Consider the following 57,671-nt stretch of genomic DNA (forward strand, 5'->3'; position numbering starts at 1 on the left):
AAGAGCGTAATGCCGTCTGTTTCTGGCATCCAAATATCAAGCAACACCAAGTCTGGGCGCATTTGTTCGCGAATGGTACGGGCCTGTGCAGCACTCTCAGCCGCATATACGGTGTGACCCTCATCCGTAAGACTCTCGTTGAGAAGCTCACGAATTCCCATTTCATCATCAACGACCAAAATACTCGCCATACTTAGGCCACCTCTTTTGCTAAGCTCATAAACAAAATGGATGCTTGTGCGCCAATCACTTCATCTCCCTGCATGCGGTTTCGGATTTCAATTTTGGCACCATGGTCATCAATAATTTTTTTCACAACCGCCAAACCCAATCCCGTCCCTTTACTCTTTGTCGTTACGTAAGGCTCAAATGCTCTTGCCAATATCTTAGCTGGAAATCCAACGCCGCGATCACTTATTGTTAAGCGAACCGCATTTTGCATAACCCCACCTTGCTCGCCATAAGATACTAATTCTGTTTTTACCTCAACGGGTTCTACCTGATGACCGCCTTCCAACGTTGCATCTTGGGCGTTTTGCAATAAGTTATGAATCACTTGTCTTAATTGGGTTGAGTCGCCCATGATATCCGGGCAATTTGGATCTAAGCTAGTTTTTAAAGGACTGCCTTCATACAGCCCCAATATTTCTGTTGCCAGCGTATTAATTGAAACGGGTTTTAATTGCGGGGTTGGCGTCTTCGCAAAATCCCGGAAGTCATTCGCCATTTCCTTCATTGCCTGAACTTGGCCAATAATGGTTTCCGTGCTGCGATTAATCATCTCCTCTTGCTCGGGACTCAACTTACCAGCAAGTTTATGTTGCAGGCGTTCAGCAGAGAGCTGAATTGGGGTTAGTGGATTTTTAATTTCATGCGCAAGTCTTCTAGCCACTTCACTCCATGCGATCGATCTTTGCGCACTAACTACATCAGTAATGTCATCGAATACCACCATGCGCAGCTCATCTGTTAATTTAGTGCCCCGCACAAATAGAGTAATACCAAGATCATTTTCATATTCGGCATTGGCATGTAATTGAATTTGTTTTTGCCAAATTGGGGAAGATTTTTGAGTTGCCGCTATGTCCGGCTTTTCTTCTGCCAGAGACAGCTTCATCGTAGCGAAGCCTTCTTTGATGGCCTCCTCAAACCCAATGAGGGCGGGGTTGCTACTTAGTGGTTTACCATCTAGCAGGGTTAAGTCTTGCGCAAAAATACGGTCTGCACCCGCATTGCTAGACACAACGTTATAGTGTTTATCAAAAATACACACTCCGGCAGTCAGGCTGCCCAAGACTTTTTCTAAAAAAGCTTTCGACTCTTGTAATGAGTTGCGAGTATCGGCGAGCTGTTTTGTCATGACATTAAATTGACGAGTAAGCATGCCTAACTCGTCGCCAGTATCAAGTTCTGGCTTTGGCGATAAATCTCCTTGGGCGACTGCTTGGGTTCCTTTTAGAAGCATCAGCAATGGCTTGGCTAACTGACGACCAAGCATCAACGCTAGTATCACTGCGACAAACAACGCAAAAAAGAGGGTGAGCGTTAGGGTTCCAACAAACATTTTGCGCAGGCCGCTTCGACCAAGCGATTTTTCTTGATAATCGCTATATGCCGTCTCTACAGCATTAATGTTTTTCGCTAACGGAATCGGAATGTAACGAACCAACTGCAGAAAATAGCGATCATCTAAGTCTTTGCTGGAATCATGCTTACTCTGAATAGTTTTTTTGCGTATCACCGGCACGATTGCGCGCACACGATAGGTCTTTTGACCACCATCAACGTCAACTTGATCAATAAAGGTGGTGCCCTTCTTTTTAAATGCTTCAGTTATGACGTCAGCGCTTGGGGGGGGCAAGTATTTCTTGGGTTTTGCCTCGCTTGTAAAAATCATGTTGCGCCGAATACTAAAGAGGCTCAGCTCTTGGATGCCAAATTGGCTACGAATCTTCATGACCGCCGAAGCAACTTGCTCCGCAGTCGATCCCGATGGCGCCAAAACGATCTGTTCAGCAATGTAATTTCCTTCTGCCAAGATTTCCTCTTGGGCCACCCGCAAGGTTACGCGTCCCAATTCGAGGCCGGAGTTAAGGGCCGACTCTACTTGCACATCAAACCAAGTTTCAATACTTCTTGATACGAATTGCAGGGAGACTCCGTACAAAATTAATCCAGGGACAACACCAACCAGGGCAAAAATCATTGCCAGCTTTGCGATGAGGCGCGTGCCAAAGTGTCCGCGATGCCAACGAATAGCAATAACCACCACTAAAGTCAAAATCACCAATGTCAGGCACGTGCCAATGATGACATTCGCGGCATATAACCAAATAAAGTAGCGATCAAAAAACTCGGTATTAGAAGACGCAATCGATAATAAGGCCAATAGCAAGAGGGCAAAAGCGCCTATTACCCCAACAAAAGTCGGCAACACAATTTTGCGCCAAACTTTTGAATCAAAGAAGCTGGGCTTGCGAGATGCTAGAGTTTTTATCATCGCTTAACTAGGCTGGGTCCGGTTGTAGTAAAGGACATGCGCACCCACTCACTCGAGACGCTCCATTCTCGATTATTGAGAGCATTTACTTGAAATGGTTTTGGTAGCTTGCCCAAATCTAATGCCATTCGAAGACTCGCTGTGTAAGTTTTTCTAGCATCAAGCCGACTGCCATCAACCACCCGCCAGCCGCCAATTGTTCCCACCGCTTGTAAGGCCTCTGAAATCGTTTTTGCCGAAAAGGTGAAGCCATCTGATGCAATACGATATTGCTGTGTTAATGGTTGATACGACAAACGGGATTGTCGTTGTGCAATTATCGCTTTCTCATCAAACCAATACCACCGTGAGCGAGTTAACTCAAAATCGGTCTGGAAATATAAGACGACCCCTTTTTGAACGGCATCTTCCAAACCAGGCGACAGTTCAATTTGAAAACCCGCATTCAATAGCCAGTCACCACCAACCTTTTCTAGCTCAAACGATTTGATTTTGATGCCTTCAGCATTAATGGCTGTTGATATAACACTCAACCCGATCAAGCAGAAAAAGATGAATTGTTTAATTCTTTGGCTCATGGCCCATTTTTCTTAAACAAGGCATAGTAAAACCATCATTGGCCTGGGAAGGCAAAATCTGTCCTGGAGCGTCTAATCGTACCGCATTGCCTTGCTGCTGCGCAAACCATATTGCCTGATCTTCGCCTTCCTCGGGAAATACAGAACAAGTGACATATAAAAGCAAGCCATTTACCAGAAGCATCTTCCACGCCTGAATCCAAAATCTCTCGCTGCTTTTGCTGGAGCGCCTTTACATCAGCCTCACGACGCAAAAATGGAATATCCGGATGCCTGGAAACAATTCCCGAAGCTGAGCGGGGCGCATCCAAAAAATCTTATCAAAGGGCTCGCCATCCCACCATGCTCCGTTTGAGGCATCACCACGAAACACTTCAACCTTATCTGAATTTAGGCGGAGCCTGTCCAAATTGCCGCTAATTTTTCCAATGCGCTCGCCATCCAACTCCAACGCTAACATTTGGCAATCCGCCATCTCTAATAAATGGGCAGTTTTACCACCAGGCGCAGCATATGCATCCAATATCGAATTACCGGGCTGGGGATTTAATAGAGTGGCAGCAATTTGCGCCACCGCATCTTGAACAGAAGTGGCGCCGCCATAAAAACCGGGCAACTCAGAGACCGGGACTGGATTCGAAATTAAGAGTACGCTCGGTAAAGAAACTCCCGCAACCGAATCAATGGGAGCAGACTCAATACCGACATCACTGAGTAATGCTTGGTATTGTTCACGCGAATATTGTTTTTGATTGACCCGCAAAATAAGTGGCGCGCGATTGGCCTGCGCAAACAAAATGGATTGCTACTGATTCGAATAGTTTCGCTTGAGATTTTCTCACCACCACGGAGGGACAAACATGGGTATGGGGTCTGGCGGATATTGGAGCGCTGCTTCAGGTGGCTGCAGGGTCTGACTTACTTTGCGGAGCACAGCATTAACTAAGCCTTTTGCATATTGCGTTTTTCATACTCCGAGCAAGCCTTAACCGCTTGATCAACAATAGCATGCGCTGCATAAGACTTATTCTCTGAGCCATCACGTATAAACAATGCAATGGCTACGCTCAATAAATGGTCAACTTCCAGTGGTGGCGCCTTTGGAACAAACTGCCTAATAAGCTCATGCGAGCGAACCCATTTACGCAAAGCATCAAAACTTAAGCTTTGTACGATGGGTCTTTCGTGCGCCTCAAGCTGTTCTAAAACTTCTGTCAACGACCGACCGCTCATTACCTCAGTAATCGCTTGCGCAGCAATCGTAATGGCCTCAGAAAGCGGTAAATTATTTGGGGATTTTTGATCAGGCAATGGGCGCATTCAAAATGAAGATTACTTGGCCTTTATTTGAAAGCGAAGGGGCTTCTCTTCAACATTCAGCGCTTGAAGAACCGTCCTTGCGGGCAACCTTTTCCCGCCAGGTTTTTGCATCTCCAAAATCTCAACAACGCCTAATCCACACTGCACATAGACTCCGCGCTCACCAATCCCAAACACATCTCCTGGTCGAAGTGCCTTATTAGTGCAATCTATTGCAATAGCAGACCGCCAAAACTTTATAGGCTGGCCTTCCAATAGAGAATAGGCGCCCGGAAATGGATTGAATGCCCGAATTTTGGCGTCAATTTGCTGCGCATCAAGATGCCAGTCGATTTCTGCTTCTGTTTTTAATATTTTCTCGGCATAAGTGACGCCAATAATCGACTGAGGAATTCGGGCTACTGGATTTTTATTTTCCAAATCTGCCAGCACATTCACAATCAACTTTGAGCCTAGTTGTGCGAGCCGATCATGCAAGGATGCGCTGGTTTCATCCGTAGCAATTTCTAACTCTTCAACCATGATCATATCGCCAGTATCAAGACCCACATCCATTTGCATAATGCAAACGCCGATCTTTTGATCGCCGCTCTCTATAGCCCGTTGGATGGGGGCTGCTCCGCGCCAACGCGGCAAAAGGGACGCATGAATATTGAAGCTACCATGTCTGCCTGGGCGTTCGCTAATGCCCAAAATATCTTGCGGCAGAATCAGTCCATATGCCACAACGACCATGGCATCAAATTCTAAATTACATAGCTGTTGATAGGCCTGTTCAGCTTGTTGTCTTTTTTGCGCATCAACATTGTTACGTCGCAATGTTTCGGGCTGCAACACCACAATGTTTTTTTCCAAAGAAAATGCTTTTACCGGGCTTGCTTGCAGTTGCATTCCCCTACCCGCACGCCGATCGGGCTGAGTAAGCGCCAAAACGATTTCATGGCCCGCATCGTAGATAGCGCGCATGGCCCGCGCTGCAAACTCTGGGGTGCCAGCAAAAACAATTTTCATGAATGCTTAGCGCTGACCAACAAGCTCTTTTGCACGCTTCTTCATTTTTTGCGAAATACGATTTCGTTTTAGTAATGAGAGGTATTCAACAAACACTTTGCCCTGTAAGTGATCTAGCTCATGCTGCAAACACACGGCCAACAATCCATCGGCCTCAAGTTCACATTCTTTGCCATTCAGGTCTAAGGCCCTTACGCGAATTTGGGCCGGTCGCTCAACTTCGTCATAAAACTCTGGTACGGATAGGCATCCCTCGCGCCACGTTTTTTTCTCCGGGCTGGCCCAAGTAATTACTGGATTGATGAACACTCTTAATTCATTCTGATCATCTGATACATCAATCACGACAATGCGTTCATGGATATCAACCTGAGTTGCCGCCAATCCAACACCGGGAGCGTCATACATCGTCTCCGCCATATCGGCGACAATTTTTTTGATGCGATCGTCTACCTGCGCCACAGGTTTGGCAACTTTATGAAGGCGCGGATCGGGGTAGCAAAGTACGGTTAGCAAAGCCATGTAGGAATTATCTAACAGAGCAATCTATCTGTCCCGATTGTTCGTAAATTGCAACGCCTCAAAATGACCTGATGACAGCACTTCAGGCAAAAAACATTGTTCATAAAATTTTGTGCGGCGAAAAATGCTATCCCGCGCGCATCAATGATCTCTATGACCCTCATCTTGCCTGTACGTTTCAGGAACATAGAGCCTCTAAACCAGCCCATGATTGCTATTGTTGGCTCTCGCAGGGCAAGTATTCATGGACTAAGAAGCGCCCATCTCTTTGCGCGCTTCTTGGCTCGGGCGGGTGCTGTTGTTGTTTCTGGACTAGCAAGAGGTATTGATGGTGCCGCCTATGCGGGAGCGCTGGCTATCGGACCTCGGACTGTAGCAGTTTGTGGGACGGGGCTAGACATTACCTATCTCAAGGAGCGCTTGGCCCTAGCCAGAGCAATCAACAGAAATGGATTGCTAGTTTCAGAGTTTGCCCCAGGAGTTGGCCCGCAAGCCTTTCATTTCCCCAAACGCAACCGCATCATTGCGGCCCTAGTATCAGGGGTTGTTGTGATTGAAGCCGCCCAAAAATCTGGGTCTTTAATCACCGCCAGGTTTGCGGCTGATCTCGGGAGAGAGGTATTTGCGTTGCCGGGGCCCATTGATGAGCCTCTTCATGCTGGTTGCCACGAACTCATTCAGCAGGGGGCCACACTAGTTTGTGAGCCCAACGAAATGCTGGAGGACTTGAATTTTCTGTAAATTATTGTTTTTTATAGGGTTTTAGAAGATAAGTTGGGTTTTGATATGAATCACCGGCTTTTAATATGGCCTCGAAATACCCCCAGATGGATGGTTTTTGGACTTTTCCAGATTTATCGGTTGATAATAAAAAAAGGGGGTTGTGCTGGGCCAAATCGCAAGTTGGCTTAAATTGGCCCTCCATTTTCACCATTAAAAATATTGATTCAGGCTCAAATTTAGGCAAACGCGTGGCTAAAGCATCTACCAAAAGCAGCTCCAAAACTACATCCGTGGACCAGCCAAAGGCATTAATCATTGCCGAAAAGCCATCGGTAGCCAATGACATTGCAAAGGCTCTGGGTGGCTTTACCAAGCATGAAGACTGCTTTGAAAGCGATGACTTTCTCATCTCATCTGCGGTAGGCCACTTATTAGAAATTGCTGCGCCAGAAGAATATGACGTTAAACGCGGTAAATGGTCTTTCGCTAACTTGCCTGTGGTGCCTCCTTATTTTGATTTGCGACCCATTGCAAAAACCGAATCTCGGCTCAAGGTCCTACAGAAGCTCATTAAACGCAAAGATGTCACTTCTCTAATTAATGCCTGTGACGCGGGGCGCGAGGGTGAGCTTATTTTCAGACTTATCGCGCAACACGCTAAAGCGTCACAAACCATCAAACGCCTGTGGCTGCAATCCATGACGCCCGCAGCCATTCGAGAGGGTTTCGCAAGCCTGCGCTCCGACGATGAAATGCAGCCGCTAGCAGATGCGGCACGCTGTCGTTCGGAGGCCGATTGGCTGGTTGGCATCAACGGCACTCGCGCCATGACCGCGTTCAATAGCAAGAGTGGTGGCTTCTTTTTAACAACGGTTGGTCGTGTGCAGACACCAACGCTATCAATTGTGGTTGATCGTGAAGAGCTAATTCATAAGTTTGTTTCTAAAGACTACTGGGAAGTAAAAGCTGAGTTCATTGCTGCGGCAGGCGTATACGAAGGACGTTGGTTTTATCCTAAATTTAAGAAAGATGTCGCCGAGCCTGATGCACGTGAAAACCGCTTGTGGAGCGAGGCTGCCGCACAAAACATTGTGGCTGCCTGTCGTGGCAAAAAAGCCTCCGTTAGTGAAGAGTCAAAACCGGTAGCACAACTTGCTCCACAGCTTTTTGATTTAACCAGCCTACAACGTGAAGCCAATGCACGTTTTGGTTTCTCAGCAAAGAACACCCTGGGACTAGCGCAAGCTTTTTACGAGAGACACAAGGTTTTAACCTACCCACGTACTGATGCAAAAGCGCTTCCAGAGGACTCTTTGGATACGGTTAAACAAATCATGGAAAATCTTGCTGATCACTCGCAAGACTACCGCCCGTTTGCCAAACAAATTCTGCAAGGCGACCCCAAAGATTCAAAGGCAAATCCTGGTTATGGCTGGATAAAACAAAACAAGCGCATTTTTGATAACTCAAAGATTTCAGATCACTTTGCAATTATTCCCACTCTCGAAACGCCCAAGAGCCTGAGCGAGCCAGAGGCTAAGATCTATGACTTAGTGGTTCGTCGCTTCTTAGCCGTTTTTTTTTCTGCGGCGGAATTTAAAGTCACCACACGCATCACGGAAGTATCAGGCCACCACTTCAAAACCGAAGGCCGTGTCTTGGTTAATCCTGGCTGGCTAAGCGTTTATGGCAAATCCAATCAAGCTGAGGATGAATTAGTGCCCGCACAAGAGGGCGAAAACGTTCAAACCGGGTCTGTGGTTGCCGTTCCCCTAAAAACAAAGCCGTTCGCTCGCTATACAGAAGCCACTTTGCTCTCTGCAATGGAAAGTGCCGGCAAATGGGTCGATGACGATGAAATGCGCGAAGCTATGGCCAAAAAGGGCCTAGGAACTCCTGCTACGCGGGCAGCAATTATTGAAGGATTGTTGGCTGAAAAATACATAGTGCGTGAGGCGCGCGAACTGATTCCGACAGCAAAAGCATTTCAATTAATGACTTTATTGCGCGGCCTTGACGTGGAAGAGTTAACACGTCCAGACTTGACTGGCAGCTGGGAAAACAAGCTATCACTCATTGAGCAAGGCAAGATGAATCGCGCCACATTTATGCAAGAAATTGCGCAAATGACGCAGCGCATTGTGAAACGCGCTAAAGAATATGATAGCGACACCATTCCTGGGGACTATGCGACCTTAAACACACCGTGCCCACATTGCAAAGGCCCAGTAAAAGAGAATTACCGTCGATTTGCCTGTGAAAAATGTGGCTTCACGATTAGCAAAACTCCGGGTGGTCGTGCTTTTGAATATCCCGAAGTGGAAGAACTGCTGCGTGAGAAAACTATTGGCCCACTCCAAGGATTCCGCGGCAAAATGGGCCGCCCATTTGCGGCAATTATTAAGCTGACAGAAATTCCAGAAGATGATGCTGATTATCCAAATGCTGGCTTCAAGCTAGAGTTTGACTTTGGCAACACAGAAGAAAACGATGCTGAGGCAATCGACTTCACCGGTCGTCAAGCATTGGGCGCATGTCCAAAATGTTCTGGCGCAGTTTACGAAGACGGAATGCGCTACCTTTGCGAAAGCAATACAGGGCCCAACAAATCGTGCGACTTTAAAACTGGCAAGGTTGCTCTGCAGCAGGAGGTTTCCGCTGAACAGATTCAAAAGTTGCTCAAGGAAGGCAAAACCGATCTTCTCAGTAATTTCAAATCGAACCGCACTGGTCGCGGCTTTAAAGCCTACTTAGCCTTGGGTTTAGACGGAAAAATTGGTTTTGAATTTGAAGCTAAAGCGCCGGGTACTGCTAAGGCGCCAGCCAAGAAGCGCGCTGGGGCGAGCGCTGCAACTAAGTCTGCCGCAAAGCCTAAGCGCGCCAGCAAAGCAAAGTCATCCTCTAGCAGTTGAGCCGCAATTAACTTGGCTGCTAGGGCCGACCACAACACGCGCCTGGATCCCAAGGCCGTGGCAATGAAAATGCCTGGCCGTTGTTTCAAAGTACCAATAATGGGTAAGCGATCGCCAGCGACACAACGCACGCCCACAAACTTGCCGCCAATAATCAGACTTGCGGTATTTCCTTCGGAATAATTCACCAAACCTTTTGCTTGTTCACGATTAAAGTCGTCGCTCGCCTGTCTTGGCGCAAGATCATCTTCACCTTCATCAAAACTGGGTCCAACAATCCAGCGAAAGCTTCCATCCTCAAGTTGCTGCGCGGGTAAACAATATCCATCGCCAGAGATTCTCACTCTGGGCAATTTCGAAACCCAAGGATCCTGCGGGCCAATTGAGAAAATACTCAGTTATCCGCGCACGGGGCGTAAGGGCAGGCGGACGCCAAGACTACTAATTAGGGCTTTGCTATTTAGCGCCGCGGCAATCACCACATATTTAGCGGTAACAATGTCGAATTTAATAAATACCAAACACCTTCACGCTCCTCTAATCGAGCAGCTTGTGTATTCCATATGCAAGTAAGTCGCTCGTGTTTGCGCAACATATCTTTAGTTGCATCAGAAAGATTTAATGTCGCACCCCGCGAAATCCAAACCCCGCTTTGAGAAATTCCGCAAAGCTTTTCCACCTCTTCCGCGCTGCATGCAACCGCAATATCCTCTTTTAAATCCAGCGAATGTAAATGCGTTGAGACGGCCTGTCGGTCAAATATTTTGTCTTTTTTGGTTGGCTGAAAATGCCATGGGCCTGCCAAGGCTTGCCCCATCTGGCCTCAGCTAGCAAGAATGCCAAGCGCGTTAAACGCAATAAGCGCGAGGCTCCTTTGCCAATATGGGGGTGCGCAATCGCGTATGCGTGTTTTGAGCAAGCGGATGCTGGGTACGAGGCAGCATCAATAACGCAAACAGATTTACTGCGCTCTAGCAACTCATGTGCAATTGTTGCGCCACAAATGCCTGCCCCAATCACCACGATGTCATGGTGCTGGGGTTTTGTCATTAAATTAACAGTGCAGTATTGCTAAGGCTTTGCCAATTAGGCATTCAAGCGCTGTTCAATCTTGGCGCGAGTCTCTTTGAGCTCTTTCGGTAAACGCTCGCCTAAATGATTGAACAATTCGGTATGCAGTTTCAACTCATTTTTCCAGTCGTCTACCGCCACAGTAATCGCTTTGGCGAACTTCTCTTCGGAGTAATCTAGACCGCCCCAGTGCATATCGCTATATTCAGGGGTGATGCCAAACGGAGTCTCTTTGCCATTTGCCTTACCTTCTGCGCGATCCAAAATCCAAGAGAGAACACGCATGTTTTCACCAAAGCCTGGCCATACAAATTTACCGTTTTCATCTTTGCGGAACCAGTTCACACAATAGATCTTGGGTAGCGTTGCACCTTCTGCCTCGAGCGTCTTGCCAATATTTAGCCAGTGCTGGAAATAGTCGCTCATGTTGTAACCGGCAAAAGCGATCATGGCAAACGGATCGCGACGCACAACACCAATTTGACCGGTAATAGCGGCGGTTGTTTCTGACCCTAAAGTAGCGGCCATGTAAACGCCCTCAACCCAATCGCGCGCCTCACTTACCAAAGGAACGGTGTTTGAACGACGACCGCCAAACAAGAACGCATCGATTGGAACGCCCTCTGGATCGTCCCACTTCGGATCTACTGCAGGGTTATTTGTTGCGGCCACAGTAAAACGTGAATTGGGGTGCGCCGCCTTGCGACCTGCTGTACCATCTGCTGGGGTCCAATCCTTGCCTTGCCAATCAATGAGGTGAGCTGGGGGAGTCTCAGTCAACCCCTCCCACCAAACGTCCCCATCATCGGTAAGGCCAACGTTCGTGAAAATCACATCTTGGTTCAAGGAATCGATACAGTTTTGATTGGTTTGACGATTTGTTCCTGGGGCAACGCCGAAGTAACCAGACTCTGGGTTGATTGCGAACAAACGGGTTTTACCAGTAACAGGATCTTTGCGAGGCTTAATCCAGGCGATGTCATCACCAATAGTAGTAACCTTCCAACCATCGAATCCTTTTGGTGGGATCATCATCGAGAAATTAGTTTTGCCGCAAGCCGATGGGAACGCAGCTGCAATGTGGTACTTCTTGCCTTCTGGTGAAGTCACACCCAAAATCAGCATGTGCTCAGCAAGCCAGCCTTGATCACGACCCATATTGGAAGCAATGCGCAGTGCGAAACATTTTTTTCCTAACAATGCATTGCCGCCGTAACCGGACCCAAAAGACCAGATCGCGCGCGTTTCTGGATAGTGAACAATATATTTATTTTTATTGTTTGGCCATGCAACGTCTTTTTCACCGGCGACCAAGGGCTTGCCAACCGTATGAATGCAAGGAACAAATTCGCCGTCCGCACCCAGCTGGTCAATAACTGCTTTGCCCATACGGGTCATCAAACGCATATTGATTGCAACGTAAGGGCTGTCTGACAACTCAACGCCAATGTGGGCGATAGACGAACCAATTGGGCCCATTGAGAACGGCACTACATACATAGTTCTGCCACGCATGCAACCGTCAAATAGTGGCTGTAGTGTTGCACGCATTTCACTTGGTTCCACCCAGTTGTTTGTGGGACCAGCATCCTCCTTTTTTGCAGAACAAATAAATGTGCGATCTTCGACACGCGCCACATCTTCTGGGTCAGAAAGAGCCAAAAAGGAATTTTTGCGCTTAGCAGGATTCAGTCGCTTAAACACACCCGCTTTAACCAATAATTCACATAGCTCGTCGTACTCAGCTTGGGAGCCGTCACACCAACGAATAGCGTCGGGCTTGGTTAATGCTGCAACTTCAGCAACCCACTCGATTAAACGCTGGTTTTTTACGTACGCTGGCGCATTCACATTGATCTGGCCGGTAGTGGTTGAGGTCATATGTTTCCCTATGAAAATTGAATTTTTTAATCCGATGAGATTCTAACATTTTGGTCATATTTGACGTGTTTACCCTAGATGTCACAATGCGATTTACTTGCCAATGCAAAATTGACTAAAAATCTTTCCCAAAAGATCGTCTGGAAGCACTTTTCCGGTAATTTGACCCAACTGATGTTTGGCTAAAGATAGCTCTTCTGCAAACAACTCCAGACTATTGTTGCCATTTGCTGTGAACTGTTCTGATTTTCAATATGTTCTGCGGCACGCTCTATACAGTCTAAATGGCGCCTACGGGCTACTATAGCCCCCTCTTTGGGCCCGTTCCAACCTACTGCCTCCAAAATCTTTTGTCTTAGGGCATCTATGCCCTGTCCGGTTTTGACTGAGATAAAAAGGGTGTTGGGATTATTTCCGGCCAGGCTGGACAATAGATGACATGCATGGGCACACCCTCAATTTGGATGCTTTCTTTAACGCGGTCTCGAGTAGTTCCGGCGATTGGGGTCACAATGGCAACGTCTTCTCCGGCTAAACGATTTTAAGAGAGAGCTCTTGCCAACATTAGGCGAGCTCACCAAAACCAATTGAATGCCGTCGCGCAAGATTTTTCCTTGCTTGGCACCATCGCGCAATATCTCCAACTTCTGTTTAACCGCCGTTAGACGCTCACGCGCTTGTGTATTTTCTAAAAATTCGATTTCCTCTTCGGGAAAATCTAATGTCGACTCAACCAAAATTCTGAGCTGCGTTATTTCTTTAACAAGATTATTGATGTCATCTGAAAATGCGCCCCGCAAAGAGCGTGCGGCGCCGCGAACCGCAGCTTCGCTTTTGGCATCAAGCAAGTCAGCAATTGCTTCAGCCTGAGCTAGGACCACCTTGTTATTTAAATATGCGCGGAGCGTGAATTCTCCAGGCTCAGCAATCACCAAGCCAAGATCTTTCCCCATCTCAAGACATCGCTTCATCACGAACTCAAGAAGTTGGGGCCCACCATGGTACTGAAGCTCAAGCACATCTTCTCCAGTAAACGAGGCTGGCGAAACAAAATAAATGGCTACCAGTTGATCAATTAATTGGTCAGATGCATCCCGCAAACTCAAAAGAGTAGCCTGTCGTGGCTGTAGCGTTTTTTGAAAAAGCGCTTGAACAATTGGGTTTAGATTTTGGCCGCTCAAACGAATGACGCCAACCCCCGCTTTGCCTGGGGCAGTAGCTACAGCAATAATGGGCAACTTACGGATCATCATTGCTGTGCGCCTCTTAGTAATTAAGAGCCATTAACAAATTATTTGGCTTCTTTTTTTCCAAACATTTGGTTGATTTGCCATTGTTGTGCAATGGAGAGTAGATTGTTTACAACCCAATACAAAACAAGGCCGGCAGGGAAGAAGAAGAACATGATCGAAAACACGATTGGCATGTACATCACCACCTTGGCCTGAATTGGATCTGGTGGCGTTGGGTTAAGTTTGGTTTGTACAAACATCGACACCGCCATGATCACCGGCAAAATGTAATACGGGTCTGGGATTGATAAATCATGAATCCACAAGATCCAGGGCGCGCCACGCATCTCAACAGAGGATAAGAGAACCCAGTACAGGGAGATAAACACGGGGATCTGAATCAGCACCGGAAAGCAGCCGCCTAATGGATTAATTTTTTCTTTACGATACATTTCCATCATGGCTTGATTGAGCTTTTGTGGATCGCCTTTGTATTGCTCTTTCATTGCCATTAACCGCGGCTGAACCTCCTTCATGCGCGCCATGGATTTATAGCTAGCAGTTGAAAGCGGGAAGAACACCAGCTTGATCAAAATGGTTAGCAAAATAATTGACCAGCCCCAATTGCCAACGTAAACATGAATTTTTTCAAGTAGCCAAAAAATCGGTTTCGCAATAATGGTTAAGTAGCCATAGTCTTTCAATAACTCAAATCCAGGGGCAATCGTTTCTAAAACTTTTTCTTCTTGTGGCCCCACAAAAAGCTGGGCCCTCTCAACTACCACAGATCCGGGCGCTACCAAGCCCAGCGGGGTTTGCAGGCCGATGCGATATAAACCGTTGTCAATTTTTCCTGCATAAATATCGCGCGCAAATTTATCGCCCGGAATCCATGCGCTTGCAAAGTAGTGTTGAACCATTGCAATCCACGCAGGGTCTCCTGCTGGAACTTGGGTTGGTATGGTGATCTTATTTTTGTCTATAGCCGTAAATTCAAGCTTATTAAACTTTTCTTTATTTGTATATGCGGCGGGGCCCGTAAAAGTACTTGCAGAAAATGCACCGTCAAAGGGGCCAATCTTCTGTTCTTGCATTCCATCACGAACGATCTCGGTATACAGAACCAATGGGTTTGGATTGTTTGTGCCTTGTGTTACGCGATGGCCAACATCCACTACATAGCTACCCGGGTTGAGTATGAACGTTTTCTCTAGTCGGGCGTCACCACTCTCACTAGCCAACACCAAGAAAGGTCTACCAGAGCCATCTTTACCAGATTGAATAAGTTTAAAGTTGCTCGTGTGGTTTGGCAGATCGCCCTTATTTAAAGAGATCAGCCCAGATCGAGCAAAATATTTATGGCTGGGTGTGTACTGAAATAACTCAATGGGCTTTTGCTCTGCTGTCAATGATTTCAGAAGCTTTGCATCAATAACATTCGCGCCGCTTGCGCTGATTTCAAGAACCAATACATCGTTCTGTAATACAAATTTTTCTGCGGTCTCAATGGGGCCCGCACTTTCAACTGGAGCAGATATTCCAGTGGCTTTAGAAGTAATTTGTGCTGGCACATCACCTTTTGAGGTGGCTACAGCGTTAGTTGAGGTTGTTGCAACTACTGGGGCACCGCCAAACATTGAGGGCTTGCCCTCGTGGACCTGCCAGTTGTTGTAAAGCATTAGTCCCGACAGCGAAAACACAGCCCAAAGAATTGTTTTTTTTATATCCATTTGTATTCACTTAAATTAATGTGAGGTATGTCTTACCGCAGGATCATAACCGCCGTGTGACCAGGGGTTGCAGCATGCAATGCGCCACGCCACTAGGGACACACTCTTGCAAAACCCATAATGGTTGAAGCAGTCGCAAGCATACTGAGAACAACTAGGCACAAACTTGCAGTGCATCCCAAAATAAGGGCTTAGCAATAGCTGGTAAAGCTTAATTAACTTTAATGCCGCCTTGTTTAGAACCTGCACCTAAATAAGCTCCAGCATTTGAGCGCGCAAGAAGTCCTTTTCTTTTTTTCTGAGCTTGCCTCGGGACTGTCGGCCCACTGGCTTTTTAAGCTTCATGACAACATCATTATTTAGTGTCGTTGCTTGCGCCGTCCAAACCAGCTCGCGAATCATTCGCTTAAGTCGATTTCGATCTACCGCTCGTTTGACTAACTTTTTGGGAACCGCAATTCCTAAATCAGGGGTTTTTCCAAATGCTGGCGCTACAGAATACATTCCCCAAGACAGATTTGTTTTGGGGCGTGTTTTAAGTAATTCAGAAATCCTTGCGCTATTCAAGTTTTAAATTAAACAGCTAAGCGTTTGCGACCTTTTGCGCGACGAGCATTCAAAACTGCGCGTCCGCTCTTAGTTTTCATGCGAATGCGAAAGCCGTGCGTACGCTTGCGGCGTGTAACTGAGGGTTGGTATGTTCTTTTCATGATGGATCCTAGGAAAACCCAATATTTTCCTTGTTGCAAAGCAAAAGGTCAATCCACCCCACTAAATATATGGGTATTTTTCTCTAATTTTCGGGTGATTTTGACTAAATATCTAATTTACACGTGTTTTTCAATTTTATTCACAAGTTATCCACAGCTTTCCCACGATTTTTTACCTTGTGGATAACTTTGCGGGGTGGATACAATGGGTCCTCCAAAAATTATGAGCAACTTACAAAATCCCCCCACCTTGAACACAAAAAACCCGCTGGGGTTTTGGGATGGCGCACTTAGCGCATTATCTCGCGAGTTATCGCCCCAACAATTTAAAACCTGGATCCAACCCCTAAGCCTGGTCTCTTTTGATGAGAGTGAACGCTTACTAACTGTAGGTGCGCCAAATCGTTTTAAGCTTGATTGGATCAAAAAAACGTTTGCTGACCGCTTTCAAGAGCTTGCGGTTCAGTATTTTGGTAAGGCCACAAATATTAGTTTTGTCCTCGCCGTGGAGTCTGCTGCACCAACAACCCCAACAACCAAGCTAGGCATAGAGCCCAATTCAAGCGATTCTTCTACAACCAGCGTTGGTAATCCCATTATTTCAGTTGAAGAGCAGTCATTTGAGATTGAGGACCACTCAAAACTCAATCCAAACTTAACCTTTGAAACGTTTGTTACTGGTAAAGCAAACCAGCTTGCTAGAGCAGCCTCAATTCAGGTTGCTCATAACCCGGGAATATCTTACAACCCAATGTTTTTGTATGGTGGGGTAGGGCTCGGTAAAACCCACCTGATTCACGCAATTGGCAACCACCTGCTCAAGGAAAAACCCAACGCCCGCATTCGCTATATCCATGCGGAGCAGTATGTGTCTGATGTGGTTAGGGCTTATCAGCAAAAGGCTTTTGATCGCTTTAAACGGTACTATCACTCGCTTGATCTGCTACTCATTGATGATATTCAGTTTTTTAGCGGCAAATCCAGGACTCAAGAGGAGTTCTTTTATGCATTTGAGGCGCTTTCAAGCAACAAGTCCCAAGTCATCATTACCAGCGATACCTACCCAAAAGAAATGGCGGGTATCGACGATAGATTGATCTCCCGTTTTGATTCTGGATTAACAGTCGCCACTGAACCACCCGAGCTAGAAATGCGCGTGGCTATTTTGATGAAAAAGGCCGCTAGCGAAGGCATCCCCATGGGTGAAGACATCGCATTCTTTGTGGCAAAACACCTTCGCTCTAATGTGCGAGAGTTAGAGGGGGCCCTACGAAAGATTTTGGCCTTTGTTCGCTTTCATGGTCGCGAAGTAACTATAGAGGTGGCTCGGGCAGCCCTAAAAGACTTGTTGTCGATTCAAAATCGTCAAATTTCTGTTGAAAACATCCAAAAAGCTGTTGCTGATTTTTATAGCATCAAGGTTGTGGACATGTACTCCAAAAAGCGCCCAGCAAACATTGCTCGACCACGCCAAATCGCCATGTTTATGGCTAAGGAGCTTACTCAAAAAAGTCTTCCGGCGATTGGGGAGTTGTTTGGTGGCCGAGACCACACAACGGTTTTGCACGCAGTACGCAAGATTGCAGATGAGCGTGCCCACGACAGTCAACTTAACCATGAAATCCACGTTATTGAGCAAACCTTAAAAGCATAAATTTTGGGTTGTGGATAAGGTTGTGGGTAACAATATGGATAAGTATGGGAATTTAATGTGGATAAATTGTGGAAAGCCTTCGCCTCATGCAAAAATAGGGCGTTGAGATAAAGTTATCCAATTTTTATCCCGCCTTTATACAGAGGTTTTCCACAGGTTTTTAGGTGTTTAATGTGTTGTTTTATTTGAGATTTTTGAGTTATCCACCAAAACAAAAAGACTTACTACTATTACTACTAAGATATATACAAAGGTTTAAAAGCAATGCAACTAGTAAACACTTCTCGAGATAATTTATTAAAACCTCTTCAAGTGGTAAATGGGATTGTCGAGCGTCGCCACACATTGCCAATTTTGGCAAACCTCTTATTCAAAAAGAGTGGTGAAAAGGTTTCATTTGTCTCTACTGATATTGAAATCCAAATCACCACCAATGCGAGCTTTGGTGTGGGCTCAGAAGACGTAACTACGACTGTTGCAGCGAGAAAGTTGTTAGATATTTTGCGGGCTCTTCCTGAGGGCCCAGTTTCATTAAACCTCAAAGACAATCGGATGGTTGTCCAGAGTGGAAAGAGCCGTTTTTCTTTGCGGACTCTATCAGCGACAGAATTTCCAGTAATGCAGAGTGTTGGTGAGGTAACCGCTGCATGGAAAATGTCTCAAAAGAGTTTTCGACAGCTCATTAGTCAAGTCCACTTTTCAATGGCCCAACAAGATATTCGTTATTACTTGAATGGAATGTTGTTGGTTGTTGATGGAAAAGAGGTTGTGGCTGTTGCTACCGATGGTCACCGTTTGGCCTTCTCCCAGGTTGAACCGGCTGAGGCGCCTTCAGGTTCTGGTCAGAGACAGGAAATTATCATTCCACGCAAAACGATTTTGGAGTGCCAACATCTCTTGGAGGACTCAGATGAATCACTTGAGATTGGTGTTAGTGCGAATCAAGTGAAATTTGCTTTTGGGGATATTGAACTAATCTCAAAACTGGTTGAAGGCAAGTTTCCAGATTTCCAAAGAGTGATTCCTAAGGGGCAAAAAAACTCATTAATCGTTGGGCGCGAGGTTTTGCAGGCCGCCTTACAGCGAGCTGCAATTCTGACAACCGATAAATTTAAGGGTGTTCGTTTTTCGTTATCACCAAATCGTATTACCGTTCAATCCACTAATGCCGAACAAGAAGAGGCGCAAGAAGAAATTGAAACCGAATATGGTGGTGATGCTGTGGAAATCGGCTTTAACGTCAGCTATCTTTTAGATGTTCTTGCCAATCTGAAGAGTGAAAAAGTGCAAATTAGTTTGGGTGATGCAAACAGTAGTGCGGTAATTACATTACCAGGATCTGAGAGCTTTAAATACGTTGTAATGCCAATGCGCATTTAATTTAGAAAAACATGACTGAAGAAAAAAAGGTAGTAGAGCAGTACGGCGCTGCATCGATTCAAATCTTAGAAGGTCTCGAGGCTGTTCGTAAACGTCCTGGAATGTACATCGGAGACACATTTGATGGAACCGGCCTACATCACCTGGTATTTGAGGTTTTAGATAACTCCATTGATGAAGCGTTAGCGGGCTACTGCTCAGAAATTACGGTTGTCATTCACGCTGACAACTCCATTTCAATTGTTGATAACGGCCGGGGTGTGCCAACCGGTATTAAGTACGACGATAAACACGAGCCAAAAAGAAGTGCTGCCGAAATTGTGATGACCGAATTACACGCTGGTGGTAAGTTCGATCAAAACAGCTATAAAGTGTCGGGTGGATTGCATGGCGTTGGTGTAAGTTGTGTAAATGCACTATCAAAATGGTTAAAGCTGACCATACGTCGTGATGGCAAAACCCACTACATGGAGTTTGCCCGGGGCGTTTTCCAAAATCGCAACATTCAAGAAGAAAATGGCGTCACCATTTCACCAATCACGGTAACTGGTGATACGGAGTTGTCAGGAACCGAGGTTCATTTCTTGGCTGACGAAGAAATTTTCGGAAATATTGAATTTCACTATGAGATTCTTGTAAAACGTATTCGCGAACTATCATTCTTAAACAATGGCGTTCATATTAAGTTAATTGATCAACGATCAGGACAAGAAGAAGATTTTGCTTTCTCTGGTGGTGTCAAAGGATTTGTTGAGTACATCAATCAAACCAAAAACGTTCTTCACCCAAACATTTTTTATGCTGAGGGCGTTCGCCCTTCCGACCTGGGTGGTCAAATTACTGCTGAAGTATCCATGCAGTGGAATGATAGTTTTAGTGAGCAAGTACTTTGCTTTACAAACAATATTCCGCAACGTGATGGTGGTGCTCACTTAACTGGTCTGCGCGCAGCAATGACTCGCGTCATTAATAAATATATTGATGAAAACGAAATTGCCAAGAAAGCAAAAGTAGAAATTTCGGGTGATGATATGCGCGAGGGACTAGCTTGCGTTTTATCAGTCAAAGTTCCTGAGCCAAAATTTTCCAGCCAGACAAAAGATAAACTGGTATCTAGTGAGGTGCGTGGTCCTGTTGAGGAAATTGTTGCCGAGGCATTAACAGCATATTTACAGGAGCGGCCTGCCGACGCAAAAATTCTTTGCGGAAAAATTGTTGATGCAGCTCGCGCCCGAGAGGCTGCACGCAAGGCGCGTGACATGACGCGACGCAAAGGCGCTTTAGATGGGCTGGGTTTGCCTGGGAAGTTGGCAGATTGCCAAGAAAAGGATCCGGCTAAATCCGAACTATTCATTGTTGAGGGTGACTCAGCGGGTGGCTCTGCAAAGCAGGGGCGTGATCGACGCTTCCAGGCAATTCTTCCGTTAAAAGGGAAGATTCTGAACGTTGAAAAAGCCCGCTTTGACAAAATGCTCACCAGCCAAGAGGTTGTAACGTTAATCACGGTGTTGGGTACGGGCATTGGTGTTGAAGAGTACAAGGCGGATAAATTGCGCTATCACCGCATCATCATCATGACCGACGCGGACGTTGATGGAAGCCACATTCGCACTTTGCTACTTACATTCTTCTACAGACAAATGCCGGAGCTGCTTGAGCGCGGACATATTTTTATTGCTCAACCACCGCTGTACAAAGCGAAGTTTGGCAAAAGTGAGCAGTACATCAAAGATGACGCCGAGCTAAATCAATTGTTGTTAAAGATTGCATTAGATTCAGCCTCACTTCAAACCCCGACGGGTGAGGTTGTTGAGGGCGAGGCATTAAATGTTCTGGCAAAACATTATCAGGTTATTCAATCGATTGTTGACCGTTTGTCCCGCACCATTGATGAAGATGCGCTACGCGCAATTGCCTCAGGCATACAACTTGATTTGGATACAGAGAAGGCTGCCAACGAGTCTGCAGATCGCCTAAGATTGGCTCTCGCTGACTCAACAAACCCACTGGCCATTCCGCCTGAAATTATTGTCCAAAAAGAGGATCGCACTAAGCGCGTCCGTTTGTTACTTTCAAGACGTATTCACGGCAACATCAAGCTTTCTGCTATTAACTCCGATTTTGTTTACAGCGATGACTATCAGAGCCTGGCAGATGCCGCCGCGGTTCTTTCCGGCAAGGTTTTGCCCGGCACGAAAGTTCGTCGAGGGGATCCAGATAAAAACCTTAAAGAACAAACCATCAATGACCTTAAGGGGGCCTTCGCTTGGTTGTTGTCAGAGGCTGAGCGCGTTCTAAGTCGTCAGCGTTACAAAGGTTTGGGCGAGATGAATCCATCACAGTTGTGGGAAACCACTATGGATGCTGACTCCCGTACGTTGCTGCAAGTCAAAATTGAAGACGCTATTGCGGCTGATCAAGTATTCACAACATTGATGGGTGATGAGGTGGAACCGCGCCGTGCGTTCATTGAAAAGAACGCATTAATTGCTCGTAACCTAGACATTTAACTTATGGCACCTAAGAAATTAAAACCTCCAAAGGAGGACCAATCTTCTATTGTTGTTAAATCCTCACCAATTCACGGTAAAGGTGTTTTGTTGCTAAGCCCATTAAAAATGGGCAGGCGATTATTGAGTACAAAAAAAGGGGGGCGCATTAGTTGGAAATTGGCGAAAAACGCCACCCACACGTCCCGAAGGACCCCAATCACACCTTTTATTTTTCCCTGGAAGATGGGCGCGTTATTGATGCCAAGTGCGGTGGGAATGCTGCTCGCTGGATAAACCACTCTTGTAAGCCAAGCTGTGAAACACGCGAAACTACATTTAATGGAAAACCGCGTGTCTTTATTTATGCTAAGCGGAACCTTAGTGTTGGTGAAGAGTTGTTTTATGACTATTCGCTTGATATTGTGGGGCGAATTACCAAGAAATTAAAAAAAGAGTATGAGTGTCGTTGTGGTGCCAAGAAGTGTCGCGGCATGATGCTTGCGCTCGAAGACAAATAAATACTGACCAATGTTGTACCTCACCATCCAAGAGTTGGTGGCGGCCATTAGTTATTGGCGCGGCCAATCACTGGCAAAGGGTGATGAGTTGCGGCTGTGTGCCGAGGCGGCAGCGCTCTCAAAGTCCTATGCACTAATGATTGTTCAGGGATCACAACGAATTCCACTGGATGTCTTAGAGGAAAATGCAAGAACAGCCATTCAGCAATATTTAAAAAGCACTCAAAATCTATAAGAGCCGTTTGGCTTGATTTAGGGCTATCGCTATGTAAAGAGACATCATCTTGAGTTATCCTCAATGTCTTGCCCCGGTGTGGGCTTGAGGGTATGAGCTTGCAAGAAACTATTCTAAAAACAATCGGATTGGGAAAATCATTTAAAGGATTTTCAGCGGTAAGTGACGTTAACCTAGATGTCACTCGGGGCACTATTCATGCCCTTATTGGCCCAAATGGGGCGGGAAAACCACCTGCCTTAACTTGCGCACGAAATTTTTAGAGCCAACCAGTGGTCAAATTTTGTTTAACGGTTTTGATATCACCAACGAGGTGCCCGCTCAAATTGCGCGCCGTGGGGTTATTCGTTCATTCCAAATCTCCGCGGTCTTTCCACACTTAACGGTTTTGGAAAATGTTCGTGTTGCACTGCAACGATGAGTGGCACAGAGTTCCATTTTTGGAAATCCGGGAGCTCATTAAATGTTTTAAATAACCGGGCTATAGAGTTGCTGCATGAAGTGGGCCTGGAAAGTTTTGCTCATGAAGAAACCTTAAATTTGGCATACGGCAGAAAAAGAGCACTTGAAGTTGCCACCACCTTGACTATGGAGCCCGAGCTAATGCTTTTGGATGAGCCAATGCAGGGTATGGACACGAGGATGTGGCGCGCGTTACCGAGTTGATTGACCGTGTGGCCAAGGGCCGTACGATCCTTATGGTTGAGCACAACATGAAAGTGGTTTCATCAATTGCTGACAGCATTACCGTATTACAGCGTGGCTCAGTCCTTGCAGAGGGTTCTTATCACGAGGTGTCGACCAATCCTTTGGTTGTTGAGGCCTATATGGGTAGCCATGGGGGTGATGCATTATGACCATGGCGCTCGAAGTCAAAAATTTAGAGTCTTGGTACGGGGAGGCACACATTTTGCATGGCGTGAGCTTTGCCGTGCGCGATGGCGAAGTGGTTACCTTGTTGGGTCGAAATGGCGCTGGTCGAAGCGCTATTTTGAAAACCATTTTGGGGTTAACTAGTAAGAGAACCGGTTCTATTGAAATTTCTTGAGGACCGGCGCAAAGCTATTGCTGCTGGATGAAATCACCGAAGGGCTGGCTCCAGTGATTGTGCAAAAACTGGGCGAAGTGGTTACAAGTTTACGAAGCAAGGGTTTCACAATCGTCTTGGTAGAACAAAATTTCCGTTTCGCCGCACCTTTGGCAGATCGCCATTACGTTGTTGAGCATGGAAATGTGGTTGAAGTAGTGTAGCAAAACGAGCTCGCTGAAAAGGCGGCCTTATTAAATGAGTATTTGGGTGTTTAGTAGCTTTCTTTAGGAGATAGCAATGAAGTTAAAGCAAATAACCGCATCACTGATTGCCGCAACGATGTTCGCGTCAAACCCAGTATTTGCGCAAGTAGGAGCTAAGGTAAGCGGCGACGTGGTGAAGATCGGCGTATTGACTGATCTATCTTCCACATATTCAGATTTGGCAGGTCCAGGCGCGGTGATTGCTGCCAAAATGGCAATCGCTGATTTTTCTAAAGATGGCACTGTTATCGGGAAGAAAGTCGAATTACTTGGCGCCGATCATCAAAACAAGGCAGATATTGCCGCGAGCAAGGCTCGCGAGTGGTTTGATAAAGATGGTGTAGATGTCATTGTTGAGCTCGTATCGACCAACGTGGCTTTGGCTGTGATGGAAGTTGCTGAACAGAAAAACAAGATCGCCTTGGTTTCGGGCGCAGCATCTTTGCCAATTACCAATGAAAAATGTACAGCCAACAACGTGCATTGGACTTATGACACTTACGCGCTTTCAAATGGTACAGGCAAGGCTGTTGTAAAACAGGGCAAAAAGAATTGGTACTTTATTACTGCTGACTACGCACTTGGCGCAGCCTTGGAAAAAGACGCGACTAGTGTTGTTACTGCAAACGGCGGAAAAGTTTTGGGCACCAGCAAACACCCATTCCCCAATAGCGATTTCTCATCTTATTTGTTGAAGGCTCAAGCTAGCGGAGCGGATGTGGTTGCATTAGCTAATGCTGGTCAAGACACTATTAACACGGTTAAGCAGGCTTCAGAATTTGGTATCAACAAGAAGCAAACAGTTGTTCCATTGCTGATGTTTATTGCCGATGTGCATTCTTTGGGTCTAAATGCTGCGCAAGGCATGTATCTGACAGAGGGATTCTATTGGGATAAGGATGACAAGACTCGTGCGTTCTCTAAGCGCTTTATGCTGCAACATAAGCGTATGCCAAGCATGGTTCAGGCTGGTGTTTATTCATCCGTACTGGCATATTTGAACGCCGTTCAAAAGGCCAGCACAGACGACACTCAAGCTGTCATGAAAGCCTTGAAATCAACCAACATCGATGACGGCCTATTTAAAGGCAAGATTCGTGCTGATGGTAAATTTGAGCATGACATGTACTTGTTAGAAGTGAAGAAGCCATCTGAATCAACCACGCCATGGGATTATTACCATGTTCGTGCCGTGATTCCTGCTGCGGAAGCAACCCAACCGCTTTCATTGTCACGATGCAAGCTGGTTACCAATAAGTAATTTATAAATACGCATGTTTGAACTTCTTGGAATTACCCAACAAGGGCCGATTGCCCAGCTCTTGTGGGCCTTATTAATGGCTCGTTCTATGCCATATTGAGTTTGGGATTGGCCATCATTTTTGGCCTTCTCAACATTATTAATTTCGCCCATGGTGCTCAATACACTATGGGTGCCTTTATTGCCTGGATTGGTTTAACTCAGCTAAGCCAGTGGCTCGGATTTCCCGAGTTATCGATCAACTATTGGTTTGCATTGATTGTTGTGCCATTAGTGCTGGCCGGTTTCGGCTTAGTTCTGGAGCGCACCATGTTGCGCCGTTTGTACCATCTTGATCACTTATATGGACTTTTATTAACCTTTGGTTTGGCTTTGATTATTGAAGGTATGTTCCGCCACTGGTTTGGAATTTCTGGCGAGAGTTATCCAGCCCCCGAGCTTCTGCAGGGCGCTATACCCCTTGAGTCCATTGGCATCATCGTGCCAAAATACCGCCTATGGGTGGTGGTTATTTCTTTGGCGGTTTGTTTTTCCACTTGGTACGTTATCGAGAGAACCAAGTTGGGCGCGTATTTGCGTGCTGGCACCGAAAACCCAAAACTGTTGCAAGCGTTCGGCATTAATGTGCCCTTAATGATTTCTTTGGCCTATGCTTATGGCGTTGGTCTTGCGGGTTTCGCTGGTGTATTGGCAGCCCCAATTTTTCAGGTGAACCCACTGATGGGCTCTAACCTCATCATCGTGGTTTTTGCTGTGGTAGTCATTGGTGGAATGGGCTCCATTATGGGCGCTATTCTTACGGGCCTTGGGTTGGGCTTAATAGAGGGTCTGACCAAAGGTCTTCTATCCAGAAGCTTCTGGCGTTGTGATCTTTGTGATCATGGCAATTGTTTTGTTGATTCGTCCTGCAGGACTTGTTTGGGCGGGAAAAATAATCATGAATCCAAAAACAAAATTGCTCTATGGAATACTCATTCTGATTGGTTTACTGCTGCCTTTTCAGGACTTTATTTATCTTGTTTTTGCAATGAAGGTACTGTGCTTCGCCTTGTTTGCTTGCGCATTTAACTTATTGCTTGGATTTACTGGACTTCTTTCGTTCGGGCATGCCGCCTTCTTTGGAACCGCTGCCTACATTACTGCGTACTTTTGTAAGGAAGCGGGATTATCGCTAGAGATAGGCATCATCTTGGGAGTTGTCGGGCCTGGCATTTTGGGTTTTTTAGTCGGATCCCTGGCTATTCGCAGACAGGGTATTTATTTTGCGATGGTTACCTTGGCTCTCTCGCAAATGATTTGCTTCTTGGCTGTTCAGCTTCCATACACAGGCGGCGAGGATGGCATTCAAGGGGTGCCGCGCGGGATGCTCTTTGGGTTGATTGATTTAAAAAATGATGTGGCTATGTACTATTCTGTGCTGGCTGTTTTCTTGTTTGGTTTTGCGCTCATCATGCGTGCTGTGCACTCCCCGTTTGGCCAAGTTTTGAAAGCCATTCGCGAGAATGAGCCACGTGCTATCTCATTGGGATACGATGTCGCTCGCTTCAAGTTGATGTCATTCGTTATCTCGGCAACCTTGGTTGGTTTGGCTGGATCCATGAAGTCCTTGGTATTTCAGCTCGCCACATTAACGGATGTGCATTGGCATATGTCAGGCGAAGTTGTTTTGATGACATTGTTGGGCGGCATGGGAACCATTCTCGGTCCAGTAGTCGGCGCTGGTATCGTAGTTGGGCTACAAAATTATCTTGCGAATATTAGCTCGTGGAGCACGATTGCAGCAGGCTTCATTTTTGTAATTTGTGTTTTGGCGTTCCATCGCGGTGTCGTTGGAGAAATTGCTGCACACTTCAAAAACAAAAACTAAGTTTTTGTTTTCCTCTATGATTTAGTTTTCAGTGTGGCGCCTTGGCGCCACACTCATGAATAAAAAGAAAACAAAGAGACTATCATCGAATTCTCCATGTACCTTTGGCCGTTTTTGCTGGCCTCGTTGATGTGGTTGCCGGCGGCGGTTTAATTCAATTGCCGGTGTTGTTCGCAGCTTATCCAGAGGCGCTACCTGCAACGCTTCTCTCAACAAACAAAGTGTCTGCTGTTGGTGGGACGCTTAATGCGGGGGTTGGCAAAGGCCATTTAGTTAAAGAGATAGACGCCATGGGCGGTGCTATGGCAGCTGCGACCGACGAGGCAGGTATCCAATTTCGTATTCTCAATTCCAGCAAGGGGCCGGCTGTTCGTGCGAACCGTGCTCAAGGCGACCGCATTCTTTACAAGGCAGCCATTCGTAGGCGACTTGAAAACCAGCCAAACTTAAGCCTCTTTCAGGCTGCTGCTGTTGACGACCTGTTGATTCAGGGTGACGAGATTCAGGGTGTTGTTACCCAAACGGGTCTGGAATTTATGGCCAGGAAGGATGTTTTAACTGCCGGAATGTTCTTAGATGGAAAGATTCACGTTGGCCTAAATAATTACGCCGGAGGCCGCGCAGGCGATCCAGCCGCTGTTTCGCTTTCAGCCCGCTTAAAGAGGTTAAAGCTTCCTCAGGGTAGGCTAAAAACGGGTACCCCACCCCGCATTGATGGAAGAACCATTGATTTTTCAGTGATGCTTGAGAAGCCAGGGGATTTAGACCCTGTCCCCGTGTTCTCATTTTTGGGGCGGCCAGAGCAACAGCCAAAGCAGGTCCCGTGTTGGATTTTACATACAAACGAAAAGACACACGACATTATTCGCGGTGGTTTAGACCGTTCTCCAATGTATACGGGGGTTATTGAGGGGGTCGGACCTCGCTACTGTCCCTCGATTGAAGACAAAATTCACCGCTTTGCTTCCCGCAATAGTCATCAGATTTTCCTCGAGCCTGAGGGCCCAACAACCAACGAGTTTTATCCAAATGGTATTTCTACCAGCCCTCCCTTCGGTGTCCAATGGGATTTAGTGCGAAGCATTCGCGGTTTGGGGTCTGCGGTGATTGTTCGTCCAGGCTACGCAATTGAATACGATTTCTTTGATCCTCTCCAGTTGCGCCATAGCTTAAAAACTAAGGTTATCCAAGGGCTGTATTTTGCCGGTCAAATTAACGGTACCACAGGCTATGAGAAAGCTGCTGCACAGGGCCTTTTGGGCTGGCTTGGTCGCCCAAGGAAAAGAGCCATGGCTCCCGAAGCGAAGTGAGTCCTACATTGGCGTTCTGGTGGATGACTTGATTGCTCGCGGTGTACAAGAGCCCTATCGGATGTTTACCAGCTGTGCCGAATACCGCTTAAGCTTGCGTGAAGACAATGCGGGCATGCGTTTAACGGCGATTGGACGAGAGTTGGGGCTGGTAGATGACAATCGTTTGGAGGTGTTTTGCAGAAAACAAGAAGTTGTTTCACGTGAAACGTCGCGTTTACGAGATATTTGGGTGGGGCCAAAACATGAGGCTGCGCCTTTGGTTGCCCAGTTGCTGGGGCAGGATTTACCTCGCGAGTGCAATTTGACGGAGTTATTGCGCCGTCCTGGCGTTACATATGAGGCAATTACATCGCTGGGCAATGGTTTGTGGTCGCCAGGCGTTTTGGGTGACGATTTGGGTTTGGCGGCCCAAATTAGCGATCAGGTTGAGATTTCAGTGAAATATCAGGGGTATATTGAGCGGCAGGCGGTGGAAATTGCGCGTCATGAACATAACGAGACATATCCCCTTCCGGAGTCCTTAGACTATTCTCAGGTGCTGGGCTTATCGAAAGAGGTCCAACAAAAGTTGAACTTGCATAAACCCGCCACATTGGGTCAAGCCGGAAGAATTTCTGGGGTTACCCCTGCCGCAATTTCATTGCTGCTGGTGCATCTTAAAAAGGGTTTGGGCCGCGCCCAAGAGACCGCATGACTGATTCGCTGCTTAGCTTGGGAATCAAAGAACTAGGCCTAAATTTAACGGATGGCAATGTTGCGGACCTAGAGCATTTCTTGCAAGAAATGGGCCGCTGGAATCAGGTGCATAACCTCACGGCGATTGAAAACGAAAAGGATTCTGTTCGGTTGCATATCATTGATTCCATTGCAATTTTACCGGTATTGCGGCACTTTTTAAGCATTCCTTCACCAAAGATTGCCGACCTTGGTTCGGGCGGGGGGTTGCCCGCCATTCCGATGGCAATTATTCAGCCAGAATGGCGTTTAACGTTAATTGAGGCGATTCGTAAGAAAACTGCTTTTTTGCAACATGTACGCGGTAAATTAAAGCTACAAAATGCAGAAATATTGAGCGAAAGAGTAGAAAATGTTGCGGTACAACAAGCGGCGCAATTTGATGCTGTTATTTCTCGTGCATTCACAAACCTGGCACGCTTTTTAGAGCTTTCCATGCCATTTTTAAAGCCTGATGGTCTCGTGTTTGCGTTGAAATCAAAGCGAGCTGACGAAGAGATGGCCGCAGTCTCTAGGGAAAATTGGCGTTTGCTCGCAGATGAGGCCTTATTCATCCCCAATGCGGCTGTTGAGCGCCGTCTTTTGGTATTCACCCCCATGCGAAAATCATCTTCTTAACCCTCAGTAAAACCCTCAGCAGTTATGGCAAAAATATTCTGTATTGCAAATCAAAAAGGCGGTGTTGGTAAAACCACAACGGCAGTGAATTTAGCTGCAGGTTTGTCTGGTTTAGGGCGGCGGGTTTTATTGGCGGACTTGGATCCACAGGGTAACGCCACAATGGGGTCTGGAGTTGAAAAAGCCAATCTAGACAATAGCGTTTATCAGGTGCTTATTGGAATGGCATCTGTTAACGAATGTGCCCAACGGTGCGAGAGCTTTGGTTACGACGTGCTTCCCGCAAACCGGGATTTAGCTGGTGCCGAAATTGAATTAGTCGATATTGATGCGCGCGAATCTCGCCTAAAAGATGCTCTTGCAAAAGTAGATGGCGATTACGATTTTGTATTGATTGATTGCCCGCCTGCACTATCGCTTTTAACGTTGAACGGATTATGTGCAGCAGATGGCGTGATTGTTCCAATGCAGTGTGAATATTTTGCACTGGAGGGTTTATCTGATTTGGTAAATACCATCAAACAAGTTCACGCCAATCTAAATCCAGATCTCGTCATCATTGGTCTTTTGCGCGTAATGTTTGATGCGCGGATGACATTGCAACAACAAGTATCCGAGCAACTTCTCAAGCACTTTGGCGACAAGGTTTTTAAGACGATTATTCCGCGTAATGTGAGATTGGCTGAAGCCCCATCATATGGGCATCCCGGAGTTGCTTTTGATAAATCTTCGCGTGGTGCAAAAGCCTATTTAGAGTTTGGCGCCGAGATGATTGAGCGCATTAAACACATGTAATTTTTAAAGAAGAAAACATCATGGTTGCTATAAAGAAAAAAGGTTTAGGCAGAGGTTTAGAAGCATTGCTTGGCGAGAAAATACCACAAGTAAACTCCACCGCAGAAATTAATCGTTTGCCCTTGACAGCATTGCAAGCCGGCAAATATCAGCCACGACAAAAAATGGAAGCCGGCGCTCTTCAAGAACTAGCGGATAGCATTCGCGAGCAAGGAGTAATGCAGCCATTGCTAGTGCGTTTGGTTGGCGCAGGTAAGTACGAAATCATTGCCGGCGAGAGGCGTTTTCGTGCGGCAACGATAGCCGGTTTAAAAGAGGTTCCTGTTTTGGTTTCTGCTGCGGATGACCAAGCAGCAGCAGCAATGGCCTTAGTAGAGAACATGCAGCGTGAAGATTTAAATCCACTGGAAGAATCACAAGGACTTGCACGACTCATTGAGGAGTTCGGCTTTACCCATGAGCAAGCCGCAAAAGCTGTCGGAAAGTCCCGGAGCGCGATTAGTAATCTTTTGCGTTTGGCCCAGCTAGCAAAGCCTGTACAGGCAATGCTCTTGGCTGGCGATATTGATATGGGGCATGCTCGCGTACTACTCCCTTTTCCTGGTGTCAGCCAAGTAGCTTTGGCTCAAAAAATTTCCGCACAGAGCCTATCTGTACGTGAAACGGAGAGAATGGCAGCGGCTCTGGTGATTGCCGGGGGTCAGATTGGGGATAAAAAAACCAAAACAAGGCTTGGCACCGCAGGGCCAAGGGTTGACCCAGACATGAGACGTTTAACCCAAGAAATTGCAGATTTGATTGGATTGAGCGCTGAATTTAGGTTCAAAGGCAAAGGCGGAGAGCTTTGCATTCGATTTAGTCAATTTGATGAGCTCGATTCCTTATTAAAAAAGTTGGGTATCGAGGCATAAATTAAACCGAAAAATCTCCCCAAATCCTTTGACATATTGCACTGCACACATTAAACTTTTGGGGCTAAATTGATTCCCAAAAAAAATCATTTTTCCGATATAGATGAATGGGATAAGCCCGAAGAAGAGGCGTTTCGGGATTACAGCAAAGAAGAAATTGGTGCGTTGCAACAACAAAATGCATCAAAATACCGCACCCTTTCACCGTGGGAAATTATTTTGGCCCAAGTGTTGATTACATTCGTCAGCATGGTGATTTGGTCAATTTTTGGGAAGCCGGTAGGGGTAAGCCTTTATACTCAGTCGGCCCTTTTAGGTGGTTTGATTAGCGTCTTGCCTTCGGCCCTGTTTCTAACAGGGCTTGAGCTGGCAAAAAAATCGCAAAGATTGAATCCAGGAAGTTATTTGGCTGCATTGGTTTCGGGCGAATTTATAAAAATTGCCACGACATTGATGCTGTTTGTGGGGATTGCATACCTTGTCCCCGGCGTGCTTTGGGTCCCGCTATTGGTGACCTACCTGCTTGCCCTGAAGTGTGTATGGCTGGCGTGGTTGTGGCGCTAAGTAGTGACAATTGAGATTGAAACAAAGGACTAGTTAAGAGATGTCTAGCGAAGTACACCAAGCCCACGAGGCAGCTGAGCAAATGACGCCAACAGCGTACATTTCTGAGCACTTACAAAACCTCACCAGTTCTGGCGGCCCGCAGTCGTCAATCATAGATTTCAGCGTTGTGAATTTAGATACCGTGTTTTGGGCCTTACTCATGGGCTTTATTGCGGCATTTATTTTGTTAATTGCTGCGCGTCGCGCAACTCCTGGCGTTCCAGGGCGTTTTCAGTGCTTAGTGGAAATGATTGTGGAGATGGTAAATACGCAAGCTAAAAGTATTGTTCATGGCAATCGCACTTTTATTGCCCCGCTCGCGCTTTTTGTATTTTTCTGGGTGATTCTGTTAAACACCCTTGACTTAATTCCAGTAGATTGGGTGTTGGGCGTGAATCATTTCATCAAAAGTTTTGGTGTGCAGGTACCCCATCACAGATTGGTTCCTACTACTGATTTGAATGCCACGATGGGCATGTCACTTTCGGTATTGATTTTGGTTTTTTTCTACAGCTTCAAAATCAAGGGCGTTGGCGGTTTCTTGCGCGAACTCATTTCCACGCCGTTTGGAGCGAAATGGTGCTTGGCACCGTTCAACCTTGCTTTGAACATTATCGAATATTTAGCAAAAGGCGTTTCTTTGGGAATGCGACTTTTTGGAAACATGTACGCTGGTGAGTTGGTGTTCTTGTTGATCGCCTTGCTCGGAAGTGTGTGGACATTTAATTTAGATTTATCCCTGTTCGGATTGGTGGGCCATGTTATTGCTGGATCAGCATGGGCCATCTTCCACATTTTGGTTGTTTTGTTGCAAGCCTTTATTTTTATGATGTTGGCTTTGGTTTACATCGGGCAAGCACATAGCCATCACTAAGATTTTATTTTTAACCTACCTCTTTTAACTTCAGGAGTCAGCAACATGCAACAATTTCTCGCAAACATTCAAGGTTTCACAGCGGTCTGTATCGGTATCATCATCGGCCTCGGCGCGATCGGTGCTTGCTTAGGTATCGCATTGATGGGTGGTAAGTACATCGAAGCATGTGCACGTCAACCAGAATTGATGGAGCCACTCCAAACGAAGATGTTCCTCTTGGCTGGTTTGATCGACGCTGCGTTCTTGATCGGCGTTGGTGTTGCAATGTTGTTTGCTTTCGCAAACCCACTGCTCGCAGTTATTAAGTAATTGTTTTGGCATGGATGACCATTGGGTCATCCAATAGTTCTCAACAATACTGAAAGGAATATCGTGAATCTGAACGCGACCCTATTCGCGCAAATGATCGTTTTCTTCGTCTTATGGTGGGTAGTTGCACGTTTTGTGTGGCCACCTCTAGTGAAGGCATTAGATGAGCGTTCAAGCAAAATTGCTGACGGCCTTGCTGCTGCAGAGCGTGGTAAGGAAGTGCTTGCGTTGGCTAGCAATGAAGCTGAGCAAGAATTAAACAAAGCACGCCAAGAAGGTGTTCAACGTGTAGCCGAAGCAGAAAAACGTGCACAAATGTCTGCGGAAGAAATTCGCACTAATGCACAAGCGGAAGCCGCTCGAATCATTTCTCAAGCAAAGCAAGATGCGGACCAACAAATTACGCGCGCTCGTGAAGTGTTGCGTGCTGAAGTTGCTCTACTTGCCGTTAAAGGTGCTGAGCAAATTTTGCGTCGTGCAGTTGACGCAAAAGCGCACGGCCAATTACTTGATCAATTAAAGGCAGAACTTTGATATGGCTGATTTAGCCACTATTGCACGTCCTTATGCTGAAGCGCTTTTCCAAAGCGCTAAGCCAGCTGAGCTTGCTGGTTGTTTGGAGCAGTTAAATGAATTGGCGCAGCTCGCTGCTATGCCAGAAATTGCTGCCCTTTCAAATGATCCAAAGGTTACCGCTGATGATTTAAGCAGGCTACTGTCTGGCATGGTGAAAACCAAGCTTGATCCGAAAGTAGCCAGCTTTTTAAATCTTGTGAATCAAAACCACCGCTTAGCAGCCGTTCCGGAAATTGCGCATCAATTTGAAGCAATGAAGAACAAGAGCGAAGGTGCAGCAGAAGTAAGAATTACCAGCGCATTCCCTTTAGAGGGTTCTGCGCTAACTGATTTGTTGTCAAGTTTGAAAAAGCGCTTTGGGGGTAAAGAATTGCGCCCAACTGTTCAAGTTGATCCAGCATTGATTGGCGGTGTCCGCGTTCAAGTTGGTGATGAAGTAATGGATAGTTCTGTGAAAGCACAGTTAGCTCAAATGCAAGCAAGTCTTGGCGCATAAGTTATCCCATTAAGAACATACGAAATAAGACCCAGGAGTAAGTAATGCAACTCAACCCTTCCGAGATCAGCGAACTGATCAAAAGCCGAATTAGCGAATTGGGCGTTGACTCCCAAGTTCGCAATGAAGGCACTGTAATTTCAGTGACTGACGGTATTTGCCGCGTACACGGTTTGTCTGGTGTGATGCAGGGCGAAATGTTGGGGTTTCCAAACAACACAATCGGCCTCGCACTAAACCTTGAGCGCGATTCTGTTGGTGCTGTTGTCTTGGGTGAGTACACCCACATTAAAGAAGGCGACCCTGTTAAATGTACCGGCCGCATTTTGGAAGTTCCAGTTGGCCCCGAGTTGCTCGGACGCGTGGTCAATGCGCTTGGTCAGCCGATTGATGGCAAGGGCCCAATTAATACAAAGTTAACGGACTTTATTGAAAAAGTTGCTCCAGGTGTTATTGCACGTCAGTCGGTTAGCCAGCCAGTTCAAACCGGCTTGAAGGCGATTGATGCGATGGTTCCAATTGGCCGCGGTCAGCGCGAATTGATCATTGGCGACCGTCAAACTGGTAAGACAGCGGTTGCGGTTGATGCGATCATTAACCAAAAAGGTAAAGGCGTTTATTGCGTTTACGTGGCGATCGGTCAAAAAGCCTCTACGATTGCGAACGTTGTTCGTAAGCTTACAGAAAACGGCGCAATGGATTACACCATTGTGGTTGCAGCAAGCGCTTCCGAGTCTGCAGCGATGCAGTACCTTTCTGCATACGCAGGCTGCACAATGGGCGAATACTTCCGTGATCGCGGTGAAGATGCATTGATTGTTTACGATGACTTGACTAAGCAAGCGGTTGCTTACCGTCAAATCTCCTTGTTGCTCCGCCGCCCACCAGGCCGCGAAGCTTATCCTGGCGACGTGTTTTACCTCCACTCACGCTTGCTCGAGCGCGCTGCTCGTGTAAATGCCGACTATGTTGAGAAGTTCACAAACGGCGCGGTTAAAGGTAAGACTGGCTCATTGACAGCATTGCCAATTATTGAGACTCAAGCAGGTGACGTTTCTGCATTCGTTCCAACCAACGTGATTTCGATTACTGATGGTCAGATCTTCTTGGAAACGGACTTGTTTAACGCCGGTATTCGTCCAGCGATTAACGCCGGTATTTCTGTTTCTCGTGTTGGTGGTGCAGCTCAAACCAAGGTAATTAAGAAGCTGTCCGGCGGTATTCGTACCGACTTGGCGCAGTATCGTGAATTGGCAGCGTTTGCGCAGTTCGCGTCTGACCTTGATGAGGCAACCCGTAAGCAGCTCGAGCGTGGTCGTCGTGTTACTGAATTGTGTAAGCAGGCGCAATATAAACCACTCCAAGTATGGGAAATGGCCGCTTCACTATACGCTGTTAACAATGGCTTCTTCGATGGCCTTGAAGTGAAAAATGTTTTGACGTTTGAAAAAGGCTTGCAAGATCACTTGAAATCAAAGTACGCTGATTTAGTTGGCCGCATTGAAGATACTAAAGATTTGAGCAAAGAAGACGAGGCCGCTTTGCGTGCTGCGATTGAGGACTACAAGCGTTCAGCAGCCTTCTAAGAACGCATAGAAATCATGGCCGGCACAAAAGAGATACGATCAAAGATCAAGAGCGTGCAAAACACGCGCAAGATCACGAAGGCAATGGAAATGGTCGCCGCATCCAAGATGCGGCGCGCCCAGGAGCGCATGCGTAATGCGCGCCCATATGCTGAAAAAATTCGTGAAATTGTTGCCAATCTTTCTAAAGCAAATCCTGAGTATCGCCCTGCCTACATGGCGACCCGGGATGTTAAGAAAGTTGGCACGATCTTGGTAACAACAGACAAAGGTCTTTGCGGCGGTTTGAATACCAACGTACTGCGTTTGATTGCTAACCAAGTGCGCGATTTGCAGGCAAAAAATATTGATATTGAGTACACCGCTATCGGTTCAAAAGGGTTGCAATTTTTGAATTGTTCAAAAGCAAAACTCATTTCTCAAACGATTCAGATTGGCGATACGCCACATTTGGATGTTTTGATTGGAGCAATTACTGCCCAATTAGAAGCGTTTGAAAGAGGTGAGATCGATGCTGTGTATTTGGCATATACCCGCTTTGTAAATGCAATGAAACAAGAGCCTGTATTAGAAAAGCTTTTGCCTTTGGAGCCAGCAGCATTGACTCCTGAGGACAAATCAGGTCCATCTTGGGATTACATTTACGAGCCAGACGCCGAGTCCATTTTGAATGGATTGTTAAAGCGTTACGTTGAAGCAATGATTTATCAAGCAGTTGCCGAAAACATGGCTTCTGAGCAGTCTGCTCGCATGGTCTCAATGAAGGCCGCGTCAGATAACGCGAAGAACGTGATTGGCGAGCTGCAATTGGATTACAACAAAACACGACAAGCTGCTATTACCAAAGAGTTGTCTGAAATTGTTGGTGGAGCGGCTGCGGTTTAAGCGGTCAGCATTTAGGAATACGAAAGAATTCAGGAATTAAAAGCGGAGAAAGCGATGAGTAACGGAAATATCGTGCAATGTATCGGTCCAGTGGTGGACATTCAGTTCCCACGCGACAAAATGCCAAACATTTTTGATGCGTTGACATTAGTTGAAAGCGGCGAAAAATCATTTGCTGAAAAAGGGTTGACCTTTGAAGTTCAGCAACAAATCGGCGACGGTGTAGTTCGCGCGATTGCGATGGGCGCGAGCGATGGTCTGCGTCGTGGCATGGAAGTGAAATCTACTGGTAAGCCAATTTCTGTTCCTGTGGGTCCAGCTACATTGGGCCGCATTATGGACGTTTTGGGTCGCCTAATTGATGACGCGGGTCCGGTTGCGACTGAAGAGCGTCGCGCAATTCACCAGCCAGCTCCTAAGTTTGACGAGCTCTCCCCTTCCGTTGATCTCTTAGAAACCGGTATTAAGGTTATTGACTTGGTTTGCCCGTTTGCTAAGGGCGGTAAGGTCGGCTTGTTCGGTGGGGCGGGTGTTGGTAAGACCGTGAACATGATGGAATTGATTAACAACATCGCTAAGCAACACTCTGGTTTGTCCGTGTTTGCTGGTGTGGGTGAGCGTACTCGTGAGGGTAACGACTTCTACCACGAGATGAAAGAATCTAACGTTATCGATAAAGTGGCGATGGTGTTTGGTCAGATGAACGAGCCTCCTGGAAACCGTCTGCGCGTTGCGTTGACGGGTTTGACAATGGCTGAAGCGTTCCGCGACGAAGGCCGTGATATCCTGTTCTTCGTTGACAATATTTACCGTTATATCTTGGCCGGTACCGAAGTTTCCGCGTTGCTAGGTCGTATGCCTTCTGCTGTGGGTTATCAACCCACATTGGCTGAAGAGATGGGTAAATTGCAAGAGCGTATTACCTCTACCAAGACTGGTTCTGTGACATCTATTCAGGCCGTTTATGTTCCTGCGGATGACTTGACCGATCCATCACCTGCAACAACCTTCTTGCACTTAGACTCCACTGTTGTGTTGTCACGCGATATTGCTGCTTTGGGTATCTACCCAGCGGTTGATCCATTGGATTCAACCAGCCGACAGCTTGACCCACAAGTGGTTGGTCAAGAGCACTATGAAGTGGCACGCTCAGTACAGATGATTTTGCAGCGCTACAAAGAATTGCGCGACATTATTGCAATTTTGGGCATGGACGAATTGTCTCCAGAAGACAAATTGGCTGTAGCCCGTGCTCGTAAAATCCAACGTTTCTTGTCCCAGCCTTTCCACGTTGCTGAGGTGTTTACTGGTTCACCAGGCAAATACGTTCCATTGAAAGAAACCATCCGTGGTTTCAAGATGATCGTTAGTGGTGAGTTGGATCACTTGCCTGAGCAAGCGTTTTACATGGTGGGCTCAATTGATGAAGCCATCGAGAAAGCGAAGAAGCTTTAATCGATTTCATCTAGGGAAATTATGTCAAGCATACATGTCGACGTAGTTAGTGCTGAGCAATCCATTTTCAGTGGAGAGGCGAAGTTTGTTGCCCTTCCTGGCGAAAGTGGTGAGCTCGGTATTTTGCGTGGCCACACCTCATTAATTACACGTATTCGTCCTGGTTCTGTTCGCATTGAAAAGGCGAACGGCGATGAGGAGTTTGTGTTTGTTGCTGGTGGCTACTTAGAGGTTCAGCCAGATCGCGTTACCGTTTTAGCAGACACAGCTATTCGTGGCCATGATTTGGATGAAGCAAAAGCAATAGAAGCAAAGAAACGCGCAGAAGAAGCGATGCAAAATCGTGGTACTGACTTTGACCTGGCGCTAGCTCAGTCCGAGTTTGCTATGGCTGCAGCTCAGCTTGCAGCAATTGCACGTCTCCGTCGTAAAAAGTAAACATCGGTCATCTCATTGCTGTTAAATGATCGGTTTTTAAAGGCCTGCCTGGGCGAAGCAGTTGATCAAACGCCGCTTTGGCTCATGCGCCAAGCCGGTCGATATCTCCCTGAATACAACGCTACGCGCGCTAAAGCAGGAAGTTTTCTTGGTCTCGCAAAAAATCCTGCATATGCCACTGAAGTAACGCTTCAGCCATTGGATCGATATCCATTGGATGCAGCCATTTTGTTTTCTGATATTTTGACCATCCCCGATGCAATGGGTTTGGGCTTGAAATTTACAGCTGGCGAAGGCCCTAGCTTTGATCACCCATTGCGCACTGAAGAAGCTGTTAAAAAATTGCGTGCAGCGGATATAAACGAGCTCAAATATGTATTTGATGCGGTATCCGAAATTCGTAAAGCATTAATACAAGACGGGAAGCAACGTGTGCCGTTGATAGGCTTCTCTGGAAGCCCGTGGACATTGGCGTGCTACATGATTGATGGTTCTAGTTCTGACGATTTTCGTCATGCTAAGACAATGATGTTTAGTCGCCCCGATCTTCTGCAACATATCTTAGATATTAATGCTCAATCTGTTGCTGCTTATCTAAACGAACAGGTGAGGGCTGGTGCTCAGGCGCTCATGATTTTTGATACTTGGGGTGGAATGCTTCCCGATGGTTGGTATCAAACGATGTCTCTTGCATCCATGCAAAAGGTGATTAGTTTGCTGCTAAGAGATTATGCCGGAAATAAAATTCCTGTGATTATGTTTACGAAGGGTGGCGCTATTTGGTTGAACGATATGGCACACGCTGCGGCAGATGTCATTGCATTGGATTGGACGATGTCGCTCAGTCGCGCTCGCAAACAATTGCTCGGGTTAAATAAGCCTCTAGCATTGCAAGGCAATTTAGACCCGCTCATCTTGTTTTCAAAACCTGCAGATATTGCAAAACAAGCCAGCGCCGTACTAGATGATCTGGCTAGCGCCCCAACCCTAAAGCCTGGCTTACACCCGCTTGATGGGCATGTATTTAATTTGGGCCACGGCATTTCTCAATTTACCCCGTCAGAAAGCGTTTCTGCTTTAGCCGAAACGGTGATTTCTCGCTCCAGGGCTATTAGATCAAAGCAGTAAAATTGAGTGACTGCTAACTAAGGCTTAATATTGGTTAGAAAAGTTATGCACAGCTTTCGCAAAAAATCAGAATTCAGTGAGGTTCCGTTAAAAGATGAACTTTAACTTTCGGAAGATTATATAAACTACTGATTTATATAGATATTTTATAAATATTGCTCAAAAATAGTGCCGAACTAGTTTGCTGGTAAATTAGCTTATAAATCAGAGTTCTTGGGTGATATCCACAGACTTATCCACAAGCAAAATAGAAAAAAGACGCAGATGATGTCTCCGCCAATCGTGGTTCAGGTAGTCGTAGATAAGCCTCTTGCCCAGGGGTTTGACTATGTATGGGATGCTGAAAAATTGGGTTCAGACCCAGAAATTGGTCAGTTAGTAGAGGTTCCGTTTGGGCGCTCTAAGCTAGTCGGTCTCATAATTAAAGTAAGCACTCACTCTGTTTATGAAATAGATAAATTAAGGAACGTATTGCAAATTGCTCCTTTGCCTCCACTAGATGGGTCAATACTTCGGCTGACGAATTTTGCGAGTCAATACTACATTCATGGACTTGGTGAAACCGTTATCCCTGCTATACCGCAAATGTGGAAAAAGCCATCCAACTGGAAAAAGATTGATGAACAGCAACATTTGCCAGAGGAAAAAAGGGGGAAGCAAAAAAAATCTACAGAACTAGTAGATGTTGATGGGTTCATTCAAGAAGAGCAATTAAATGAAGCTCAAAAGAAAGCGTTAAAGCAACTTTGTATAGGTGGCGCTCAACAGAAATTTTCCGTCAGCCTACTTCATGGGCAAACGGGTAGTGGAAAAACAGCAGTCTTTTTAAATTGGTTGCAATCAATTCTTCGGGATGAAAATTCTCAAGCACTTATCTTGGTTCCAGAAATTAATCTGACACCACAATTAGAGCGAAGAGTGCGTGCCTATTTTCCAAACAAAAGGATGGTTGTCCTGCATAGTGGCGTTAGCGAAAAGAAGCGGGGCATTGCTTGGCAAGAGGCAGTGATTGGAAAAGCGCAAATTGTTTTAGGAACACGATTGGCAGCGTTAACTCCGATGCCGAATTTGCGTGCCATCGTAGTGGATGAAGAGCATGATGCTTCGTATAAACAACAAGATGGCATTCGCTATTCAGCGCGTGATCTTGCTGTATGGCGTGCACACGATACCAAAATTCCAATCTTGCTTTCATCAGCGACACCATCTCTTGAAACCTGGATGGCCGCGAAGGCTGGCCGATACCAATCTTTGCGCTTGGATCAACGCGCTCAGGGTGCGAGTTTGCCCAAAGTACACTTGGTTAACACACGTGATCCACAAAATCAATTTAGCCCTGGCGACCTGGATAAGCCGCCGAAACTTTCTTTAAGTAAGCCGCTGGTTAGGGCCATTAATACAAGTCTTCAGAGTCAAAAGCAATGCTTGGTACTGATTAATCGTCGAGGGTATTCGCCAGTGCTTAGCTGCAGTGCTTGTTCGTGGCTGTCAAAGTGCCCGCAATGTAGCTCATATACCGTTATGCATAAAGCTGGAGCGTTAGGCCGAAACCCTACTTTGAGTTGCCATCATTGTGGATTAGTAAAACCAGTTCCCACCCACTGCCCTGATTGTGGAAATGCAGATTTGAAGGGGCTTGGTCAAGGCACCCAAAAACTAGAGGACTCAGTTGAGCAAGCATGGCCCAATGCAAGGGTATTGCGGATAGATACAGATTCTTCGCGGAAGGGCAAAGGGGCAGAGCCTCTCTTTCAGGAGATTCATGAAGGCAATGTTGATATTGTGGTTGGCACCCAAATGATTGCTAAGGGACACGATTTTCAGAACATTGGCATGGTTGCGGTTTTGGATGCGGATAGCCGACTTTTTTCACAAGACTTTCGAGCCGCTGAACGGTTGTTCGCCCAATTAGTCCAGGTTGCCGGTCGAGCTGGCCGCAATGGTAAAGAGGGTGAACGGGGCGGCGAGATTTACATCGAAACGCAGTTTCCGGAGTCAGCAGTTTATCAATACTTGCTGCGTCACGATGTCGATGGTTTTTTGTCGCATATTGCTGTTGACCGCGAGGAGGCTAAGTTGCCCCCATTCTCTTACCAGGGCTTGGTTTACGCAGAAGCAAAAAGCCTTGAAAAGGCAATTGGGTTTTTGATCTCCTTAAAAAGGCGAGTAATGGCTCGAGGCCATATGGGACAAGGCGTTCGGGTTTATGACCCGGTGCCGAGGAGCATGGTGAAGGTGGCTGGTGTGGCGCGCGCTCAATTGGTGGTCGAGTCGGATGATCGCAAGCAATTACAGGAAGTTTTAGATGCAATCAATCTCGATTTGCGCGAAATTTCTCAAGGGCGCATTAGCAAAGGGGGCAAAGATAGCAAAGAGGGTCAGGTTCGCTGGTTGATTGAGCGCGACCCTATTTCGATCTGATGATTGGGTCTTAAGCCCCTAAGCCAGAGCTATATTTTTCTAAACTCAATAATTGATCAAGTTCAGTCGCTAGGCTATCTTTTGAATCGGGCTTGATTTTAAATAGCCAAACCGAATAAGGCCTTTCATTCACCAATTCAGGTGAGGCATCTACTTCTGAATTGAGTTCAACGATCTCGCCACTAATGGGCGCATGAATATCGCTCGCAGCCTTCACGGATTCAATGACTGCAACAGCTTCGCCCCGCTTCACTTGCTGACCAAGCTTTGGCGCCTGAAAGAACATGACATCACCCAACGCTTCTTGCGCATGATTGCTGATTGCCAACCCATACAAGCCCATCTTCTTCTAGGTCGGCCCATTCGTGCGTATCGGCAAATTTAAATGTATCTTGGCTGTTCGTTGTTTTATCCTTTAACATATTCTATGCTCTGAGTTCGATTTTTGATGCTGGAGCATTATTCTTTTATCTGCTTTGTATATTCATATTTGTCTATGCCAATTAAATTAGGAATCGTTCCAGTTACACCGTTCGAGCAAAACCGCTCTACTTTGGTTTGCCAGGAAACTGGGGATGCCGCTGTGGTGGATCCAGTAGGCGATATCGACAAAATCTTGGCGGGTGTTCAGCAAATGGGCGGTAATGTTAAAAAGGTGTTGCTAATCCATGGACATTTAGACCATTGCGCAGTGGCCAAAGATTTAGCGGACCAACTGAAAGTTCCAATCGAAGGGCCACAAGAAGACGAGCGATTTTGGGTTGATCAACTACCAGAGCAAACTGTACGTTTTGGTTTTGGACATGCCAAGGCATTTGAGCCAAATCGTTGGTTCAAGGATGGGGACCATGTTTAAGTTGGCAACGTTGATTTTGAAGTATTTCATTGCCCCGGCCATACGCCAGGGCATGTTGTCTTCTATGACAAAGATGATCGTTTAGCCATTGTTGGCGATGTATTGTTTGCCGGGTCGATTGGTAGAACCGATCTTCCGCGCGGCAATCTTGCTGATTTAATTAACGCTATTCGAACTAAGTTTTGGCCGCTTGGTGACGATGTGCTAATTTGTTCCAGGACATGGGCCGATGTCAACGTTCGGTCAGGAACGCCAAACCAATCCCTATGTTGGAGACGGCGCTTAAAAGAATGAGGCCGGGGTGATTAGGTTTTTGCAGCACCAGTGCGGTGCGTACGGTTGTATAAACAGCTAGCGCAAACCCAGCGTTGTTTACGATTGCTTGTAGGAATCCATGTGCCTCCCTCAAGTCGTTTTTCGCGGCCGCACGAAGAGCAAAATTTAAGGCTCTGAGATGAATCTTGGGTAGCTGCTGGGGTCGAGGTAGTCATAGTCAATCCGGGTAAGGCAAATCTTTGATCAGAAGTGCTATTTTACCCGTTTTGTCATGCCGGTACCGGGGTTAATACAACTCGGACGGAATCCGCTGTTTTATTCCCATCAAAGTCCAACCAAGCTTTATTTTCAAAGTCGTAAAGCTTGCACTTGCGAGCGGTATCAAAATACCAACCCCAAGAGAACTTTTGAATGAAGATGCGCTCTGGGAGTATGGTTTCCAGGGTTTTTTGAGCCTCTGGGAGTCGATACAGGGGAACGCTCATGTCAACGTGATGGGCGGTGTGCTCCATGATGTGGTGCATTAACGAACCCCAGATCCAATTAAAGGTGAGATGAACGGTCGTTGAAACAAAAGGCTGGGCGCGAAGCCACTCAGACTTCTTATCGTACCAAGAGACCGATGGATGTGTATGGTGAACATAAACCACAAACCCAATCATCCCATTCCAAAACAAGAATGGAACGGCAAAACCAGTGATTAACCCGATCCAAATAGATTGTCCAGTGGCAATTGCACCAGCAATCAGGCAGCCAATCCAAACGATAGCAAACGCCGTCGCGAGCAAATTGTCTTTGAGGAAAATTGGACGATCACCAGGCTTATTTTGCGCATTTGGGAAGTACTCGCGTCTCCACCAAATTTCGATGAGGTAGTAAAAAACGGAGCCCCAACCACTACGGTAGAGGCGCTCTAGAGCCTTACGAAATGGGGGTAGAGCGTCATACTCCGCTTTTGATAATGGCGCCCATACGAAGTCAAAGCCCTTCAAATTGGTTTGTCCGTGATGAACTACATTGTGACCAACATCCCACAAGCTGTATGGAGTGAGAGAGGGCAAGAAAGCAATACGACCTAAAACTTTATTCAGTTCACGATTGGGTGTAAAACTTTGATGACAGGCGTCATGCCCCAGTATAAAAATACGACCCGTTACAAAACCAGCCACTACGCCAAAAATTACCTTGAGCAGAATATTTTCTACAAATACGGTTCCAGCAATACAACCCAGCCATAAAAAAGCATCGATGAGCAGCAACAGGATCGCACGACCAGTTTCTCCTTGAGCCATCGGAATGAGCCAGCTTCGAATAATTTTTCGATGCGGCAATGGAGCCTCTGGGGGCAACGGGTTAGTTAGAGAGGGTTCTGAAAGGGCTGAATTTAGATGTGTAGACACGATAAGAATCAATAAGTTAGAAACAAATGATAGTGGATTTCATGATTTTTCGCATGATGTAAGTCAAAAACCCCTCCCGTTTTGGCGCGCCCGGCAGGAATCGAACCTGCGACCCTTGGCTTCGGAGGCCAATACTCTGTCCACTGAGCTACGGGCGCTATGAAAACTGGTAAACACCCTATTGTAAGTGCCTATACCCCTACTCTCTAGTTATAGTCACCGCAAAACAACCCTAAAATCCGTCAAACGATAAATTCATATGAGCAACGAGCACGGAAACCTGATTAAGCCCCCAAAACAACCCATCATCATGGTGTTTGCAAGCTTTTTTGTGCCCTTGATCATTATTTTGTTATTGATGGTATTTGTGAACAATGGCAAGCGCGGCGATTCTTCAACAACAACCGAACAACTTATTAAGCCTATGGCCCAGTTAAATTTCAAAGGTACCGCTAGCAGTCCGCGCGAACCTCAAACTGGCGAGCAGGTTTATAAAGCCGTTTGTGTTTCATGCCATGCAACGGGTGCAGCTGGTGCGCCTAAATTTGGTGATGCGGGCGCTTGGGCCTCTCGCCTAGGTAAGGGCTACGATGGCTTGTTGACCTCTGTTCTTAAAGGTAAGGGCGCCATGCCTGCACGTGGTGGTTCGAATCCTGCCGATATTAGTGATTATGAATTGGGTCGCGCCGTTGTGTACTTGGCAAACTCGCTGGTGGCAAGCTACCAGAGCCTAAGGCACCCGAAGCAAAGGGATCGTTTTGCGTTGATTAAAAAAGCTGGCTAAATACCAGCTTTTATCTTTCTTGCTGAGCTGCTTTGGCATCCAGAGCAACTTGATAGGCATCCTTTTTTGCTATCCCCAATGCTTCTGACAGAACTGCTGCAATCTCCTTACTTCCTAGGAAAGGGTTCAATGCATTCGCCCAAACCATTATGGATTCATGCTCTATAGCCTCGTGGGTATTGGCTTGGCGACCGCCAACTAGAACAATAAATTCTCCCTTAAGTGCCTCCGCATTTTGAACCCATGCTGGAATTTGATGCGCAGATAGCGAAACGAGCTGCTCAAATTTTTTGGTGAGCTCGCGACAAATAAAAACCCTTCTATCGTGTTCTAAAGCTGTAGATAGTAATAACAATGAATCACGAATATTATGTGGAGACTCAAAAAAGACGCTTGTTTTTTTGTTAAAGCAAATGTCTTTTAAGAAGGCATCACGATCTTTCGTTTTGTGTGGCCAAAATCCTAAAAATTGAAATTGCCCATCTGAGTTTTGCATGACAGAGCCCGCCGCGGAGATTGCGCAAGATGCTGCGCTAGCGCCAGGTATGGGGATCACTCTCAATCCCGCCTTTTGGACTTCATCAACTAATCGTGCGCCGGGATCCGAAATACCTGGGGTGCCAGCATCAGATATGTAAGCCCAACGCTCGTTCTTATTCAAATGCCCAATAACGGTTTGTGCACCACTAAGCTCATTATGGGCATGCAATGCTAAACATTTTTTATGTATACCGAATTGCTGTAATAAAGTCGCACTATGGCGCGTATCTTCGCAAGCAATACCATCGACCGCATTAAGAACATGTAATGCTCGCAAGGTGATATCACCCAAATTGCCTATGGGCGTGGCAACCATATACAAGGCCCCAGCAGGCAAGTCTTGCTGATTTAAAAAATCCAACGAACTCGGTTCCATGGGAGTATTGTCTGCTGAAGATGAATGAATAAGCAAGAGAATACGTTGCTTTTGAGTTAAGCTGTTTGTATCAGAATTTAGAGGTGCTTTAGCGCATAATATTGCTATGGAAAAAGATACGGTTGAGCGTTTGCGCAAGCGCGCTTCCCAACATTTTTTAGACAGCATTGCTGTAAAACAAGAGGCAGAAAAAGTGCTTCCAGACTATGTGGCTCGCGGTGTTCTTGCCGTGGTCAATTGTTTGCAATCCGGCGGCAAAGTAATGGCCTGTGGAAATGGCGGCTCTGCTGCTGACGCGCAACATTTCGCTGCCGAGCTGATTGGCCGCTTTGAGCGTGAACGCCAGGAGCTTGCCGCTATTGCATTGACTACAGACAGTTCTATTTTGACTGCAGTTGGCAATGATTACAGCTACGACGATGTGTTTTATAAACAGGTGCGCGGCCTTGGAAAAAAAGGCGACATTCTTTTGGGTATATCGACGTCTGGTAATTCAAAGAACGTTATTAAAGCGATTGAAGCCGCAAAAAAGATGGGCATCAAAATTATTGCACTCACTGGTAATGGTGGCGGAAAGATTGCTGGCTTGCTTGATCAAGACGATATTCATTTATGCGCTCCTTCGAATCGTACGGCACGTATTCAAGAAACCCATTTAGTGCTATTGCACGGTTTGTGTGATGGCGTTGACCACATGTTGCTTGATTAAATTAACAAACCCTATAAAGATATACACATGCGAATTCAATTTTTTATTAAGCCCATCATCGCGTTAATGATTGCTACACAGTTAGCTGCATGTGGAGTGATTGCTGTTGGTGGCGTTGCTGCAGGCGCAAGCATCTTGGCTGATAGACGCACGCCAGGAGTGCAGGCAATTGATAATGGTATTGAGATGGAAGCAAACGCCGCCCTTTCGAAGAAGTTTGGCGATAACGCACACATTAACGTTACAGCGTTTAACCAAAAAGTGTTATTGACTGGCGAGGTAAAAGATGCTGATATCAAGGGAGAAGCGGGCGCATATGTAAAAGCAATGAAGAATGCGCGTACTGTTTTTAATGAGTTAGTTATTGGCCCCAATAGCTCATACACCGCACGCGCCAATGATTCTTATCTTGAGTCCAAGATAAAAACGCAAATGATTTTTACAGATAAGTTGCCATCAAATTCGATGTCTATTGTTGCAGAGGGAACAAGTGTTTATTTGATGGGTATCTTGACGCAGAACGAAGCGGATCTTGCAAAGAAGATTTCGAGCAATACTAATGGAGTGAAAGACGTATATGTCTACTTCGATATTATTTCTGATCAAGAAAAAATTCGTTTAGAAAAAGAAGGTAAGGCAGATCAATCTCAGCCAAACACGCCCCCCAAACTTCAATAGTATTTGTTCAGCGGCATATGCGTAAACAACGAGTAGTTATGAAGACATTTTTATTTTTATGTCTACTTGCTGCTTCTATTAAGGTTGCTACAGCGAACAATGAAAACCAGAAGGCGTATGCAATTGCGAAGCAAAATGCGTGCTTAGGTTGTCATGCGATTGATAAGAAAATTGTTGGGCCGAGCTTTCAGGCCGTCGCGCAAAATTACAAGGGCGATTCAAGTGCGCAAGCGTTTATACAAAACAAAATTATTAACGGCGGCTCTGGTTCGTGGGGCGTAGTTCCCATGCCAGCCAATACAAAGCTAAGCGCACCCGATGTATCGTTGTTGAGCGCTTGGATATTGCGCGGGGCACCACAGTAACGAAATTAAATTCGTGATGTAGTTAGCGTGCGTGGTTTGGCTTGCCTAAAAACCACCACCAAGCCTGATTGGCAAACTTGAAATACTCTTTCATGGCGTAATCAAAATCAGCCCATTGTTCATTTGCAACTTCGTCAACAATCGTTGCAGGATTTGCTGGGGGGTCTCAAATAGGCATCCGCATCCCCGTATGCAAATTCAACCGTCATGCCTGCCTTTTGGGCTAAGTGCATCATGGCTTTATTGTTTGCTAAGCAATGGACATACAGTATTTGAATGTTGTTGCGTGAGTGAACTACGGAGCGTTGTAATAAAGCGCTTCCAAGTCCCTGGGCGCGGCCCTCGGGCAATACTGACACTCCGAACTCTGCTGACCGTGTTGACCTTTAATTGCTGGCAAATACGCTAAATGGGCCAGTCCAATAAGCTTTAAATCGGTATCGAAAACACCAAAAACCGCATCTTGATCGAAGTCGATGCCATCTACGTAGTGATGAATCACCTCATCAGGGGTTTGTGTGCCAAACCGAAGGCGACGATCTTTGTCTGCCAATTGCAGGAGATGACCAAAGATCTGTGGCCGATGCTCGGCATGAAGTTCGCGCACAGGCACAACCTGCCCTGCCATTGCTGGCTGAGAAGGTAAGTGGTTGCTTGCTAATAAATTGTGCATAGCAATATTTTAACAGTTTTCTAAGAAAAATACAGGGTTTTCCCTAGCATGTGGGTTATATGCAAATTTCCCATCAAAAATGCAGGTTTATTGGGTAACGCTACCCCAAAAACTGCCAAAAATCGAAACTTGTTAAAATCAGAAAATTGTTCGCTTAAAAATCGAAACTTGTCAAAATCAGAAAATTCTTCGCTTTTTTTAAGAAAAATCGTGCAATAGGTGTTGACAACCATATGCGGGTATGTGATCATCTCCTTCATTCGCTGAATATTTTTGAAAACGATTCAGCCCTCTTTAAAAATTCGTCAATCGATAATTGTGGGTACTAAGTAAAAGCATCCAGTCCTTCGGGACAGATGTAAATAAATAGTACTCATAGACAGTAAAGATTTGGTTTTTTACCAAGTCGATTTCTTGAATGAGTGCGACGTCCGCAAGGATCACAGGAATTGAACTGAAGAGTTTGATCCTGGCTCAGATTGAACGCTGGCGGCATGCCTTACACATGCAAGTCGAACGGCAGCACGGGTGCTTGCACCTGGTGGCGAGTGGCGAACGGGTGAGTAATACATCGGAACGTACCTTATCGTGGGGGATAACGCAGCGAAAGCTGTGCTACTACCGCATACGCCCTGAGGGGGAAAGCGGGGGATCGCAAGACCTCGCGCGATTAGAGCGGCTGATGCCTGATTAGCTAGTTGGTGGGGTAAAAGCCCACCAAGGCGACGATCAGTAGCTGGTCTGAGAGGACGATCAGCCACACTGGGACTGAGACACGGCCCAGACTCCTACGGGAGGCAGCAGTGGGGAATTTTGGACAATGGGGGCAACCCTGATCCAGCAATGCCGCGTGAGTGAAGAAGGCCTTCGGGTTGTAAAGCTCTTTTGTCAGGGAAGAAACACCGGCTCTAACACAGTTCGGGAATGACGGTACCTGAAGAATAAGCACCGGCTAACTACGTGCCAGCAGCCGCGGTAATACGTAGGGTGCGAGCGTTAATCGGAATTACTGGGCGTAAAGCGTGCGCAGGCGGTTATACAAGACAGGCGTGAAATCCCCGGGCTTAACCTGGGAATGGCGCCTGTGACTGTATAGCTAGAGTGTGTCAGAGGGGGGTAGAATTCCACGTGTAGCAGTGAAATGCGTAGATATGTGGAGGAATACCAATGGCGAAGGCAGTCCCCTGGGATAACACTGACGCTCATGCACGAAAGCGTGGGGAGCAAACAGGATTAGATACCCTGGTAGTCCACGCCCTAAACGATGCTGACTAGTTATTCGGGATTTACATCCTGAGTAACGTAGCTAACGCGTAAAGTCAGCCGCCTGGGGAGTACGGTCGCAAGATTAAAACTCAAAGGAATTGACGGGGACCCGCACAAGCGGTGGATGATGTGGATTAATTCGATGCAACGCGAAAAACCTTACCTACCCTTGACATGTCACTAACGAAGTAGAGGTACATTAGGTGCTCGTAAGAGAAGGTGAACACAGGTGCTGCATGGCTGTCGTCAGCTCGTGTCGTGAGATGTTGGGTTAAGTCCCGCAACGAGCGCAACCCTTGTCTTTAGTTGCTACGCAAGAGCACTCTAAAGAGACTGCCGGTGACAAACCGGAGGAAGGTGGGGATGACGTCAAGTCCTCATGGCCCTTATGGGTAGGGCTTCACACGTCATACAATGGTGCATACAGAGGGTTGCCAACCCGCGAGGGGGAGCTAATCTCAGAAAATGCATCGTAGTCCGGATCGTAGTCTGCAACTCGACTACGTGAAGCTGGAATCGCTAGTAATCGCGGATCAGAATGTCGCGGTGAATACGTTCCCGGGTCTTGTACACACCGCCCGTCATACCATGGGAGTGGGTTTTGCCAGAAGCCGTTAGCCTAACCGCAAGGGGGGCGACTGCCACGGCAGGGTTCATGACTGGGGTAAAGTCGTAACAAGGTAGCCGTATCGGAAGGTGCGGCTGGATCACCTCCTTTCTAGAGACAGGATGCTGGAGCTATAGTACCCACGCTTATCGGTTGACAATAAAAGCCATGGGTCTGTAGCTCAGCTGGTTAGAGCACTGTGTTGATAACGCAGGGGTCGTAGGTTCAAGTCCTACCAGACCCACCAATCAGTAGCGATATGGTCTTAGTGGGCGTTGGGGGATTAGCTCAGCTGGGAGAGCACCTGCTTTGCAAGCAGGGGGTCGTCGGTTCGATCCCGTCATCCTCCACCAACTCTCAAATGTCAAAACTAAGCGATTAGTTAATTGTCTAGTTTTGCCATTTATGGCTGTTCTTTAAAAATTTGAGTAAGCAAAGGTTAAACACATCTTTGAGAGTGTGTTTATCAAAGTAATAAGGGTAAAGATTGAATCATCAATCAAGTAATATCAAACGAGTTTTACAAAGTTCTTAACAAGTACTTACAGTTTGGATTACGGCAAACATGTCAGAAGTAGAAGTAAAACCTGTAACAGGTACTAGCAATGGTGCTCGTTATAGGATCAAGCGAATAAGTGCGCATGATGGATGCCTTGGCGATTACAGGCGAAGAAAGACGTTATAACCTGCGATAAGCCCCGGGGAGCTGGTAAATAAGCTTTGATCCGGGGATTTCTGAATGGGGAAACCCACCACTTTTGTGGTATCCATACCTGAATACATAGGGTATGAGAAGCGAACCTCGTGAACTGAAACATCTAAGTAGCGAGAGGAAAAGACATCAACCGAGATTCCCAAAGTAGTGGCGAGCGAAATGGGAAGAGCCTATCTAGTGATAGCTCAGTAATTAACAGAATGGAATGGAAAGTCCAACAGTAAAGGGTGATAGTCCCGTATGTGAAAATTATTGAGTGGTGCTAGGCTAGAGACAAGTAGGGCGGGACACGTGAAATCCTGTCTGAATATGGGGGGACCATCCTCCAAGGCTAAATACTCGTAATCGACCGATAGTGAACAAGTACCGTGAGGGAAAGGCGAAAAGAACCCCGGGAGGGGAGTGAAATAGATCCTGAAATTGTGTGCATACAAACAGTAGGAGCCTCGTAAGGGGTGACTGCGTACCTTTTGTATAATGGGTCAGCGACTTACATTCAGTAGCAAGCTTAACCGAATAGGGAAGGCGTAGCGAAAGCGAGTCCGAATAGGGCGCTAGTTGCTGGGTGTAGACCCGAAACCAGTTGATCTATCCATGGCCAGGTTGAAGGTGCGGTAACACGTACTGGAGGACCGAACCCACTAACGTTGAAAAGTTAGGGGATGAGCTGTGGATAGGGGTGAAAGGCTAAACAAAACTGGAAATAGCTGGTTCTCTCCGAAAACTATTTAGGTAGAGCCTCGTGTATCACCATAGGGGGTAGAGCGCTGTCATGGTAGTGGGGTCCATTGCGGATTACTGCGCCATAGCAAACTCCGAATACCTACGAGTGCGAGCACGGGAGACAGACATCGGGTGCTAACGTCCGATGTCAAGAGGGAAACAACCCAGACCGCCAGCTAAGGTCCCTAATATATGCTAAGTGGGAAACGAAGTGGGAAAGCTAAAACAGTCAGGAGGTTGGCTTAGAAGCAGCCATCCTTTAAAGAAAGCGTAATAGCTCACTGATCGAGTCGTCCTGCGCGGAAGATGTAACGGGGCTAAGCATAAACCGAAGCTGCGGATCACAGCTATGTGATGGTAGGAGAGCGTTCTGTAAGCCTGTGAAGGTGTCTTGTAAAGGATGCTGGAGGTATCAGAAGTGCGAATGCTGACATGAGTAGCGATAAAGGGGGTGAAAAGCCCCCTCGCCGTAAGCCCAAGGTTTCCTGTTCAACGTTCATCGGAACAGGGTGAGTCGGCCCCTAAGGTGAGGCAGAGATGCGTAGCTGATGGGAACAAGGTTAATATTCCTTGACCATTGTTAGATGCGATGGGGGGACGGATCGCGGAAAGTTGTCCGGGTGTTGGATGTCCCGGTTCTTGCGTTGGAGATGGCTATTAGGTAAATCCGGTAGCGTAATCCAAGGGCGTGAGACGAGCGAATTTATTCGCGAAGCAATTGGAAGTGGTTCCAAGAAAAGCCTCTAAGCTTCAGTCTAACAAGACCGTACCGCAAACCGACACAGGTGGGCGAGATGAGTATTCTAAGGCGCTTGAGAGAACTTAGGAGAAGGAACTCGGCAAATTTGTACCGTAACTTCGGGATAAGGTACGCCCTGGTAGTTTGAACCTGAACAAGGGGAGGACGAAAGGGTTGCAATAAAAAGGTGGCTGCGTCTGTTTAATAAAAACACAGCACTCTGCAAACACGAAAGTGGACGTATAGGGTGTGACGCCTGCCCGGTGCTGGAAGATTAAATGATGGGGTGCAAGCTCTTGATTGAAGTCCCAGTAAACGGCGGCCGTAACTATAACGGTCCTAAGGTAGCGAAATTCCTTGTCGGGTAAGTTCCGACCTGCACGAATGGCGTAACGATGGCCACACTGTCTCCTCCTGAGACTCAGCGAAGTTGAAATGTTTGTGATGATGCAATCTACCCGTGGCTAGACGGAAAGACCCCATGAACCTTTACTGTAGCTTTGCATTGGACTTTGAACCGGTCTGTGTAGGATAGGTGGGAGGCGTTGATAGCAGGATGCTAGTTCTGCTGGAGCCAACCTTGAAATACCACCCTGATTTGTTTGAGGTTCTAACCTTGGCCCGTTATCCGGGCCGGGAACAGTGCATGGTAGGCAGTTTGACTGGGGCGGTCTCCTCCCAAAGTGTAACGGAGGAGTACGAAGGTACGCTTGGTACGGTCGGACATCGTACCTAAAGTGCAATGGCAAAAGCGTGCTTAACTGCGAGACCGACAAGTCGAGCAGGTGCGAAAGCAGGTCATAGTGATCCGGTGGTTCTGTATGGAAGGGCCATCGCTCAACGGATAAAAGGTACTCTGGGGATAACAGGCTGATACCGCCCAAGAGTTCATATCGACGGCGGTGTTTGGCACCTCGATGTCGGCTCATCTCATCCTGGGGCTGTAGCCGGTCCCAAGGGTATGGCTGTTCGCCATTTAAAGAGGTACGTGAGCTGGGTTTAAAACGTCGTGAGACAGTTTGGTCCCTATCTGCCATGGGCGTTGGAAATTTGACGGGGGCTGCTCCTAGTACGAGAGGACCGGAGTGGACGTACCGCTGGTGTACCTGTTGTTTCGCCAGAAACATCGCAGGGTAGCTATGTACGGAAGAGATAACCGCTGAAAGCATCTAAGCGGGAAACTTGCCTGAAGATGAGATCTCCCGTAGGTTTAACCTACATAAAGGGTCGTTGAAGACCACAACGTTAATAGGTCGGGTGTGGAAGCGCAGTAATGCGTTAAGCTAACCGATACTAATTGCCCGTTAGGCTTGATCCTATAACCAGCACTATTGTAGTGGATGTTTGCCAGATTTAATCTGCATCCTTATTACATGCTTACTCAAATAGAGTTGTTGAAACATCAGCAACTCAACCCTCTACGCCCGGTGACCATAGCGAGTTGGAACCACTCCTTCCCATCCCGAACAGGACAGTGAAACGATTCTACGCCGATGATAGTGCGGAATACCCGTGTGAAAGTAGGTAACTGCCGGGCACCAATGCGACGCCCAGACCTTTTAGGTCTGGGCGTTTTTTACTCGTGCAAAGCGTTTGAGAGATTGACAGAAACTCCATTTGGAGTCAGAATGTTAGGCTCGCGGAGGGGTGTCCGAGCGGCTAAAGGAGGCAGACTGTAAATCTGTTGGCTACGCCTACGTAGGTTCGAATCCTACCCCCTCCACCAGATGTGCGGGATTAGTTTAATGGTAAAACAGCAGATTTCCAATCTTCGGTCAAGAGTTCGATTCTCTTATCCCGCTCCAGTATTAGTAGCAAATAGATAGGCCCATGTGGCTCAGTGGTAGAGCACTCCCTTGGTAAGGGAGAGGTCGGCAGTTCGATCCTGCCCATGGGCACCAGGCTTAGTTTTATTAATTTGGGTATTTTGTAAGAGTTAACTAAAGGCAGACAAAAATGGCAAAAGAAAAGTTCGAGCGGACAAAACCGCACGTAAACGTAGGCACCATCGGTCACGTTGACCACGGTAAAACGACTTTGACAGCAGCAATCGCAACCGTGCTCTCAAAGGCATTCGGCGGCGAAGCAAAAGCATACGATCAGATTGATGCGGCTCCAGAAGAAAAAGCCCGTGGTATTACGATTAATACAGCACACGTTGAGTACGAGACAGCGAACCGTCACTATGCTCACGTTGACTGCCCAGGACACGCTGACTATGTGAAGAACATGATTACCGGTGCTGCGCAGATGGACGGCGCGATCTTAGTTTGCTCTGCTGCAGACGGCCCAATGCCACAAACTCGTGAGCACATCCTCTTGGCACGTCAGGTTGGCGTTCCTTACATCGTGGTGTTCCTCAACAAGTGCGACATGGTTGACGATGCTGAACTCTTAGAGCTCGTTGAAATGGAAGTGCGTGAACTCCTGTCTAAGTATGACTTCCCAGGCGATGACACACCGATCATCCAAGGTTCTGCGAAGTTGGCTCTAGAAGGCGACGAAGGCAAATTGGGTAAAGAAGCCATCATGAAATTGGCTGAAGCATTAGACACTTACATCCCAACTCCAGAGCGTGCTGTTGACGGTGCGTTCTTGATGCCAGTAGAAGACGTGTTCTCGATCTCCGGTCGCGGTACGGTAGTAACCGGTCGTATTGAGCGCGGCATCATCAAGGTAGGTGAAGAGATTGAAATCGTTGGTATCAAGCCAACCCTCAAGACCACTTGTACTGGTGTTGAAATGTTCCGCAAATTGCTCGACCAAGGTCAAGCAGGCGATAACGTCGGTATCTTGTTGCGCGGTACAAAACGTGAAGAAGTTGAGCGTGGCCAAGTATTGGCTAAGCCTGGTTCTATCACTCCACACGCCCACTTTACCGCTGAGGTTTACATCTTGGGTAAAGATGAAGGTGGTCGTCACACTCCATTCTTTAACAACTATCGTCCACAGTTCTACTTCCGTACCACGGACGTAACGGGCTCGATTGAGTTGCCAAAAGACAAAGAGATGGTGATGCCTGGCGATAACGTCACGATTACCGTCAAACTCATCGCGCCAATCGCGATGGAAGAAGGCTTGCGTTTTGCGATCCGTGAAGGTGGCCGTACTGTTGGCGCTGGCGTGGTTGCCAAGATTTTGGCTTAAGAAGTATTTAGAAATAAAGGGGTGTAGCTCAATTGGCAGAGCGTTGGTCTCCAAAACCAAAGGTTGGGGGTTCGATGCCCTCCGCCCCTGCCATGATTTGAACTGAAAGCAATATGTCTCAACAAACTGCAAGTCAATCTGAAGAAAAAAGCAGCTGGGTCTCGGGCCTCGCTGCTTTAATCGTCGTTGCTGCGTTGGTGCTCTACTACACGCTCATCGACCAATCTTTGTTAGTGCGCTTGGCAGTATTGTTTGGCGGTATTGGAGCAGCAGTTTTAATTGTGGCGACTTCTCCAGATGGGCGTCGTTTTATCGCCTACGCAAAAGATTCTTGGTATGAAGTAAAAAAGGTTGTTTGGCCGACTCGAAAAGAGACGACTCAAATGACTCTAGTCGTATTTGGCTTTGTTCTGATCATGTCCTTGCTTTTGTGGATTGCAGACAAATTGATTGAATGGCTAGTTTTTTCAGTCTTTTTAGGCTGGAAGTGAGCAAATAATGATTGATTCTGAAGTAGTGGCAAACCCACAAGCTACCGGCACTATGCGCTGGTATGTTATCCATGCCTATTCTGGCATGGAAAAAAGCGTGAAAAAAGGGCTTGAGGAGCGCATTGCTCGCTCTGGCATGCCTGAAAAATTCGGCCGTATTCTGGTTCCCTCTGAAGAAGTTGTCGAGATCAAATCTGGAGCAAAATCAGTTACTGAACGTCGTTTCTTCCCGGGATATGTCCTTATCGAGATGGAAATGACCGACGAAAGCTGGCATTTGGTGAAAAATACGCCAAAAGTGACTGGTTTTGTAGGCGGTGTTCGTAACCGCCCAAGCCCGATTTCGACAGCAGAAGTGACCAAAATCATGGATCAAATGCAGGCTGGCGTCGATAAACCCAAGCCTAAGACCTTATTTGAGGTTGGTGAAATGGTTCGCGTGAAAGAAGGCCCGTTTACCGATTTCAACGGAAACGTTGAAGAAGTCAACTATGAGAAGTCCAGATTGCGCGTTTCTGTTACAATCTTCGGTCGCGGAACACCGGTCGAGCTGGAGTTCGGCCAAGTAGAAAAGATGTAAAAACAAGGACTTAGTCCGGTTTTGCAGTGCAGTAGTTTGAAGTACAGAAGTGCTAAGTTGGTTATTGAGTTTTGGTAATTAACCGAGGAGCGGATCTAGTAAGCAAAAAACTAATGAAGCGTTTACTCAACGGCGGTCTTTCTGAATAAAGTAAGGCGCGCTTTAAGGAGCAACACATGGCAAAGAAGATTATTGGCTTTATTAAGCTGCAGATTCCTGCAGGTAAAGCAAATCCATCACCACCCGTAGGTCCAGCTTTGGGTCAGCGCGGTCTTAACATCATGGAATTCTGTAAGGCGTTTAATGCTCAAACTCAGAGCATGGAACCTGGCCTGCCAATTCCAGTCGTGATTACAGCGTTTGCTGATAAGAGCTTCACTTTCATCATGAAGACTCCTCCAGCAACCATCATGATCAAGAAAGCTGCGAAGTTGGAAAAAGGATCACCGCGTCCTCACACCGACAAGGTAGGAAAAATTACACGCGCCCAGGCGGAAGAGATCGCTAAGGCAAAAATGCCAGATTTGACAGCAGCCGATTTAGACGCAGCTGTTAGAACCATTGCTGGTGGCGCTCGTTCCATGGGCATCACTGTGGAAGGACTCTAATCATGACTAAATTATCGAAACGCGTTAAAGCGATTCAATCAAAAGTTGATCGCAATAAGTTTTATCCATTAGAAGATGCGTTGAACCTTGCCAAAGAGT

Annotated in this window: 49 protein-coding genes, 7 tRNA genes, 3 rRNA genes and 10 pseudogenes (2 of these 69 only partly in view); 46 read left to right on the top strand and 23 right to left on the bottom strand. The window is 46.7% G+C overall.

Going from position 1 to position 57,671, the window contains the following annotated elements; genetic code table 11:
* The 7 genes and pseudogenes from BQ1619_RS08185 to def all read right to left on the bottom strand — a co-directional run.
* Positions 1-191, bottom strand: partial view of a response regulator gene (locus tag BQ1619_RS08185; RefSeq protein ID WP_114663384.1) — the beginning only. The gene continues 490 nt to the left of window position 1, outside the view; only the first 191 of its 681 coding nucleotides appear in the window; its start codon is at positions 189-191; its stop codon lies beyond the left edge, outside the window.
* A gap of 2 nt (positions 192-193) precedes the next feature.
* Positions 194-2,437, bottom strand: coding sequence for a sensor histidine kinase (locus BQ1619_RS08190; RefSeq protein WP_231968606.1), 2,244 nt, complete (start codon positions 2,435-2,437; stop codon positions 194-196).
* Positions 2,438-2,496: 59 nt separating this feature from the next.
* On the bottom strand, positions 2,497-3,033 hold the full coding sequence (locus tag BQ1619_RS08195) for a DUF4390 domain-containing protein (RefSeq protein WP_231968607.1): 537 nt from the start codon (positions 3,031-3,033) through the stop codon (positions 2,497-2,499).
* A gap of 80 nt (positions 3,034-3,113) precedes the next feature.
* Positions 3,114-3,874, bottom strand: a pseudogene (locus BQ1619_RS10100) (16S rRNA (cytosine(967)-C(5))-methyltransferase).
* A 146-nt stretch (positions 3,875-4,020) separates the two neighbouring features.
* The gene (locus BQ1619_RS10105) at positions 4,021-4,389 is read right to left on the bottom strand and encodes a 16S rRNA (cytosine(967)-C(5))-methyltransferase (protein WP_231968608.1); all 369 of its coding nucleotides are present in this window, start codon (positions 4,387-4,389) and stop codon (positions 4,021-4,023) included.
* A gap of 21 nt (positions 4,390-4,410) precedes the next feature.
* Positions 4,411-5,409, bottom strand: a complete 999-nt coding sequence (fmt, locus tag BQ1619_RS08205) for a methionyl-tRNA formyltransferase (protein WP_114663390.1) — start codon at positions 5,407-5,409, stop codon at positions 4,411-4,413.
* A gap of 6 nt (positions 5,410-5,415) precedes the next feature.
* The gene (def, locus tag BQ1619_RS08210) at positions 5,416-5,931 is read right to left on the bottom strand and encodes a peptide deformylase (protein ID WP_114663392.1); all 516 of its coding nucleotides are present in this window, start codon (positions 5,929-5,931) and stop codon (positions 5,416-5,418) included.
* A gap of 207 nt (positions 5,932-6,138) precedes the next feature.
* Here def and dprA point away from each other — a divergent pair, with 207 nt between their 5' ends.
* Positions 6,139-6,672 (top strand): DNA-processing protein DprA, encoded by a 534-nt coding sequence (dprA, locus tag BQ1619_RS08215; RefSeq protein ID WP_197711921.1) that lies wholly within the window; start codon positions 6,139-6,141, stop codon positions 6,670-6,672.
* Position 6,673: 1 nt separating this feature from the next.
* Here dprA and BQ1619_RS08755 read toward each other — a convergent pair whose 3' ends face one another.
* Positions 6,674-6,970: a hypothetical protein gene (locus tag BQ1619_RS08755; RefSeq protein WP_231968609.1), complete on the bottom strand. Its 297-nt coding sequence runs from the start codon at positions 6,968-6,970 to the stop codon at positions 6,674-6,676.
* Here BQ1619_RS08755 and BQ1619_RS08220 point away from each other — a divergent pair.
* Entirely contained in the window at positions 6,903-9,566 is a 2,664-nt protein-coding gene (locus tag BQ1619_RS08220) for a DNA topoisomerase III (RefSeq protein ID WP_415066215.1), read from the top strand. The two genes, BQ1619_RS08755 and BQ1619_RS08220, sit on opposite strands and share 68 nt — an antisense overlap.
* 59 nt (positions 9,567-9,625) lie before the next feature.
* Here BQ1619_RS08220 and BQ1619_RS10775 read toward each other — a convergent pair.
* From BQ1619_RS10775 to rpmH, 9 genes and pseudogenes are all read right to left on the bottom strand, one after another.
* Positions 9,626-9,910 (bottom strand): annotated as a pseudogene (locus BQ1619_RS10775) (FAD-dependent 5-carboxymethylaminomethyl-2-thiouridine(34) oxidoreductase MnmC); the annotation flags it as partial.
* Positions 9,911-10,041: 131 nt separating this feature from the next.
* Positions 10,042-10,245: a hypothetical protein gene (locus tag BQ1619_RS08760; protein WP_162784633.1), complete on the bottom strand. Its 204-nt coding sequence runs from the start codon at positions 10,243-10,245 to the stop codon at positions 10,042-10,044.
* Positions 10,246-10,280: 35 nt separating this feature from the next.
* Positions 10,281-10,616: an FAD-dependent oxidoreductase gene (locus BQ1619_RS08230; RefSeq protein ID WP_114663397.1), complete on the bottom strand. Its 336-nt coding sequence runs from the start codon at positions 10,614-10,616 to the stop codon at positions 10,281-10,283.
* Positions 10,617-10,652: 36 nt separating this feature from the next.
* Positions 10,653-12,518 carry a phosphoenolpyruvate carboxykinase (GTP) gene (locus tag BQ1619_RS08235; protein WP_114663399.1) on the bottom strand — a complete coding sequence of 622 codons (1,866 nt, stop codon included), beginning with the start codon at positions 12,516-12,518 and terminating at the stop codon, positions 10,653-10,655.
* A 93-nt stretch (positions 12,519-12,611) separates the two neighbouring features.
* Positions 12,612-13,771 (bottom strand): annotated as a pseudogene (locus BQ1619_RS08240) (tRNA modification GTPase).
* A gap of 38 nt (positions 13,772-13,809) precedes the next feature.
* A complete protein-coding gene (gene yidC, locus BQ1619_RS08245; RefSeq protein ID WP_114663401.1) occupies positions 13,810-15,480 on the bottom strand; it encodes a membrane protein insertase YidC in 1,671 nt (556 codons plus the stop codon).
* A gap of 15 nt (positions 15,481-15,495) precedes the next feature.
* Entirely contained in the window at positions 15,496-15,729 is a 234-nt protein-coding gene (gene yidD, locus BQ1619_RS08250; RefSeq protein ID WP_114663403.1) for a membrane protein insertion efficiency factor YidD, read from the bottom strand.
* The gene (locus BQ1619_RS08255) at positions 15,730-16,047 is read right to left on the bottom strand and encodes a ribonuclease P protein component (RefSeq protein WP_197711922.1); all 318 of its coding nucleotides are present in this window, start codon (positions 16,045-16,047) and stop codon (positions 15,730-15,732) included.
* 8 nt (positions 16,048-16,055) lie between these two features.
* Entirely contained in the window at positions 16,056-16,190 is a 135-nt protein-coding gene (gene rpmH, locus BQ1619_RS08260) for a 50S ribosomal protein L34 (protein WP_011903922.1), read from the bottom strand.
* Positions 16,191-16,413: 223 nt separating this feature from the next.
* Between rpmH and dnaA the strand changes: the two genes are divergently transcribed.
* The 25 genes and pseudogenes from dnaA to priA all read left to right on the top strand — a co-directional run bounded on the left by dnaA (position 16,414) and on the right by priA (position 42,039).
* Complete coding sequence (gene dnaA / locus BQ1619_RS08265; RefSeq protein WP_174222106.1) at positions 16,414-17,844, top strand: chromosomal replication initiator protein DnaA; 1,431 nt, start codon at positions 16,414-16,416, stop codon at positions 17,842-17,844.
* Between the two features lie 264 nt (positions 17,845-18,108).
* On the top strand, positions 18,109-19,224 hold the full coding sequence (gene dnaN, locus BQ1619_RS08270; protein WP_114663408.1) for a DNA polymerase III subunit beta: 1,116 nt from the start codon (positions 18,109-18,111) through the stop codon (positions 19,222-19,224).
* 11 nt (positions 19,225-19,235) lie between these two features.
* Positions 19,236-21,734, top strand: coding sequence for a DNA topoisomerase (ATP-hydrolyzing) subunit B (gene gyrB / locus BQ1619_RS08275; RefSeq protein ID WP_114663410.1), 2,499 nt, complete (start codon positions 19,236-19,238; stop codon positions 21,732-21,734).
* Positions 21,735-21,737: 3 nt separating this feature from the next.
* Positions 21,738-22,234 (top strand): annotated as a pseudogene (locus tag BQ1619_RS08280) (SET domain-containing protein).
* A gap of 10 nt (positions 22,235-22,244) precedes the next feature.
* Positions 22,245-22,469: a DUF3717 domain-containing protein gene (locus BQ1619_RS08285; RefSeq protein WP_114663412.1), complete on the top strand. Its 225-nt coding sequence runs from the start codon at positions 22,245-22,247 to the stop codon at positions 22,467-22,469.
* Positions 22,470-22,561: 92 nt separating this feature from the next.
* Positions 22,562-23,326: pseudogene (locus BQ1619_RS08290) on the top strand (ABC transporter ATP-binding protein).
* Positions 23,323-23,720: pseudogene (locus BQ1619_RS08295) on the top strand (ATP-binding cassette domain-containing protein). The pseudogenes BQ1619_RS08290 and BQ1619_RS08295 overlap by 4 nt, the downstream one beginning before the upstream one ends.
* A 76-nt stretch (positions 23,721-23,796) precedes the next feature.
* Positions 23,797-25,023 carry an ABC transporter substrate-binding protein gene (locus tag BQ1619_RS08300; protein ID WP_114663415.1) on the top strand — a complete coding sequence of 409 codons (1,227 nt, stop codon included), beginning with the start codon at positions 23,797-23,799 and terminating at the stop codon, positions 25,021-25,023.
* Positions 25,024-25,036: 13 nt separating this feature from the next.
* Positions 25,037-25,958 (top strand): annotated as a pseudogene (locus tag BQ1619_RS08305) (branched-chain amino acid ABC transporter permease).
* Between the two features lie 2 nt (positions 25,959-25,960).
* A complete protein-coding gene (locus BQ1619_RS08310) occupies positions 25,961-26,890 on the top strand; it encodes a branched-chain amino acid ABC transporter permease (RefSeq protein ID WP_114663595.1) in 930 nt (309 codons plus the stop codon).
* Positions 26,891-27,042: 152 nt separating this feature from the next.
* Positions 27,043-28,897: pseudogene (mnmG, locus tag BQ1619_RS08315) on the top strand (tRNA uridine-5-carboxymethylaminomethyl(34) synthesis enzyme MnmG).
* Positions 28,894-29,556, top strand: coding sequence for a 16S rRNA (guanine(527)-N(7))-methyltransferase RsmG (rsmG, locus tag BQ1619_RS08320; protein ID WP_114663416.1), 663 nt, complete (start codon positions 28,894-28,896; stop codon positions 29,554-29,556). Before mnmG ends, rsmG begins: the two are co-directional and overlap by 4 nt.
* 24 nt (positions 29,557-29,580) lie before the next feature.
* Positions 29,581-30,351 carry a ParA family protein gene (locus BQ1619_RS08325; RefSeq protein ID WP_114663417.1) on the top strand — a complete coding sequence of 257 codons (771 nt, stop codon included), beginning with the start codon at positions 29,581-29,583 and terminating at the stop codon, positions 30,349-30,351.
* A gap of 20 nt (positions 30,352-30,371) precedes the next feature.
* Positions 30,372-31,262 carry a ParB/RepB/Spo0J family partition protein gene (locus BQ1619_RS08330; RefSeq protein ID WP_114663418.1) on the top strand — a complete coding sequence of 297 codons (891 nt, stop codon included), beginning with the start codon at positions 30,372-30,374 and terminating at the stop codon, positions 31,260-31,262.
* Positions 31,263-31,331: 69 nt separating this feature from the next.
* Complete coding sequence (locus BQ1619_RS08335; RefSeq protein ID WP_114663420.1) at positions 31,332-31,826, top strand: ATP synthase subunit I; 495 nt, start codon at positions 31,332-31,334, stop codon at positions 31,824-31,826.
* A 40-nt stretch (positions 31,827-31,866) separates the two neighbouring features.
* Entirely contained in the window at positions 31,867-32,742 is an 876-nt protein-coding gene (gene atpB, locus BQ1619_RS08340) for a F0F1 ATP synthase subunit A (RefSeq protein ID WP_114663421.1), read from the top strand.
* A 45-nt stretch (positions 32,743-32,787) separates the two neighbouring features.
* Positions 32,788-33,054: a F0F1 ATP synthase subunit C gene (gene atpE / locus BQ1619_RS08345; protein ID WP_114663422.1), complete on the top strand. Its 267-nt coding sequence runs from the start codon at positions 32,788-32,790 to the stop codon at positions 33,052-33,054.
* A gap of 63 nt (positions 33,055-33,117) precedes the next feature.
* Positions 33,118-33,588 (top strand): F0F1 ATP synthase subunit B, encoded by a 471-nt coding sequence (locus BQ1619_RS08350; RefSeq protein WP_114663597.1) that lies wholly within the window; start codon positions 33,118-33,120, stop codon positions 33,586-33,588.
* 1 nt (position 33,589) lies between these two features.
* Positions 33,590-34,126, top strand: coding sequence for a F0F1 ATP synthase subunit delta (locus tag BQ1619_RS08355; protein WP_114663423.1), 537 nt, complete (start codon positions 33,590-33,592; stop codon positions 34,124-34,126).
* Between the two features lie 44 nt (positions 34,127-34,170).
* Positions 34,171-35,712 (top strand): F0F1 ATP synthase subunit alpha, encoded by a 1,542-nt coding sequence (gene atpA / locus BQ1619_RS08360; RefSeq protein WP_114663424.1) that lies wholly within the window; start codon positions 34,171-34,173, stop codon positions 35,710-35,712.
* Positions 35,713-35,727: 15 nt separating this feature from the next.
* A complete protein-coding gene (gene atpG, locus BQ1619_RS08365; RefSeq protein ID WP_114663425.1) occupies positions 35,728-36,597 on the top strand; it encodes a F0F1 ATP synthase subunit gamma in 870 nt (289 codons plus the stop codon).
* Between the two features lie 54 nt (positions 36,598-36,651).
* A complete protein-coding gene (atpD, locus tag BQ1619_RS08370; protein ID WP_114663426.1) occupies positions 36,652-38,052 on the top strand; it encodes a F0F1 ATP synthase subunit beta in 1,401 nt (466 codons plus the stop codon).
* 21 nt (positions 38,053-38,073) lie between these two features.
* Positions 38,074-38,490: a F0F1 ATP synthase subunit epsilon gene (locus tag BQ1619_RS08375; RefSeq protein ID WP_114663427.1), complete on the top strand. Its 417-nt coding sequence runs from the start codon at positions 38,074-38,076 to the stop codon at positions 38,488-38,490.
* Between the two features lie 9 nt (positions 38,491-38,499).
* Positions 38,500-39,618, top strand: a complete 1,119-nt coding sequence (gene hemE, locus BQ1619_RS08380; RefSeq protein WP_114663428.1) for a uroporphyrinogen decarboxylase — start codon at positions 38,500-38,502, stop codon at positions 39,616-39,618.
* Positions 39,619-39,882: 264 nt separating this feature from the next.
* Positions 39,883-42,039, top strand: coding sequence for a replication restart helicase PriA (gene priA / locus BQ1619_RS08385; protein ID WP_231968610.1), 2,157 nt, complete (start codon positions 39,883-39,885; stop codon positions 42,037-42,039).
* 10 nt (positions 42,040-42,049) lie between these two features.
* Here priA and gcvH read toward each other — a convergent pair.
* Positions 42,050-42,461: pseudogene (gene gcvH, locus BQ1619_RS08390) on the bottom strand (glycine cleavage system protein GcvH).
* 80 nt (positions 42,462-42,541) lie between these two features.
* On the opposite strand from gcvH, the pseudogene BQ1619_RS08395 reads away from it, so the two are divergent.
* Positions 42,542-43,181 (top strand): annotated as a pseudogene (locus BQ1619_RS08395) (MBL fold metallo-hydrolase).
* Between the two features lie 259 nt (positions 43,182-43,440).
* On the opposite strand, the gene BQ1619_RS08400 reads toward BQ1619_RS08395, so the two are convergent.
* Positions 43,441-44,463: a fatty acid desaturase gene (locus BQ1619_RS08400; protein WP_114663599.1), complete on the bottom strand. Its 1,023-nt coding sequence runs from the start codon at positions 44,461-44,463 to the stop codon at positions 43,441-43,443.
* A gap of 190 nt (positions 44,464-44,653) precedes the next feature.
* Positions 44,654-44,729, bottom strand: a tRNA-Arg gene (locus tag BQ1619_RS08405).
* A 101-nt stretch (positions 44,730-44,830) separates the two neighbouring features.
* Between BQ1619_RS08405 and BQ1619_RS08410 the strand changes: the two genes are divergently transcribed.
* Complete coding sequence (locus BQ1619_RS08410) at positions 44,831-45,355, top strand: c-type cytochrome (protein WP_231968612.1); 525 nt, start codon at positions 44,831-44,833, stop codon at positions 45,353-45,355.
* A gap of 10 nt (positions 45,356-45,365) precedes the next feature.
* Here the strand turns inward: BQ1619_RS08410 and rsmI are convergent, their stop codons facing one another.
* Entirely contained in the window at positions 45,366-46,271 is a 906-nt protein-coding gene (gene rsmI / locus BQ1619_RS08415) for a 16S rRNA (cytidine(1402)-2'-O)-methyltransferase (protein WP_114663430.1), read from the bottom strand.
* A 106-nt stretch (positions 46,272-46,377) separates the two neighbouring features.
* On the opposite strand from rsmI, the gene BQ1619_RS08420 reads away from it, so the two are divergent.
* Genes BQ1619_RS08420 through BQ1619_RS08430 form a run of 3 tightly spaced genes read left to right on the top strand, consistent with a single transcriptional unit; the run spans position 46,378 to position 48,023 of the window.
* A complete protein-coding gene (locus BQ1619_RS08420; protein ID WP_114663431.1) occupies positions 46,378-46,980 on the top strand; it encodes a phosphoheptose isomerase in 603 nt (200 codons plus the stop codon).
* A gap of 27 nt (positions 46,981-47,007) precedes the next feature.
* Positions 47,008-47,658, top strand: coding sequence for a BON domain-containing protein (locus BQ1619_RS08425; protein ID WP_114663432.1), 651 nt, complete (start codon positions 47,008-47,010; stop codon positions 47,656-47,658).
* A gap of 38 nt (positions 47,659-47,696) precedes the next feature.
* Positions 47,697-48,023: a c-type cytochrome gene (locus BQ1619_RS08430; RefSeq protein ID WP_197711923.1), complete on the top strand. Its 327-nt coding sequence runs from the start codon at positions 47,697-47,699 to the stop codon at positions 48,021-48,023.
* Between the two features lie 134 nt (positions 48,024-48,157).
* Here BQ1619_RS08430 and BQ1619_RS10110 read toward each other — a convergent pair whose 3' ends face one another.
* Positions 48,158-48,382 (bottom strand): GNAT family N-acetyltransferase, encoded by a 225-nt coding sequence (locus tag BQ1619_RS10110; RefSeq protein WP_231968613.1) that lies wholly within the window; start codon positions 48,380-48,382, stop codon positions 48,158-48,160.
* A complete protein-coding gene (locus tag BQ1619_RS10115; protein ID WP_231968614.1) occupies positions 48,319-48,696 on the bottom strand; it encodes a hypothetical protein in 378 nt (125 codons plus the stop codon). Before BQ1619_RS10115 ends, BQ1619_RS10110 begins: the two co-directional genes overlap by 64 nt.
* 451 nt (positions 48,697-49,147) lie before the next feature.
* Here BQ1619_RS10115 and BQ1619_RS08445 point away from each other — a divergent pair.
* The 14 genes from BQ1619_RS08445 to rplA form a co-directional block, all read left to right on the top strand.
* Positions 49,148-50,680 (top strand): 16S ribosomal RNA (locus BQ1619_RS08445).
* Positions 50,681-50,739: 59 nt separating this feature from the next.
* A tRNA-Ile gene (locus BQ1619_RS08450) sits at positions 50,740-50,816 on the top strand.
* Between the two features lie 30 nt (positions 50,817-50,846).
* Positions 50,847-50,922: transfer RNA gene (locus BQ1619_RS08455), tRNA-Ala, on the top strand.
* A 268-nt stretch (positions 50,923-51,190) separates the two neighbouring features.
* Positions 51,191-54,064: ribosomal RNA gene (locus BQ1619_RS08460) — 23S ribosomal RNA — on the top strand.
* Between the two features lie 105 nt (positions 54,065-54,169).
* Positions 54,170-54,283, top strand: a 5S ribosomal RNA gene (rrf, locus tag BQ1619_RS08465).
* The 16S, 23S and 5S rRNA genes sit together here with 5 tRNA genes alongside, the layout of an rRNA operon.
* Before the next feature lie 104 nt (positions 54,284-54,387).
* Positions 54,388-54,472 (top strand) — tRNA-Tyr (locus tag BQ1619_RS08470).
* A 5-nt stretch (positions 54,473-54,477) separates the two neighbouring features.
* Positions 54,478-54,551 (top strand) — tRNA-Gly (locus BQ1619_RS08475).
* Between the two features lie 21 nt (positions 54,552-54,572).
* Positions 54,573-54,647 (top strand) — tRNA-Thr (locus tag BQ1619_RS08480).
* 55 nt (positions 54,648-54,702) lie between these two features.
* Complete coding sequence (gene tuf, locus BQ1619_RS08485; protein WP_114663434.1) at positions 54,703-55,893, top strand: elongation factor Tu; 1,191 nt, start codon at positions 54,703-54,705, stop codon at positions 55,891-55,893.
* A 17-nt stretch (positions 55,894-55,910) separates the two neighbouring features.
* A tRNA-Trp gene (locus BQ1619_RS08490) sits at positions 55,911-55,986 on the top strand.
* A 20-nt stretch (positions 55,987-56,006) separates the two neighbouring features.
* Positions 56,007-56,384: a preprotein translocase subunit SecE gene (gene secE / locus BQ1619_RS08495; RefSeq protein WP_114663435.1), complete on the top strand. Its 378-nt coding sequence runs from the start codon at positions 56,007-56,009 to the stop codon at positions 56,382-56,384.
* Positions 56,385-56,391: 7 nt separating this feature from the next.
* Positions 56,392-56,964 (top strand): transcription termination/antitermination protein NusG, encoded by a 573-nt coding sequence (nusG, locus tag BQ1619_RS08500; RefSeq protein WP_114663436.1) that lies wholly within the window; start codon positions 56,392-56,394, stop codon positions 56,962-56,964.
* A 176-nt stretch (positions 56,965-57,140) separates the two neighbouring features.
* Positions 57,141-57,572, top strand: coding sequence for a 50S ribosomal protein L11 (gene rplK / locus BQ1619_RS08505; protein WP_114663437.1), 432 nt, complete (start codon positions 57,141-57,143; stop codon positions 57,570-57,572).
* 2 nt (positions 57,573-57,574) lie between these two features.
* On the top strand, positions 57,575-57,671 hold the 5' portion of the coding sequence (gene rplA, locus BQ1619_RS08510) for a 50S ribosomal protein L1 (RefSeq protein ID WP_114663438.1). Its footprint extends 605 nt past the window's final position; the window shows 97 of its 702 coding nt (coding positions 1-97); its start codon is at positions 57,575-57,577; the stop codon falls past the right edge of the window.

The organism is Polynucleobacter necessarius, from assembly GCF_900095195.1.
In the GTDB taxonomy this organism is placed as follows: Bacteria; Pseudomonadota; Gammaproteobacteria; order Burkholderiales; family Burkholderiaceae; genus Polynucleobacter; species Polynucleobacter necessarius_G.

What these genes read in the sequence shown, in the direction of transcription:
- dprA (WP_197711921.1), top strand. Translation starts at nt 6,139, where the DNA reads ATGATTGCTATTGTTGGCTCTCGCAGGGCAAGTATTCATGGACTAAGA.
- atpE (WP_114663422.1), top strand. Translation starts at nt 32,788, where the DNA reads ATGCAACAATTTCTCGCAAACATTCAAGGTTTCACAGCGGTCTGTATC.
- dnaN (WP_114663408.1), top strand. Translation starts at nt 18,109, where the DNA reads ATGCAACTAGTAAACACTTCTCGAGATAATTTATTAAAACCTCTTCAA.
- BQ1619_RS08400 (WP_114663599.1), bottom strand. Translation starts at nt 44,463, where the DNA reads ATGGCTCAAGGAGAAACTGGTCGTGCGATCCTGTTGCTGCTCATCGAT.
- rplK (WP_114663437.1), top strand. Translation starts at nt 57,141, where the DNA reads ATGGCAAAGAAGATTATTGGCTTTATTAAGCTGCAGATTCCTGCAGGT.
- atpA (WP_114663424.1), top strand. Translation starts at nt 34,171, where the DNA reads ATGCAACTCAACCCTTCCGAGATCAGCGAACTGATCAAAAGCCGAATT.
- nusG (WP_114663436.1), top strand. Translation starts at nt 56,392, where the DNA reads ATGATTGATTCTGAAGTAGTGGCAAACCCACAAGCTACCGGCACTATG.
- BQ1619_RS08425 (WP_114663432.1), top strand. Translation starts at nt 47,008, where the DNA reads ATGCGAATTCAATTTTTTATTAAGCCCATCATCGCGTTAATGATTGCT.
- rsmG (WP_114663416.1), top strand. Translation starts at nt 28,894, where the DNA reads ATGACTGATTCGCTGCTTAGCTTGGGAATCAAAGAACTAGGCCTAAAT.
- BQ1619_RS08230 (WP_114663397.1), bottom strand. Translation starts at nt 10,616, where the DNA reads ATGACAAAACCCCAGCACCATGACATCGTGGTGATTGGGGCAGGCATT.
- atpB (WP_114663421.1), top strand. Translation starts at nt 31,867, where the DNA reads ATGTCTAGCGAAGTACACCAAGCCCACGAGGCAGCTGAGCAAATGACG.
- BQ1619_RS08235 (WP_114663399.1), bottom strand. Translation starts at nt 12,518, where the DNA reads ATGACCTCAACCACTACCGGCCAGATCAATGTGAATGCGCCAGCGTAC.
- gyrB (WP_114663410.1), top strand. Translation starts at nt 19,236, where the DNA reads ATGACTGAAGAAAAAAAGGTAGTAGAGCAGTACGGCGCTGCATCGATT.
- BQ1619_RS08755 (WP_231968609.1), bottom strand. Translation starts at nt 6,970, where the DNA reads ATGATTAATGCCTTTGGCTGGTCCACGGATGTAGTTTTGGAGCTGCTT.
- secE (WP_114663435.1), top strand. Translation starts at nt 56,007, where the DNA reads ATGTCTCAACAAACTGCAAGTCAATCTGAAGAAAAAAGCAGCTGGGTC.
- BQ1619_RS08410 (WP_231968612.1), top strand. Translation starts at nt 44,831, where the DNA reads ATGAGCAACGAGCACGGAAACCTGATTAAGCCCCCAAAACAACCCATC.
- BQ1619_RS08310 (WP_114663595.1), top strand. Translation starts at nt 25,961, where the DNA reads ATGAATCCAAAAACAAAATTGCTCTATGGAATACTCATTCTGATTGGT.
- fmt (WP_114663390.1), bottom strand. Translation starts at nt 5,409, where the DNA reads ATGAAAATTGTTTTTGCTGGCACCCCAGAGTTTGCAGCGCGGGCCATG.
- BQ1619_RS08375 (WP_114663427.1), top strand. Translation starts at nt 38,074, where the DNA reads ATGTCAAGCATACATGTCGACGTAGTTAGTGCTGAGCAATCCATTTTC.
- BQ1619_RS08325 (WP_114663417.1), top strand. Translation starts at nt 29,581, where the DNA reads ATGGCAAAAATATTCTGTATTGCAAATCAAAAAGGCGGTGTTGGTAAA.
- atpD (WP_114663426.1), top strand. Translation starts at nt 36,652, where the DNA reads ATGAGTAACGGAAATATCGTGCAATGTATCGGTCCAGTGGTGGACATT.
- rpmH (WP_011903922.1), bottom strand. Translation starts at nt 16,190, where the DNA reads ATGAAAAGAACATACCAACCCTCAGTTACACGCCGCAAGCGTACGCAC.
- dnaA (WP_174222106.1), top strand. Translation starts at nt 16,414, where the DNA reads ATGAGCAACTTACAAAATCCCCCCACCTTGAACACAAAAAACCCGCTG.
- BQ1619_RS08420 (WP_114663431.1), top strand. Translation starts at nt 46,378, where the DNA reads ATGGAAAAAGATACGGTTGAGCGTTTGCGCAAGCGCGCTTCCCAACAT.
- BQ1619_RS08355 (WP_114663423.1), top strand. Translation starts at nt 33,590, where the DNA reads ATGGCTGATTTAGCCACTATTGCACGTCCTTATGCTGAAGCGCTTTTC.
- tuf (WP_114663434.1), top strand. Translation starts at nt 54,703, where the DNA reads ATGGCAAAAGAAAAGTTCGAGCGGACAAAACCGCACGTAAACGTAGGC.
- yidC (WP_114663401.1), bottom strand. Translation starts at nt 15,480, where the DNA reads ATGGATATAAAAAAAACAATTCTTTGGGCTGTGTTTTCGCTGTCGGGA.
- def (WP_114663392.1), bottom strand. Translation starts at nt 5,931, where the DNA reads ATGGCTTTGCTAACCGTACTTTGCTACCCCGATCCGCGCCTTCATAAA.
- BQ1619_RS08430 (WP_197711923.1), top strand. Translation starts at nt 47,697, where the DNA reads ATGAAGACATTTTTATTTTTATGTCTACTTGCTGCTTCTATTAAGGTT.
- priA (WP_231968610.1), top strand. Translation starts at nt 39,883, where the DNA reads ATGATGTCTCCGCCAATCGTGGTTCAGGTAGTCGTAGATAAGCCTCTT.
- BQ1619_RS08330 (WP_114663418.1), top strand. Translation starts at nt 30,372, where the DNA reads ATGGTTGCTATAAAGAAAAAAGGTTTAGGCAGAGGTTTAGAAGCATTG.
- BQ1619_RS10115 (WP_231968614.1), bottom strand. Translation starts at nt 48,696, where the DNA reads ATGCACAATTTATTAGCAAGCAACCACTTACCTTCTCAGCCAGCAATG.
- BQ1619_RS08300 (WP_114663415.1), top strand. Translation starts at nt 23,797, where the DNA reads ATGAAGTTAAAGCAAATAACCGCATCACTGATTGCCGCAACGATGTTC.
- rsmI (WP_114663430.1), bottom strand. Translation starts at nt 46,271, where the DNA reads ATGGAACCGAGTTCGTTGGATTTTTTAAATCAGCAAGACTTGCCTGCT.
- atpG (WP_114663425.1), top strand. Translation starts at nt 35,728, where the DNA reads ATGGCCGGCACAAAAGAGATACGATCAAAGATCAAGAGCGTGCAAAAC.
- BQ1619_RS08285 (WP_114663412.1), top strand. Translation starts at nt 22,245, where the DNA reads ATGTTGTACCTCACCATCCAAGAGTTGGTGGCGGCCATTAGTTATTGG.